The organism is Streptococcus cristatus, assembly GCF_003943515.1.
Classification (GTDB): Bacteria; Bacillota; Bacilli; order Lactobacillales; family Streptococcaceae; genus Streptococcus; species Streptococcus cristatus_D.
This window is the reverse complement of record NZ_RJPT01000010.1, coordinates 1-55,304: the sequence shown is the minus strand read 5'-3', so window position 1 is coordinate 55,304 and position 55,304 is coordinate 1. Positions and strand designations below refer to the sequence as shown.

The following is a 55,304-nucleotide window of genomic DNA, read 5'->3' as shown; positions in this document are numbered from 1 at the left end:
TTACAGTAATGTTCAAAGCCTGGGTGCTGCAGTGTCTAGCATTGTTGGTTCTGAAGTGTTCTCTAAACTTCCAAAAGAACAAGCTATTACTTTTGTTAACAACTTCAAGAGTGTATCTATGATTGGTATCGCCATCATCGGTGTCTTCCTTGCAGTACAACACTTCAAAAACAGCCAACGTACAGTCGTAGCTGCTCCAGTAACTGAATCAGAAAGCGGGGAAATTGAAGATGACGAATTCTAATTACAAACTAACAAAAGAAGATTTTAAACAGATTAACAAACGTAGCTTGTTTACCTTCCAATTGGGTTGGAACTATGAGCGTATGCAGGCTTCTGGTTACCTTTATATGATTTTGCCACAATTGCGCAAAATGTATGGAGACGGTACACCTGAACTGAAAGAAATGATGAAATTGCATACGCAATTCTTCAATACTTCACCATTCTTCCACACCATTATCACTGGTTTTGACCTTGCTTTGGAAGAAAAAGATGGTGTGAAATCAAAAGATGCGGTCAATGGTATCAAGACAGGTCTCATGGGGCCATTCGCTCCTCTTGGAGACTCAATCTTTGGATCATTGGTGCCAGCTATTATGGGTTCAATTGCTGCAACTTTGGCTGTTGCGGGAAACCCAGCCGGTATCTTCCTATGGATCGCTGTTGCGGTTGCTTACGATATTTTCCGTTGGAAACAATTGGAATTTGCCTATAAAGAAGGGGTTAACCTTGTCAACAATATGCAAAGTACTTTGACAGCTTTGATTGATGCTGCATCCGTGCTTGGTGTCTTCATGGTTGGTGCCTTGATTGCCAGCATGATTGGTGTTGAAGTTTCTTGGGCTCCACACATCGGGAAAAAAGCTATCGATATCCAAGACATGCTTAACTTGGTCTTCCCACGCTTGGTACCAGCTATCATCACAGGTGTAATCTTCTGGTTGCTTGGACGTAAGGGTATGAACTCTACAAAAGCTATCTTGCTCATCATTCTTGCAGCGATTGCTTTCTCAGCGTTTGGCCACTTCTTCTTTGGAATGGCATAATGGTGTAAATTATGAGCAAACAATTAATTTTGATTAGTCATGGTCGCTTTTGTGAAGAGCTGAAAACAACCACTGAGATGATTATGGGACCTCAAGCGGATATTCATGCCGTTGCCTTGTTGCCGGAGGAGGGACCAGATGATTTCACAGCTAAGTTTTTAGATACAGTCAAGGATTTTGAGGACTATATTGTCTTTGCAGATCTTTTGGGAGGCACACCATGTAATGTAGTCAGTCGCCTTATTTTAGAAGGTAAGGATATTGACTTGTACGCCGGCATGAATCTGCCGATGGTGATTGAGTTTCTCAATGCTTCTCTGACAGGAGCTGATGTTGACTATCCGAAAAATGCAGTCGAAAATATCGTTAAAGTCAATGATATTTTAGCAGGCTTATCAGATGATGAGGATGAGTAGGACTGTTTTCTAAGGAAAAAAGAAATGAAGGGGAGTGGGGAATTTTCCCATTCCCTCTTTTAAAGACAAATAACTAATATATCGATGTTTATTTTGAAAGGACTACCATGCTAGATTATTCAAAAGAGAAACTGGTTGAATTGGGCGCGGAAATCACCACGCGTGAAATCTACCAACAGCCAGATGTTTGGCAGACAGCTTTTAATCATTACAAGGCTCAAGCTGACCAAATCGCTGCTTTTCTAAAAGGTATTGAAGAAAAGCATGATTATATAAAAGTTATCTTTACAGGTGCGGGAACTTCGGCTTATGTGGGCGATACGCTATTGCCATATTTCAGAAAGCTTTATGATGAGCGCAAATGGAATTTTAATTCGGTTGCGACGACTGATATTGTGGCGAGTCCTAAGGTACATCTGCATAAGGAAATTCCAACGGTTCTCGTTTCTTTTGCCCGTAGTGGCAATTCGCCAGAAAGTGTTGCGACAGTGGACTTGGCCAAGCAGTTGGTTGATGAGCTTTATCAAGTGACCATTACCTGTGCTGCAGAGGGGAAACTAGCTCAGCAGGCACATGGCGATGAGAGGAATCTCCTCTTATTGCAACCAGCTCCATCAAATGATGCTGGCTTTGCCATGACTTCTAGCTTCACCTCTATGATGCTGACAGCTCTCTTGGTTTTTGACCCAGCAGATTTGGCTCAAAAAGAAGCAAGAGTAGCTGAGTTGATTGCCTTGAGTCAAAAGGTTTTGGCAGATGTAGCTGACGTTCAGGCTTTGCCAGAATTAGACTTTAACCGGGTCATTTATCTTGGAGCAGGGCCGTTCTTTGGTCTGGCGCACGAAGCTCAGCTGAAAATTTTGGAGTTGACCGCGGGGAAGGTTGCGACTATGTATGAAAGCCCAGTTGGTTTCCGTCATGGACCAAAATCTCTGATTAACGAAGAAACGCTTGTGCTGGTATTTGGCTCAAGGGATGCATACACCAAACGTTACGACTTGGATTTGGTGCGTGAAGTGGCAGGAGATCAGATTGCTCGCAAGGTGGTCTTCTTTACAGAGCACAGAGAAGACTTGGAAAATGTTGAGCAAGTGGTTCTTGAAAGTGATATCTTGGAAGATAGCTATCGAGCCTTCCCTTACATCGTCTATGCTCAGCTCTTCTCTCTCTTGACTTCTTTGAAAGTGAACAATCGACCAGATACACCGTCTCCGACAGGTACGGTCAATCGGGTCGTTCAGGGAGTTATCATCCACCCTTTCCAGCAGTAGAAAGCTGAATATGGAAAAGTCAAACATTAGTCATGGGAAAGCTAGTTATTAAAAAGACTTTCAGATCAAAAGGATGGCCTTCCATCCTTGTCCCTTGACTAAGTCAAGAAAGAGAGTGGGACAGAAATCGGTAATTCGTTAGAATTCGATTTCATCGTCCCACCTCCGCACAGTTGAGTAGGGCTGTAAAAGCTGATGAAGTAAGCGTAGTAGAGCCCACTCAACCACTGCGTCTTGCTCGACAATCCAAAGACAATTGAGAGGCTAGGACTTTTGTCCCAGACTCGAGACAGAGGGAGATTGTATGAAATCTTATCAAGAATCTATTTTTGGTACTTTTAAAGGACAGGATGTCTTAGCCTACACCTTTGAAAATAAGCTAGGCTATCGCTTCAAGGTCATGAACTATGGCGCAACGATTTTAGAATATCGGACGCCAGATAAAAATGGTGATTTTGCCAATATTATTCTAGGCTTTGATCGTTTTGAGGATTATGTTGGCAATAGTCCCAAGCATGGCGCTAGCGTGGGACCAGTTGCGGGGCGGATTGCGAAGGCTAGCTTTGAGCTGAATGGGCAGTCCTATCAGCTGGAAGTCAATAATGGCCAGAATTGCAACCACAGTGGCTCTACTGGCTGGGACAGTGTGATTTTCCAGACAGAAGAAGTCACAAACGAGGGTGTCACATTTTACACAGAGCGCCCAGACGGGACGGGCGGCTTTCCTGGAAATTTGAAAATCTGGATTTCCTATTCTTTGACAGAAAAAGGGGAGATTGAGATTTCCTATCAAGTCCAGACAGATCAGGATAGTCTGGTCAATCCGACCAACCACAGCTATTTCAATCTGTCAGGTGATTTCAGTCAGCCGATTGATCAGCATGTCCTCCAGCTGCATACCAAAGGGGTGTATCCGATTGCTCCTGACGGCGTGCCAGCAAAAGAAGTGGATGCGAATCGTAGCTTTGTCAAAGGCCTGCAAACAGGTCTGGCATTGAAAGAAATTTTTGCTGACCAGGACGAGCAAATTCAGATCGTGTCAGGGCTGGATCACCCCTTTGCTCTTGATAAAGAGCAGGAAGAGGCAGGTTACCTTTATGATCCGGCATCAGGTCGCTATCTGACTTTCCGTACGGATGCTCCTTGCGTCGTGACTTATTCGGCAAATTTTGTCGATGAGTCAGTCATCATCAATGGACAGCCAATGATTCAGCATAATGGTCTGGCATTGGAGGCACAAGCCTTGCCTGATGCGATTCATAGTGACTTGAAGGATCAGGTCATTCTCAAGGCTGGCCACATTTTCACCAGCACCACCGTTTATTTCGCAGGAGTGAAATAAACAGCAAACTTGCTTCATTTGAAGTGTATCTTACATGGCGATAGTAGCCTCAGATACAAGAAAACGGCAGATTCCCCCTCTGCCGTTTTTACTATTTATTTTATTGGTTATCTAAGTCTTGTGGTTGGAAGATCTGATTGTAACGTTCTTCGTCTTCTTGGTTATCACGGATGACTTTTGCAAGAGTGAATGAAGAAGAAATCAGTCCGACAGAACCCATGAGATAGTATCCTTTAACCATCAAAGGCTCTTTCAAAGTATAGAGGCCGACGAGAACAAGAGTCACAAAGAAGGCGAATGAGCCCCAAGCCATAAACATAAAGGCTGGTGTATTCCGATAAGTTTTCTTTTTAAGGTTGTTCATATCTAAAATCTCCTTTTCGATTTTTTTCATTGTATCATGAGTTTTTGCGGCAGTCAATGAAATAGAGGTTATTTTAATCAGACTGAACAATTCATATTAGTTTGTATCATCTTAGTAAGATGTTTAAAAGTATTTTATTTTTTAAAAATATGGTTTATTTAAGTAAACTTTAAGATAAGGACGTTATACTAATACCATCAAATGAAGACCTCCTAACTTTATTTGATAGAAATCCTAAAACTTTTTCATAATAATCTCCCATAAGAGCCACCAAATACGGTGGCTTTTTTTGTGCTTAGAAGCGGGTCGGATTGCTTCCTCTGCCCTATTTTTTGCTATAATAGTCCTATGAGTAGAATTTTAGATAATGAATTAATGGGGGATGAGGAGCTAGTAGAACGTACTCTTCGTCCTCAGTATTTACGAGAATATATCGGTCAGGATAAGGTCAAGGATCAGCTGAAGATTTTTATCGAAGCGGCTAAATTGCGGGATGAGGCCTTGGATCATGCCTTGCTTTTTGGACCTCCGGGTCTAGGAAAGACGACCATGGCCTTCGTCATCGCCAACGAACTCGGTGTGAATATCAAGCAGACTTCTGGTCCGGTCATTGAAAAGGCTGGTGATTTGGTTGCGATTTTAAATGATTTGGAGCCAGGTGATGTCCTCTTTATCGATGAGATTCACCGTTTGCCCATGGCAGTAGAGGAAGTGCTGTACAGCGCCATGGAGGACTTTTACATTGACATTATGATTGGGACTGGTGAAACCAGTCGCAGCGTCCATCTGGAATTGCCGCCTTTCACGCTGATTGGAGCGACCACTCGGGCGGGCATGCTGTCTAATCCTCTGCGGGCTCGCTTTGGGATTACTGGTCACATGGAGTATTATGAAGCCAGCGACCTGACGGAAATCGTCGAGCGGACGGCAGAGATTTTTGAAATGGATATTACCCACGAGGCTGCTCGAGAGCTGGCTTTACGTAGCCGGGGCACGCCGCGGATTGCCAATCGTCTGCTCAAGCGGGTGCGGGACTACGCTCAGATTATGGGGGATGGCCTGGTCGATGCTCAGATCACAGACAAGGCCTTATCCATGCTGGACGTGGACCGAGAAGGGCTGGACTATGTAGATCAGAAAATCCTACGAACCATGATTGAAGTTTATGGGGGTGGTCCAGTCGGACTGGGGACACTTTCAGTCAATATTGCTGAGGAGCGTGAAACGGTGGAGGACATGTATGAGCCTTACCTGATTCAGAAGGGCTTTGTCATGCGGACTCGGACTGGGCGCGTGGCGACTCGTAAAGCCTATGAGCATCTAGGATATGAGTATATGAAGGAATGATGACCGATCAGGAGATTTTAGGGAGACTGGGTCAGGATCAGGATATTCGAGCAATTTTGGAGATGATCCGCAGTCTGCAGCTAGAGGATTCTTGGCTGGCTGCGGGCAGTGTCAGAAATTTTATCTGGAATATCTTGTCTGGCAAGCCAGGCTTTGATACCGAAACGGATGTGGATGTCATATTCTTTGATCCAACTGTGTCTTATGAGAAAATTTTGCAGCTGGAGATGGAGTTGAGAAAAGCTTTTCCCGCATATTCTTGGGAGCTGAAAAATCAAGTCTATATGCATATTCATAGTCCCAATAGCCAGCCTTATACTAGCTCGAAAGATGCTATGAGCAAGTATCCTGAGTGCTGCACGGCTATCGGTCTGCGATTGCTGGAAGATGACAAGCTAGAGCTCTTTGCGCCCTATGGTTTGGCAGATATTCGAGCATTTCAGGTGCGACCAACACCGCATTTTTTGGTGGATGCGGAGCGAAAGAAGCTTTATATGCAAAGAATTCGCAAGAAAAACTGGCAGGCTAAATGGCCACAATTAAGTTTTGAAACTCTTTCTGAAGAAAAGTAAAGTTTAATCTGGTGTAAGTTAGATTGAGTGGATTACCGCCTCAATGATCTGCACTCTTATGTAAGTCGGTATAATTAGCTGTTTGTCAGAGTCCGCTTCCGCTGTCACAGAATAATCAAGAAAGCTCCACAGTTTTCTTTTTATTCTGGTATAATAGATTTATGAAGAAAATTGTATTTGTTTGTTTAGGAAATATCTGCCGTAGTCCGATGGCAGAGTTTGTTATGAAAAGTCTGACTGATGATATACACATTGAGAGTCGAGCGACGTCTAGTTGGGAACATGGCAACCCTATACATCAGGGGACACAGGCTATTTTTAAGAAACATGCGATTTCTTATGATAAGAGAAAAAGTTCTCAGCAGATTTCAGCGCAAGATTTTGCAGAATTTGACTATATCATTGGCATGGATGAAGCTAATATTCGAGATTTGAAGAAAATGGCGCCAGTGGATTTTCAGGATAAAATCTACCAGTTTGCTGATCTCGGTGTGCCGGATCCTTGGTACACAGGTGATTTCGATGAGACTTATGACCTGATTTTGGCTGGTTGCCACAAGTGGCTAGAACGCTTAAATGGATGAAAAATGGATAAAATAAAAGAATTTTACGATAAATATAAAATCTATCTGACCCGTCAGAATCTAGAAATCTTAGCTGTGACTGTGATTGCCTTGTCAGCAATTTTAGTGTTTACCTCCAATATCCCTAGTAAGGGTGCACTAACATTGGATCAAGGTAAAATAAAATATGAAGGCAGTCTAGTTCACGGAAAAATGAATGGCGAAGGTACCCTGACTTTTAAAAATGGGGATAGCTATAAAGGGCATTTCAAAAATGGTACTTTTGATGGTAAGGGTACTTTTACATCGAAGGCTGGTTGGAATTATGAAGGTGAATTTGCCAACGGTCAAGCCAATGGTAAAGGCAAACTGACGACAGAAAGTAATGTTGTCTATGAAGGAACGTTCAAGCAAGGAATTTATCAAAATGCGCATTAGATGGTTTTCACTGGTTCGGATTACTGGACTGGTCTTGGTGTTACTCTATCATTACTTTCAGGGAGTTTTTCCTGGAGGTTTTATTGGAGTGGATATCTTTTTCACTTTTTCAGGATTTTTGATTACTTCATTATTGATTGATGAGTTTACAAGAAGTCGGACGATTGATATTATGGGCTTTCTGAAACGGCGCTTTTATCGTATCGTTCCTCCGCTCGTTTTTATGATTTTGATCATCATGCCCTTTACTTTATTGATTCGTCGGGATTTTGTAGCAGGTATTGGGACGCAGATTGCAGCTGCTCTGGGCTTTGTGACCAATTTTTATGAAATGATGTCGGGTGGCAGTTATGAAAGCCAGTTTGTACCGCATTTGCTGATTCACACTTGGAGTTTGGCACTGGAAGTGCATTACTATATCCTCTGGGGCCTGGCTGCTTGGGGAATTAGCAAGATTAGCAAGTCAGTTGCTCAGTATCGGGGGCTGATTTCTCTGACTTCAATTGCTCTGTTTCTGTTCAGTTTCTTGGCTATGTTTATCGGAGCCTTTTTCAGCAAGAATTACTCCAATATTTATTTCTCAAGTTTGACCCATGTCTTTCCTTTCTTTGCTGGGACAGTGCTAGCGACTTTCTCTGGAGTTGGAAATGTGGGCGTTCAGATGAAGAAACTGGAAGAAAAGGTCGAAATCAAGCAAGTCTTGATCGCTTTAGCTGGCAGTTTTGTTCTTCTTCTTTTGCTCAGCTTTATTTTGAAATTTGACAGCCTGTGGACTTATTTATTTGGTTTCTTGATTTCAACGCTTCTGGCTTGTGTCATGATAGCAGCAACCCGCATCTTGCACGATAAATTGCCAAATATTAAGGAGCCTAGTCCTCTCAACTTTATTGCAGATACTAGCTATGGTGTTTACCTCTTCCATTGGCCTTTCTATATTATTTTTACTCAGTTGATGAGCAATAGTTGGGCTGTGCTTTTGACTACAATCTTGAGTTTTGGTTTCGCGGCTCTTTCCTTCTATATCTTAGAGCCGACTTTAGCTGGACGGAAGCCTCGGATTTTTGGCAAGGAGATGGATTTAAGCTCCATCACCAAGCCGATTTTCTACAGTTTCATTCCGCTGACATTTATCTTGCTTATTATCACAGTCACAGCTCCGTCTGTGGGTGCCTTTGAGGAAAGCCTGATTGTCAATTCTTTGAACCAATCCGATACGAAAATGCAGACAACCCGTAAGCACGCAGACCAAAAAACTGCCACAAATTATAACGTGGCAGAGGGAACGACTGTTATCGGTGATTCGGTTACTTTGCGCTCTGCTGAATGGATCCAAGAGGCTATACCTGACGCTCAAGTCGATGCAGTGGTTAGCCGTAATTTAGTGTCTGGTTTGGAATTTTTCAAGAACGATATTGCTAGCCAAACACTGCTTCAAAACGTCGTTTTGGCATTGGGAACCAATCCGGTTGACAATTATGAAGAATTGCTGGATCAGTATATCGAGCTCTTGCCAAAAGGCCATCGCTTGATTTTAGTCACGCCATATGATGGCCGGACAGCCAATGATCCAAGTAGTATTCCTGTTAAGATGCGACAATACGAACTTGAACTTGCTAAGAAATACGACTTTGTATATGTAGCAGACTGGTATCAGGTAGCGATTAATAATCCGCAGATTTGGATTGGAACAGACTATGTCCATTATGGGGCAGATTCAGAGTCTATGGCAGAGGGAGGTAAACTCTACTCTAACATGATAAAAGAAGCTTTGGCTGCCGCTTCAAGTGGCAGTGTTAAGCCATAAAACTAGCTCGGTTATTTAGCCGAGCTCATTTTATAACAAAAAAGAAAGCGCTAACACATTTTTAGAGAAAAGTATGTGAAATTTTTGAGAATAGATATAGAATTTAGTAAAAAAGCCTGAAATATCAGTGTTTAAAAATAATCCATAAAAAGTTTGTGAACTTTTGTTGAAAGTGTTTACAAATTTGTAGGAATAGAGTATAATTATATTGTGAAATAATTAACAAAGGTTGAAATCTCTATTTAACCTTTTGGCAGAAACCATTGGAGGACTATAATGGCTGATAAGAAGAAAACTGTTGAACAAGAAGATAAAGTGCTAGCGGCTGAAAAACATGTTGACGAGCTAGTGCAAAAAGGTCTCATAGCTCTTGAAGAAATGAGAAAACTAAATCAAGAGCAAGTAGATTACATCGTAGCAAAAGCTTCAGTTGCAGCTCTTGATGCGCACGGGATCCTTGCTCAACATGCGGTTGAAGAAACTGGTCGTGGTGTATTTGAAGACAAGGCAACGAAAAACCTCTTTGCCTGTGAACACGTTGTCAACAACATGCGTGGTGTGAAGACTGTTGGTGTTATCGAAGATGATCCTGTTACTGGACTGACAAAGATTGCGGAGCCTGTCGGAGTTATTTGTGGTATCACTCCAACAACGAACCCAACATCAACAGCAATTTTCAAAGCATTGATTGCCTTGAAGACACGTAACCCAATCGTTTTTGCCTTCCACCCATCTGCTCAAGAATCATCTGCTCACGCAGCGCAAATCGTTCGTGACGCAGCAATCGCAGCTGGCGCACCTGAAAACTGTGTGCAATGGATCACTCAGCCATCTATGGAAGCAACAGCAGCTTTGATGAACCACGATGGTATTGCAACCATCCTTGCAACTGGTGGTAATGCCATGGTTAAAGCTGCATATTCTTGCGGAAAACCAGCTCTTGGGGTGGGTGCCGGAAACGTACCAGCTTACATCGAAAAATCTGCTGACCTTCGCCAAGCTGCTCATGATATCGTGATGTCTAAATCATTTGACAATGGTATGGTCTGCGCATCTGAGCAAGCGGTGATTATTGACAAGGAAGTTTATGACGAATTTGTAGAAGAATTCAAGTCATACCACACTTATTTTGTAAACAAAAAAGAAAAAGCTCTTCTTGAAGAATTCTGCTTTGGTGCTAAAGCAAACAGCAAAAACTGTGCTGGTGCTAAACTAAACGCAAGCATCGTTGGTAAACCAGCTGCATGGATTGCGGAACAAGCAGGCTTTAAAGTACCAGAAGGTACCAACATTTTGGCTGCAGAATGTGCTGAAGTAGGTCCAAATGAGCCATTGACTCGCGAAAAATTGTCACCAGTTATCGCTGTCTTGAAAGCTGAAGATAGAGAAGACGGTCTTAAAAAAGCTCGTCAAATGGTTGAATTTAACGGACTTGGTCACTCAGCAGCTATCCATACAAAAGACGAAGAATTGGCTAAACGCTTTGGTACTGAAATCAAAGCGATGCGGATTATCTGGAACTCTCCATCTACTTTCGGTGGTATCGGGGACGTATATAATGCCTTCATTCCATCCTTGACACTTGGATGTGGTTCATATGGACGTAACTCAGTTGGTGATAACGTGAGCGCTATTAACCTTCTAAACATCAAGAAAGTAGGGAAACGTAGAAATAATATGCAATGGTTTAAAGTTCCTTCAAAAATTTACTTCGAGCGCAACTCTATCCAATACCTTCAAACATGTGAAGATATTGAACGCGTTATGATCGTTACTGACAAATCTATCGAAAAACTTGGCTTTGTTCAACGTGTGATCGATCAATTGAACGCCCGTAGCAACCGTGTAACGATCCAAGTCTTCTCAGATGTTGAACCAGATCCAGACATCACAACTGTAGAACGTGGTGCGGAAGTGATGAAAGCATTTGAACCAGATACAATCATCGCTCTTGGTGGTGGTTCTCCAATGGACGCGGCCAAAGTAATGTGGCTCTTCTACGAGCAACCAGAAATCGACTTCCGTGACCTGGTTCAAAAATTCATGGATATCCGTAAACGTGCCTTCCGCTTCCCATCACTTGGTAAGAAAGCGAAATACATCGGTATCCCAACGACTTCAGGTACAGGTTCAGAAGTAACACCATTTGCCGTTATCTCTGATAAGAAAAACAACCGCAAATATCCACTGGCTGACTACTCATTGACACCAACTATTGCGATTGTTGACCCTGCTTTGGTTGAATCCGTTCCAGACTTTATCGCTGCTGATACAGGTATGGACGTCTTGACTCACGCGACTGAAGCCTATACTTCAAACTTTGCTAACGACTACACAGACGGTATTGCGCTTCAAACTATCAAACTTGTCTTTGAATGGTTGGAAAAATCTGTTAAGACAGCTGACCCAGAAGCTCGTGAAAAAATGCATAATGCGTCTACAATGGCTGGTATGGCCTTCGCCAATGCCTTCCTTGGTATGAGTCACTCAATGGCCCACAAGATTGGTGGTGTTCACCATACTGTTCACGGACGTACAAACGCAATCTTGCTTCCATACGTCATCCGTTACAATGGTACTCGTCCATCTAAGACCACTACATGGCCGAAGTATAACTACTGGAAAGCTGATGAGAAATTCCAAGACATCGCGAAAATGCTTGGATTGCCTCACTCAACTCCAGAAGAAGCGGTTGAAGCATACGCTAAAGCTGTTTATGAACTGGGTGTTGCAGTAGGTATCAAGATGAACTTCAAAGACCAAGGAATCGATGAAAAAGCTTGGAAAGACAGCTTGCATGAAATCGCTCTTCTAGCTTATGAAGACCAATGTTCACCTGCAAACCCACGCTTGCCAATGGTAGCTGACATGGAAGAAATCATGGCAGATGCCTACTATGGTTACGGAGAACGTCCAGGACGTCGTAAATAATGTAGAATCAATCCCTCATTAAGTGGGGGATTTTTCTTTCTTTAAAATGTATGAAATAGACGACTTTTTAAAAAACTAGGGAAAAGATAGGCCAGAAAGCTTTTTTGAAACTAGTTTCAAAAAGAAAAGGAATCATAGCAAAAACAGAAACTAAATTCTTAATATTGTAAAGGATTGAAAAAGGAAAGGTGCTGTGCTATTATTTTGTAAGGGTTTACAAAAAAACAATATTGTTGGAGGATAAGATGCGCAATCCAGATTTATTAGCAGAAGCAAAAGATTATAGAGGCAGAGATGAAGTTCCAGCAGATTTTGATGCTTTTTGGGATCATCAGATTAGCAGTTTGAGTGGCTTGCCGGACTATCAGCTGATTGAAAAAGACTTTCAAATCGCTGGGGTGACCTGCCATGAGCTAGTTTTTGAGGGGACAAATCAGGGGCGAACCTATGCTCGTATAGTCCTTCCCAAATCGAGTAAAAACGTTCCGATTATCTTTCATTTCCACGGTTATATGGGGCGTGGCTGGGATTGGTCCGATATGCTAGCTTATACGGTTGCTGGCTATGGTGTTGTATCTATGGATGTACGCGGCCAGTCAGGCTATTCCTTGGATGGAGGAGCGCCTGTAAGGGGCAATACGGTCAAGGGTCAGATTATCCGTGGGGCAGTGGATGGACCAGAGCGTCTCTTTTATAAGGATGTCTATCTGGATATCTACAGCTTGATTGAGATTGTGGCGAGTTTGGACCTTGTGGACGAGGATCATCTATCCAGTTACGGTGCTTCTCAGGGCGGAGCATTGGCTTTGGTGGCAGCGGCTCTCAATCCGCGCATTAAGCAGACAGTGGCTATCTATCCTTTCTTGTCAGACTTTCGGCGGGTGTTGGAGATTGGCAATACCAGTGAGGCCTATGATGAGCTCTTTCGTTATTTTAAATTCCACGATCCTTTCCACGAAACGGAGGATGAGATTATCCAGACCTTGTCCTATATCGATGTGAAAAATATGGCTCACCGCATTCAAGGGAGCGTGCGGATGATAACAGGACTGGCTGACGATGTTTGTTATCCGATTACCCAGTTTGCGATTTACAACCGGCTGGAGTGTACTAAGGAGCACCTTCTCATGCCAGAGTACGAGCATGAAGCCATGAATGTCTATGTCAATGATAGGGTCTTCAACTGGCTTTGTGGTTCAAAGATTGACCATCCTTCTTTGCTGGAAGCTTTTAAAGACTGGTAAAAATAGATGGTAGTAAGAAAGAAACTAAGCCTGAGATTAGCATAATCTCAGGCTTTTTATGATAAATATTCAAAAATCTATAGTAACTTTTTTTGTAGAAACACTTCTAATCCTGAAAGTAGTTTCAGCTTTTAAGAAAGGAAGTCGGTTTTTAGAAACTAAAATCTAAATCTCAAAACTTATTGAAAGCGCTTTATTTTTTGTATATAATGACATTATAAAAAGAACGGAGAAAACATAGAAAAAGGAGAGATTATTTATGTCACAGATTAGCAAAGATCAATTAATTGCAAAAATCAAAGATGGCATTATCGTTTCCTGTCAAGCTCTGCCTCATGAGCCCCTCTATACGGAGGCTGGCGGTGTCATTCCTCTCTTGGTCAAGGCGGCTGAAGAGGGCGGGGCAGTTGGTATTCGAGCCAACAGCGTGCGAGACATCAAGGAGATTAAGGAAGTAACCAAGCTCCCGATTATCGGGATTATCAAACGGGACTATCCACCACAGGAGCCTTTTATCACTGCGACCATGCGGGAAGTGGATGAGCTGGCTGCCCTTGATATCGAGGTCATTGCTCTGGACTGCACCCAGCGGGAACGCTATGATGGTTTGAAGATTGAGGACTTTATCCGCCAAGTCAAGAAGAAATATCCGCAGCAACTGCTGATGGCCGACATTAGTACCTTTGAGGAAGGCGTGGCAGCTGTAGCAGCTGGCGTTGACTTTGTTGGTACGACCTTATCAGGCTACACGTCCTACAGTCCTAAGGTAGACGGACCAGATTTTGAACTGGTCAAGAAGCTCTGTGATGCGGGTGTGGATGTGATTGCTGAGGGCAAGATCCACTATCCAGATCAAGCCAAGCAGATCCATGATTTGGGTGTCCGCGGTATTGTAGTAGGCGGAGCCATTACTCGACCAAAGGAAATCACCGAGCGTTTCGTTGCAGCAGTAAAATAAAGTGAGGTAAAGCAATGACGACCTTAAAGTTAAATAAGCTCTACAAAAAATATCCTAATAGTGATTTCTACTCTGTAGAAAATTTCGACTTGCAAATCAAAGACAAAGAATTTATCGTCTTTGTTGGCCCTTCTGGATGTGGGAAATCCACAACGCTTCGTATGATTGCGGGATTGGAGGACATCACTGAGGGCGAGCTCTATATCGATGAGACACTAGTCAATGATATTGCTCCCAAGGATCGTGATATTGCCATGGTTTTCCAGAACTATGCCCTCTATCCACACATGACAGTCTATGACAACATGGCGTTTGGATTGAAACTGCGCAAGTACAGCAAGGAAGATATCGACAAGCGGGTGCAAGAAGCAGCTGAAATCCTTGGTTTGAAAGAATTTCTAGACCGCAAACCAGCGGACTTGTCTGGTGGTCAACGTCAACGGGTAGCTATGGGACGGGCCATCGTCCGAGATGCCAAGGTTTTCCTGATGGATGAACCTTTGTCAAACTTGGATGCGAAACTGCGTGTGTCCATGCGTGCTGAGATTGCCAAAATCCACCGCCGTATTGGAGCAACAACCATCTACGTTACCCACGACCAAACCGAGGCAATGACCTTGGCCGACCGCATTGTTATCATGTCAGCGACGAAAAATGAAGCGGGCACGGGGACTATCGGTCGTATCGAGCAAGTCGGAACTCCGCAAGAGCTTTACAATGAACCAGCGAATAAGTTTGTTGCAGGCTTTATCGGCAGTCCAGCTATGAACTTCTTTGAAGTGATGGTATCTGGTCATCAACTGACTGATGGTGATCAACTCAATCTTACCCTGACAGGTGGTCAAGAGAAGCTTTTGACAGAAAAAGGCTACCAAGGTAAGAAAGTTATTTTGGGTATCCGACCAGAGGATATCTCAGCCGACTTGATTGTAGAGGATACTTTCCCTGGCGATGTGGTCGATGCGGAAGTTGTCGTGTCAGAGTTGCTGGGTAGTGACTCAGTGCTCTACTGTAAGGTGGGCAGCCAAGAGTTTTCAGCCAAGGTAGATGCTTCCAATTATCTGGAGCCAGGTTCGAAGCTTCGCTTCACCTTCAAACTACCTAAGAGTCATCTGTTTGATAGTGAGACTCAAAAACGAATTACTTTGTAAAACAACCTAAAATGAACTGACTGACTTTATTTTAGGATAAAAGAAAAGTCACAGATAAGGAGTGATTGTACTTTTAAAAGTTTAGGATTTTAATCAAATATAGGTGGACGCTTGTCCAGAGGAATAACACAGGAAAAACGAGGCTGGGGCGCCTAATGAAATAGGTCCGTCCCACTCTCCAATAGGCAGGTAAAAGCTGTTTAGGTCAGCTTGGAATCTTAATTTTAAAGGAGAAAAACAAATGAAAATGAAGAAATTGCTTTGTTCATTGGTAGCGGGAGCCGCAGTTCTTACGTTAGCAGCTTGTAGCGGTGGTGGTAGCTCAAATAAAGCAGCTAGCTCTGGTGATAAATCTGGTAAGACAGAGATTACTTGGTGGGCATTCCCGGTCTTCACTCAAGAAAATGCCAGCGATGGTGTGGGAACTTATGAAAAATCCATCATTGAAGCATTTGAAAAAGCAAATCCAGACATTCATGTCAACTTGGAAACAATCGACTTCAAGTCAGGTCCAGAAAAAATTACGACAGCTATCGAAGCTGGAACAGCGCCAGACGTGCTCTTCGATGCACCAGGCCGGATTATTCAATACGGTAAAAATGGTAAGTTGTCAGACTTGAACGACCTCTTCACAGATGATTTCGTCAAAGATGTTAACAACGATAACATTATCCAAGCCAGCAAGGCTGGAGACAAAGCTTATATGTATCCAATCAGCTCTGCTCCATTCTACATGGCAATGAATAAGAAAATGTTGGAAGATGCTGGTGTTCTCAATCTAGTTAAAGAAGGATGGACAACAGATGACTTTGAAAAAGTATTGAAAGCGCTTAAAGACAAAGGCTATACACCTGGCTCTCTCTTCAGTAACGGTCAAGGTGGTGACCAAGGAACTCGTGCCTTCATCGCTAACCTCTACGGTGGATCTGTTACAGATGAAAAAGTAACTAAATATACAACTGATGATCCGAAATTTGTCAAAGGTCTTGAAAAAGCAGTGAGCTGGATCAACAATGGTCTCATGATGAACGGTTCTCAATACGATGGCGGAGCAGATATCCAAAACTTCGCTAACGGTCAAACTTCTTATACTGTTCTTTGGGCACCAGCACAAAATGGTATCCAAGCTAAATTGTTGGAAGCAAGTAAAGTAGAAGTGGTTGAAGTACCATTCCCATCAGACTCAGGTAAACCAGCCCTTGAATACCTTGTAAATGGTTTTGCAGTCTTTAACAACAAAGACGACAAGAAAGTAGAAGCAGCCAAGAAATTTGTGAAATTCATCGCTGATGACAAAGAATGGGGACCTAAGAACGTTGTTCGTACAGGTGCTTTCCCAGTTCGTACATCATTTGGTAAACTCTATGATGACAAGCGTATGGAAACAATCAGTGGCTGGACTAAATACTACTCACCATACTACAACACCATTGATGGATTTGCAGAAATGAGAACACTCTGGTTCCCAATGTTGCAATCTGTATCTAATGGAGATGAAAAAGTTGAACCTGCTTTGAAGACATTTACTGAAAAAGCAAACGAAACGATTACTAAAAAATAAGCAAGTTTAAAATCCGCCCCTTTTTCTGTTGTCAGTCTCTAAAAATAGAAAAAGGGGTATTTTGTTAGAAAATCTTGAAAGAGGGGTACCTCATTGTGAAAGTCAATAAAATCAGAATGAAAGAAACCCTAATATCATATGCGTTTTTAGCTCCAATTCTTATATTCTTTACAGTATTTGTTTTGGCGCCTATGATAATGGGATTTATCACTAGTTTCTTTAATTATACAATGACCTCATTTACATTCGTTGGGTTTGATAACTACATTCGGATGTTCAATGATCCAGTTTTTGTTAAGTCACTCATTAATACAGTTATTATTGTAATCGGCTCTGTGCCGGTAGTTGTGCTCTTCTCTTTGTTTGTGGCTTCACAGACCTATGAGATGAATGCTGTTTCTCGCTCTTTCTACCGTTTTGTCTTCTTCCTACCGGTTGTTACAGGTAGTGTTGCCGTGACAGTCGTGTGGAAGTGGATCTACGATCCCCTATCTGGTATTTTGAACTTTGTTTTGAAATCTGGCCATATCATCAACCAAAACATTTCTTGGTTGGGAGACAAACAGTGGGCCTTGGCTGCTATCATTGTTATTTTGCTGACAACATCTGTCGGTCAGCCGATTATTCTCTACATTGCAGCTATGGGAAATATCGATAATTCTCTAGTTGAGGCCGCGCGTGTGGATGGGGCGACAGAGATGCAAGTTTTTTGGAAAATCAAATGGCCGAGCCTTTTGCCAACGACACTTTATATCGCTATCATCACAACTATTAACTCATTCCAATGTTTTGCCTTGATTCAGCTGTTGACATCAGGTGGACCAAACTACTCAACTAGTACGCTTATGTACTATCTATATGAAAAAGCCTTCAAGCTATCTGAATATGGCTATGCAAACACCATGGGAGTCTTTCTGGCGATTATGATTGCGATTATCAGTTTCGCTCAGTTCAAGATTCTCGGTAACGATGTGGAATATTAAAGAAAGGAGCAGGATATGAAACCAAAAAAATTTAATTCATTTAAAGTGTTCTCATCTGTTATTTTAGCACTTTTGACCGTGCTCTTTGTCTTTCCATTCTATTGGATTCTGACTGGAGCTTTTAAATCTCAGCCGGATACAATTATGATTCCGCCTCAATGGTGGCCACAAAATCCGACAACAGAGAACTTCCAGCAATTAGCCGTTCAAAATCCAGCTTTACAATGGATGTGGAACAGTGTCTTCATTTCGCTGGCGACCATGTTCTTGGTTTGTGCGACGTCATCTTTAGCTGGTTACGTTTTGGCTAAGAAACGCTTTTACGGGCAACGGATTCTCTTTGCCATCTTTATCGCAGCTATGGCCTTGCCTAAGCAGGTTGTCCTAGTACCTCTAGTGCGGATTGTCAATTTCATGGGAATCCACGATACCCTTTGGGCAGTTATTTTACCTTTAGTTGGCTGGCCTTTTGGGGTCTTCCTCATGAAGCAGTTTAGTGAAAATATCCCGACAGAGCTTCTGGAATCAGCTAAGATTGACGGTTGTGGTGAAATCCGGACCTTCTGGAGTGTAGCCTTTCCTATCGTCAAACCAGGCTTTGCAGCTCTGGCTATCTTCACCTTTATCAACACTTGGAATGACTACTTCATGCAGCTCGTAATGTTGACCTCGCGGAACAATCTGACGATTTCGTTAGGGGTTGCGACCATGCAGGCTGAGATGGCAACCAACTACGGTCTAATTATGGCTGGTGCTGCTTTGGCGGCAGTGCCAATCGTAGCAGTCTTCCTCATCTTCCAAAAATCCTTTACCCAAGGGATTACTATGGGAGCTGTCAAAGGATAAGGTACTCAATAGAGGAAATAAAACTATGATTTTTGATGATTTAAAAAATGTGACTCGTTACAAGGGCCTTCATCCTAACCTGGATAAAGCGATTGATTATCTCTATGAGCACCGCAAAGACAGCTTTGACTTGGGACGCTATGAAGTGGATGGAGATAAGGTCTTTCTCTTGGTTCAGGAAAATACCCTTAATCAAGAAGCCAATGATCAATTTGAATATCATAAAAAATATGCAGATTTCCATCTGCTAGTAGCAGGGCATGAGTATTCGGCCTATGGTAGCCAGGTGGTCGATGAGGCAGTGGCATTTGATGAAGAGGCGGATATCGGCTTTGTTCATTGTCAAAATCGTTATCCTCTCTTGTTGGGTTACCATAATTTTGCGGTTTTCTTTCCAGGAGAAGCCCATCAGCCGAATGGCTATGCGGGTCTGGAAGAAAATGTCAGAAAGTATCTTTTTAAAGTGTTAATAGACTAGCCCTAGGTGAGCGAGATTTTTGAGTGTGCCAGGCTAGCAGAGAAAGGAGAGACTTATGTCAGATAAGGGAACAGGACTTATCAGAGCTATATTTGATACGGATAATTTCTTCATGCAAATCTGTGAGAAAATCCTGGATTTGATGACGGTCAATCTTCTCTTTCTCTTGTCTTGCCTGCCCTTGGTGACCATTGGAATTGCCAAGCTCAGTCTCTATCAGACACTTTTTGAAATCAAGGGAAATCGTCGAGTAAAAGTAATCAGAACTTACACTCGAATCTTTCGAGAAAATTGGAGGCAAGGACTCAAACTGGGCTTGCTGGAATTGGCTTTAGTCGGTATCAGTCTCTTTGACCTCCTGCTTTTTCGGACGCAGGAAGCCCTGCCTTTCCAAGTTTTAAAGGCGGTTTGTTTTGGAATTATTATTTTTACAATCCTGCTTTCTCTTTGCGTTTATCCCTTGGCTGGTAAGTTTCTCATGTCTTTTAGAGACCTTTTACAGACCAGCCTAGTGATTGTAAGTCTGAATTTTCCTTGGTTTTTTGTTATGATGGCGGTTATAGCTGCGATCCTTGTTATCATCTACAGTTCAGGCTTTGTGTTGCTGTTAGGATTTTCCCTCTTTGCCTTTATCGGCTTTGCAGGTCTGGCTTTTTTGCAGCTTCCTATTTTGGAAAAAATCTTCGCTAAATATAGCAGTCTATAATCTACAATTAGTACATTTGGAGAAAATTTGAAAATGAAAGATTTAAAGAAATATCACGGTGTCATCCCAGCTTTTTATGCTTGTTATGACGAGGAGGGTGAAATCAGCCCGGAGCGAACTCGCGCTTTGGTGGAGTATTTCATCGACAAGGGCGTGCAAGGTCTCTATGTCAACGGCTCGTCAGGCGAATGTATCTACCAGAGCGTGGCCGACAGAAAAGTAATTTTGGAAGAAGTAATGAAAGTTGCTAAGGGCAAACTGACCATCATTGCTCACGTAGCCTGCAACAATACTAAAGACAGTATCGAGTTGGCAAAACATGCGGAAGCTCTAGGAGTTGATGCCATTGCGGCTATTCCGCCGATTTATTTCCGTCTGCCAGAATACTCTGTCGCTCAGTACTGGAATGATATCAGTGCGGCTGCCCCACATACTGATTTTGTGATTTATAATATTCCGCAATTGGCTGGCGCAGCGCTGACACCAAGTCTTTATAAGGAAATGCTGAAAAATGAGCGCGTGATTGGGGTGAAAAATTCCTCTATGCCAGTTCAGGATATCCAGACTTTTGCAGCACTTGGTGGCAGTGACCATTTGGTCTTTAACGGTCCAGATGAGCAGTTCTTGGGCGGTCGTCTCATGGGAGCAGCAGCTGGAATTGGTGGTACATACGGGGCTATGCCAGAACTTTTTCTCAAGCTTAATCAACTGATTGCAGACAAGGAACTAGAAAGAGCCAAAGAGTTGCAGTTTGCCATTAACGATATTATTGGCAAGCTAACCAGTGCTCACGGTAATATGTATGCTGTTATCAAAGAGGTTCTCAAGCTCAACGAAGGACTGACTATCGGCTCTGTCCGTGCTCCTTTGACCCCAGTCGTAGAAGCAGACCGTCCGGTCGTAGAAGCAGCAGCGGCCTTGATCTGTGAGACCAAGGAGCGCTTCCTCTAACAAGAAAGAAGGATGCTTATGGGAAATTATGTTACGATTGATATTGGCGGTACCAATATCAAATACGGCCTGATAGACGACCAAGAAACGATAGTAGAAGCTCATGAAATACCTACGGAAGCCCATAAGGGTGGTCCAGAGATTATGCGTAAGGTTCAAAAGATAGTTGCGGACTATGCGCAGGCTGGTTCGATTGAGGGGATTTGTATCTCCTCAGCTGGTATGGTCGATCCAGACAAGGGAGAGATCTTTTATGCTGGTCCTCAGATTCCTAACTATGCTGGGACGCAATTTAAGAAGGTCTTGGAGGAGGAGTTTTCCATTCCTTGCGAGATTGAGAATGATGTCAATTGTGCCGGTCTGGCTGAGGTCATGTCTGGCCATGGTAAGGGAGCAAAAATTGCGGTCTGTCTAACGATTGGGACAGGGATTGGTGGCTGTCTAGTAGCGGATGGGCAAGTTTTTCACGGCTTTAGCAACTCAGCCTGCGAAGTAGGCTATCTGCACCTGCCGGACGGAGCCTTTCAGGATGTAGCTTCGACCACAGCCTTGGTTCAATATGTTGCTGACTTGCACGGAGAAGATCCCTCTCTCTGGAATGGTCGAAGGATTTTCAAAGAAGCGACAGAGGGCAATGCCATCTGTATCAAAGGAATTGACCGCATGGTAGGCTATCTGGGGCAGGGCATTGCCAATATCTGCTATGTCGTCAATCCGGAAATCGTCGTCTTGGGCGGTGGTATCATGGGACAAGAGGCCATTCTTCGACCGCGTATTCAAGCGGCTCTCAAGGATGCTCTGGTTCCTAGCATAGCTGAGAAGACCAAACTAGCCTTTGCCTATCACCAAAATACGGCAGGCATGTTCGGAGCCTACTACCACTTTAAAAATAAACATCAGTAATCCAAGTAAACCTGGGGAGTGACCTCGGGTTTCTTGCTTTTAGAAAACGGCTTCTGTAGATGGCTAGACGATATTTTAGAAGGAATTGAAATAACAGGAAAAATTCGGTGGATAGAGCTAAATGTCCAAAAATTTAACTTTGCTCACTTGTCTTTAGGAGTAGATTTAAAAGGTTGCCCAAGCCTTTTAAGAAGTACCAGCCCCTCGAGGTTGAGCAATCAGTAAACCATCAAGGAGTTAAAAATAAGGCCAGGATTTTTGTCCTAGCCTTTTATTGATGCCTACGGTAATAGCCGTTAAGTTTGTGATTTTCCCAGTAACTATTGAAGATTTTTTCCTTTCTCTCTCGGTCAATCTCTAGGAAAAAGGCATAAAGTATATCGATCATCAACAGCATTGGGAACTGAGCTGAGATTCGTTGGATGAACTGAGGTTTACTTTGCATTGCAACTGGGATGATTTCTGAAAAGTCTTCTTTAATCAAATCAGGCTGGCCAGTGATTAATACGGTCTTGGCTCCCATGCCCTTGGCATCAATCAGGCTGTCAATAATGGATGGGGTTTGACCTGAAAGAGAAAAGCCGATAACTAGGCAGTTTTTGTCTAAAATGCTCGTTGTCCAAGCAAAGCCATCCGCATCTGTCAGAGCTTCACAAATAACCCCTAAGCGCATGAAGCGCAGTTTCATATCGCGAGCGACGAGCCCCGAGCTTCCCGTGCCAAAAAAATAGACACGATCCGCTTTTTCAATCAGCTGAGCTACGCGCTCCAATCTTTTTTCGTCAATCAAGTCCTCGGTTTGTTGCCGAATTTGAATATAGTTGCGTAGCACTTGGCGGGACGAATCATTTTTCAGATTTGTATGCTCCGTTTTGCTGATTTTCAGCTGTTGGAGATATTGGAAGTTGAACTCTCGATAGCCCTTAAAGCCACATTTTTTTGCAAAACGGGTCAAGGCCGCCTGTGAGATGTGCAAGGTTTGCGCTACTTCGAGGGAGGACAGATCCCCTTCTATATCGGTCGGATTCAAAAAATAGTCGGCAATCCGCTTTTCGACATCGGTCATAGTGTCGTAACAGCTTTCAATGATGGCCAAGATATTTTGCTGGTGTCTCATGATGGGTCACTTTCTTTGGTTACAATAATAAAACATAATTTCATTATAACATAGTTTAGAGGGAATAAAGTGTTTTCACAGCCAAGAATTATCAGACCTCACTTTCCATTGGAGTATGAGCGGTCAGTAGTTTCAGTATTTCCTGATAATATGACGGTCTTTCTTTCTGAGCAGCTATTTCCTAAAGATTGTGTCGGGTACAGGAAAAAGTGATATAATTTACACAAGTAATGTTCCAAGTTTGGATTTGAAGCAAGGGAGATAGGAGCCACTGTCCATTACAGCTTCCAAGTCTTATTTTGGACATCAGTAAAGCTAGATTGTGAGGTTTTTTATGCGAATCAATGAACTAGGCCAGCCTATTGGGGAGGCTCTGCCGGACTTTAAGCCGGGGGATCTGCCCAAGCTGGAGCGAATCGAAGGCCAGTATGTTATTATCGAGCGTTTGTCCAAGGACAAGCATGGAGCGGATTTGTATGAAGTGTATGGTCCGGATTCACCTGCGGATATGTGGACCTATCTCTTTCAAAATCCTGCCCAAAATCAGGCAGAATGGTCCCAGAAGCTAGATCGGATGCTGGCAGCTCAGGATCGTTTCCACTATGCCATTGTGGACAAGGAGAATGGCAAGGCGCTGGGAACCTTCGCTTTAATGAGGATTGACCAAGGTAATCGTGTCATTGAAGTGGGGTCTGTGACCTATTCGCCCAAGCTGAAGCGCACCAGACTAGCCACAGAAGCCCAATATTTACTGGCGCACTATGTCTTTGAAGAGCTGGAGTATCGCCGCTACGAATGGAAATGCGATGCACTCAATCAGCCTTCAAGGCGAGCGGCAGAGCGGCTTGGTTTTACCTACGAAGGTAGGTTCCGTCAGGCGGTTGTCTATAAGGGGCGCAACCGAGACACTGATTGGCTCTCCATGATTGATAGCGATTGGCCTGCCGTTAAGAGTCGTTTGGAGAAATGGCTGAGTCCAGACAATTTCGATGAAAAGGGACAGCAAATAAAAGCCTTGTCTGAGTTTTAACATTTGATTGAGAGTGGGACAGAAATCGGTAATTCGTTAGAATTCGATTTCGTCGTCCCACCTCCGCACAGTTGAGTAGGGCTGTAAAAGCTGATGCAATCAGCGTAGTAGAGCCCACTCAACCACTGCGTCTTGCTCGACAATCCAAAGACAATTGAGAGGCTAGGACTTTTGTCCCAGACTCTTTTTACTTTTTAATTTTGATGAAAATGGAGAATTTTCTGATAAATTTTGATATAATAAAACGAACTACAGATAAAGGATGAGAGAGAATGACTTTAGTTTATCAATCAACGCGTGACGAAAAGAATAGAGTGACAGCCAGCCAGGCGATTCTGCAAGGTTTGGCGACAGACGGCGGTCTGTTTACGCCCATTACCTATCCGCAGGTCGATTTGGACTTTGCCAAGCTCAAAGACGCTTCTTATCAGGAAGTAGCCAAGCTGGTTTTGTCTGCTTTTTTGGATGATTTTTCTGAAGCGGAGCTGGATCACTGTATCAACCATGCCTATGACAGCAAGTTTGATGATGCGGCTATTGCTCCTTTGGTCAAGCTGGATGGTCAGTACAATCTAGAGCTTTTCCACGGAGCGACCATTGCCTTCAAGGACATGGCTTTGTCCATCCTGCCTCACTTGATGACAACCGCAGCCAAAAAGCACGGCTTGGAAAACAAAATTGTCATTCTGACAGCGACTTCTGGCGACACAGGCAAGGCAGCTATGGCAGGCTTTGCGGATGTTCCTGGGACTGAGATTATCGTCTTTTATCCCAAAGACGGTGTCAGCAAGGTCCAAGAGCTGCAAATGACGACACAGACAGGTGCTAATACGCATGTCGTTGCCATTGATGGCAATTTTGACGATGCCCAGACCAATGTCAAGCACATGTTCAATGACACAGACCTAAGAGCTCGTCTCTTGGAGCACAAACTGCAGTTTTCATCAGCTAACTCCATGAATATCGGCCGTTTGGTACCGCAGATTGTTTACTATGTCTATGCTTATGCTCAGTTGGTGAAGACAGGAGAAATCGCAGCAGGCGACAAGGTCAACTTTACCGTTCCGACGGGGAACTTTGGGAATATCCTAGCGGCCTACTATGCCAAGCAAATCGGTCTGCCAGTTGGCAAGCTGATCTGTGCATCGAATGAAAACAATGTCCTGACTGACTTCTTCAAGACTCAGGTTTATGACAAGAAGCGGAGCTTCAAGGTGACCACTAGTCCATCCATGGATATTCTGGTTTCCTCTAACTTGGAGCGCTTGATTTTCCATCTGTCTGGTAACAGCGCTGAGAAAACAGCTGCTCTGATGGCGGCTCTGAATGAGCAAGGCCAGTATGAACTGACGGACTTTGACGCTGATATTTTAGAGCTCTTTGTGGCTGATTATGCGACAGAGCAAGAAACAGCTGCTGAAATCAAGCGGGTCTATCAGGCCTCTGACTACATCGAAGACCCTCATACAGCTGTTGCGTCCGCTGTCTATCAAAAATACTTGGCAGAGACCGACGATCAGCGCAAGACTGTTATTGCGTCTACTGCTAGTCCTTATAAATTCCCAGTCGTAGCTGTTGAAGCTGTGACTGGTCAAACAGGCCTCAGTGATTTCGAGGCTTTGGACCAACTGCACGAGCTTTCTGGCGTAGCCCTGCCACCAACTGTGGACGGCTTGGAAAAAGCCCCAGTGCGTCACAAAACAACAGTCGCTGCAGACCAAATGCAGGCCGCAGTCGAGGACTACTTGGGCTTGTAAAAATTGCATAAAAAACTAAAATCAGCTGGATATCTGGTTGATTTTTTCTTAGGACGTCCAATGAAAGAAAGTGAAGTAGCTGATGCTTAAAAGGAAGAAATTTCTCTATGACGACTTATAAAAAAATCATGAATATCGCCTTGCCAGCTATGGCGGAGAACTTTTTGCAGATGCTCATGGGGATGGTCGACAGCTATCTGGTGGCCAGTCTGGGGCTGATTGCGATTTCTGGTGTCTCGGTGGCCGGCAACATCATTACCGTTTATCAGGCAATTTTTATCGCGCTGGGGGCTGCTGTTTCCAGTCTCATCTCCAAGACTCTGGCTCAGGGAGACAAGGAGCGTTTGGACTATCACACAGCTGAGGCTATCAAGCTGACGCTACTTCTGAGCCTTCTGCTAGGTCTCCTTTCTCTGCTTTTTGGTAGGCAGATGCTGGATCTGCTGGGGACGGAAAAAGCGGTGGCTGAAGCAGGCGGTCTCTATCTGGCTCTGGTTGGTGGGACTATTGTTCTGCTAGGCTTGATGACTTCTTTTGGAGCTCTGGTGCGGGTTACGCGCAATCCTAGATTCCCCATGTATGTCAGTCTTCTGACCAATGTCCTCAACGCCCTTTTTTCAGCTCTGGGCATTTATGTCTTTCGGCTTGGGATTGTCGGTGTAGCGCTGGGAACAGTGCTGGCTCGCTTGGTTGGGGTGATGATTCTCTGGCGGGAGCTGGATTTGTCTACAATTCGCTGGAGCTGGGGTTTAGATGGAGAGCTCCTGCGCCTGTCTCTGCCGGCTGCTGGAGAGCGGCTCATGATGCGGGCGGGCGATGTGGTGATTATCGCCATTGTGGTCGTCTTTGGGACGGATGCAGTAGCGGGGAATGCCATCGGTGAAGTCCTGACTCAGTTTAATTACATGCCGGCTTTCGGGGTCGCGACAGCAACCGTCATGCTGGTAGCCCATGCGGTTGGTGAGGGAGATATGCAAGCGGTTGGTCTGATTCGTCAGCGGGCCTTCTGGCTGTCTTTTGCTTGCATGCTGCCCTTGGCTTTAGGGATTTTCGCCCTTGGTCGACCGCTGACCTTGCTCTATACGGACAATAGCGGAGCGATCACAGCCAGTCTTTCAGTCATCCTCTTCTCCCTGCTGGGAACTCCCATGACAGTGGGAACCGTGATTTACACAGCTGTCTGGCAAGGGCTGGGAAATGCCAGACTGCCCTTTTATGCCACGACCGTTGGCATGTGGCTGATTCGCATCATTGCGGGTTATGTGCTGGGAGTGACTTGTGGCTTGGGCCTTCCGGGAGTCTGGGCTGGGACTCTCTTGGACAATGGCTTCCGCTGGCTATTTTTAAAGGTTTTATTTGATAGAAAAATGAGGGAAATTGCATGACAAAAGCGTTTATTTGGGATTTGGATGGCACTTTGCTGGACTCCTACGATGCTATTTTGGCGGGGATTGAGGAAACCTACGCTCACTATGGTCTGGACTTTGACAGGGCGAGTATTCACAGCTATATCCTAAAGCACTCTGTCCAGAAGCTTTTGGAAAAAGTAGCGTCTGAGAAAGGTCTGGACGCTGCCGAGATGAATGCCTTCCGTGGAGCAAGCCTAAAGGAGAAAAATGCTCAGGTCCATATGATGGAAGGAGCTGCGGAGATACTGACTTGGGCTAAGGAGCAGGGCATTGCCCAGTTTGTCTATACCCACAAGGGACTCAATGCCCATCAAATCTTGCAAGACTTGGGCATTCATGATTATTTTACAGAAATCATCACAACAGCCAACGGCTTTGAGCGAAAGCCCCACCCAGAAGGTGTCGACTATCTGCTCGAGAAATATGGCCTTGACAAGCAGGAAACCTACTATATCGGCGACCGAACGCTGGATGTGGATGTTGCCGTTAACAGTGGCATCCAGAGCATTAACTTCTGTGACTACCGACCAGAAATCAATCAGAAGATAGAAAAGTTGCTGGATATACAGCAATTATTTACAAAATAAAAAGCAGACTAGAACTGATCTACTGTCAGTCTAGCCTGCTTTTTCTTTTACATATGCTCAATGTGAAGTTCTAGCAAGAACTCAAGAGCCTCGGGAGTACAGTTCTTTTTTTCAATAGGGAAGCCGACATTTGGCCCCAACATGATATAAAAATCATCTTTAGTATGGAAAACTTTGACGATGTCATCATAGCTATAAAGAAACTCTCCTCGTTTGCTTTTCACAGAAAATTTATCCTTCTCAAATATAAGAGTTTGCTCCATATCCTTCCAGAAAGGAGTTTTTCGATAGGCTTTCTTTATCTGAAAGTCCGTGCCAAAGTACATTACTGGGAATATAATCAAAGATGTAAATAGCACGATAAAGAAAGAAAAACGCCTCAGGTTTTCAGGTAGGAAGGTTAGATAGAGAGCTAGGATTCCTATCAGAATGAACAGATTTAGCAAAAATCTTTTCCCGCGTAAGAAAACAGACCAAGCAAATCGTTGATAGACTTCCTCAGTCACAAGAGTTGGAATGGTTATTGGGAACATGCTTTACCTCCTAGTTTTTATTATTATACCATAGAAGAGTGATAAGATATAGCTGGCTCTTGCTAGGCGATGCCATCTTTTATAGGAGGTGAGAGCTATTCCCATTTTTATCTAAAACCAGCACATCTGGCATGGGAAGATTATGCCAAAAGTTATAATCAATTCTGGAGTCGAATGCACTCAGCAAGATGCAAATCAGATTGCCATGGGAGCTAATGATAATTTCTTCGTTTTGGTGTTTGCTTTCCAGTTCATGAAGAAGAGCTAAGGCTCGCTGTTGAGCCTGTTGATTAGACTCGCCACCAATAAGTGAAAATGTTGGCCGTGACCAAAGTTGCATGAGGGCTTCTTCAAAGTCTTGGTCGGCAATCGCTTGGCTACTTAACTTTCGCTCTATTAGTCGTTTGTCGGTTTGAATAGCGAGTTTTAGACTTTGAGCTAAAGTCTCAACCGTTTGGATGGCTCTTCGATAGGGGCTGGAATAAATGGCGGTAATAGGTTTGTCTGCTAAAAATTCAAGCTGTGCCAAGGATTCTTGTCCCTCGTCTGATAATGGTCGGTTGATTTCATCAGGTGTATAGTTAGAATGCGCATGACGGATAAAATAGTAGGTATTGTTCATAAGACGATTATAGCAAAATTTAAATCTCAATTCATTTTCTACCTATTTTCCACGCCGCCTTTTCTGTCTTTGTTTGCCTTTCGTGTTATAATAAACCTATGGAAAAAAAGAACAAATTATTATTAATCGACGGTTCGTCCGTTGCTTTTCGCGCTTTTTTTGCGCTTTATAATCAAATCGACCGTTTCAAGAGTCCATCAGGCCTGCATACCAATGCCATTTATGGCTTCCACCTTATGCTCAATCATCTCTTGGAGCGCGTGCAGCCGACTCATATCTTGGTAGCTTTTGATGCTGGTAAGACGACCTTCCGGACTGAGATGTACGCCGACTATAAGGCTGGTCGGGCCAAGACACCGGATGAATTTCGTGAGCAGCTGCCCTTTATCCGAGAAATACTGGACTACTTAGGCATCCGCTACTATGATCTGGCTCAGTACGAGGCGGATGACATCATCGGAACCTTGGACAAGATGGCTGAAAAGACAGCAGTGCCTTACGATGTGACCATTGTCAGCGGCGATAAAGACTTGATTCAGCTGACGGATGATAATACCGTGGTGGAGATTTCCAAGAAAGGCGTGGCCGAGTTCGAAGAATTTACCCCAGCCTACCTCATGGAGAAGATGGGCATCACGCCAGAGCAGTTTATTGACCTCAAGGCGCTGATGGGCGATCAGTCGGACAATATCCCCGGCGTGACTAAGATCGGTGAGAAGACTGGTCTCAAGCTCCTCTTGGAGTATGGTTCTTTGGAAAAACTTTATGAAAATATCGACCAGCTCAAGGCTTCTAAGATGAAGGAAAATCTGATCAATGATAAGGACAAGGCCTTCTTATCTAAAACCCTAGCTACCATCAATACTCAGGCTCCGATTGAAATCGGACTGGATGATTTGGTTTACAACGGTCCACAGGTAGAGGCACTGAGCAAGTTCTACGACGAGATGGGCTTCAAGCAGCTCAAGGCTCAGCTAGGCACTGGTCAGGAGCCGGTAGAAGTCAAACCAATTGAATTTACCAAAGTGACTGAGGTGACAGCGGATATGCTGGCACCAGAGCAATTCTTCTATTTTGAAATCTTGGGTGACAACTACCACAAGGAAGAGATTGTTGGTCTTGCCTGGGGCGATAGCCGTCAGATTTATGTAGGCTCCAGCGATTTACTGCAGCAGCCTCTCTTTCAGGAGTTTTTGACAAAAACAGCTCTAAAAACCTACGACCTCAAGCGTACCAAGGTACTGCTCAGTCATTACGGCATTGAACTACCAGCAGCAGCCTTTGATGCGCGCCTAGCCAAGTATCTGCTTTCAACGGTCGAGGATAATGAGCTGGCGACTATTGCTCGCCTCTACGGCCAAACAATCCTGCCGATGGATGACGAGGTTTATGGCAAGGGAGCCAAGCGCGCTCTGCCGGAGCAAGAGCAGCTCTTTGAGCATCTAGCTCGTAAGATCCTAGTGTTGCTGGAAACAGAAGAACCGATGCAAGAACAGCTCCGTTCCCACAATCAGCTGGATTTGTTGCTTGAAATGGAGCAACCGCTGGCCTTTGTCCTAGCTAAGATGGAGATTGCGGGGATTAAGGTTGAGCGGGAAACCCTGCAAGGCATGCAGGCGGAAAATGAAAAGACGCTGGAAAGTCTGACGCAGGAGATTTATAATTTGGCTGGTCAGGAGTTTAATATCAACTCGCCGAAACAGCTGGGAACCATTCTCTTTGAAGATATGGGACTGCCACTGGAGTACACCAAAAAGACCAAGACGGGCTACTCGACAGCGGTGGATGTGCTGGAGCGTTTAGCACCGATTGCACCGATTGTGTCTAAGATTCTGGAATACCGTCAAATCAGCAAGCTCCAGTCCACTTATATCATCGGACTGCAGGAGGCGATTGCGGCTGACGGCAAGATTCACACTCGCTATGTTCAGGATTTGACCCAGACTGGCCGCCTGTCCTCGGTCGACCCTAACCTGCAGAATATCCCCGTTCGCTTGGAGCAGGGGCGCCTCATTCGCAAGGCCTTTGTGCCAGAGTGGGTAGACAGTGTGTTGCTCAGCTCGGATTATTCCCAGATTGAGCTGCGGGTGCTGGCTCACATTTCTCAGGACGAGCATTTGATAGCTGCCTTTCAGCATGGAGAAGACATTCACACGGCTACCGCTATGCGGGTCTTTGGTATTGAAAAGGCAGAGGATGTGACGCCGAATGACCGCCGCAATGCCAAGGCTGTCAACTTCGGAGTAGTCTATGGCATTTCCAACTTCGGCCTAGCCAATAATCTAGGCATTTCCCGCAAGGCTGCCAAGGACTACATTGAGACTTATTTTGAGCGTTTCCCTGGTATCAAGAATTATATGGAAACAATTGTTCGTGAAGCGCGTGATAAGGGTTATGTAGAGACCATTTACCATCGCCGTCGCTCCTTGCCAGACATCAATTCCCGCAATTTTAACATCCGAAATTTTGCGGAGCGCACAGCCATTAACAGCCCAATCCAAGGCTCCGCCGCAGATATTCTCAAAGTCGCTATGATTAATCTGGACCGAGCTCTGACAGAGAAGAATTTTAAATCTCGCATGCTCTTGCAGGTGCACGATGAAATCGTGCTGGAAGTGCCAAATGACGAGCTAACAGCCGTCCGCCAGTTAGTCAAAGAAACCATGGAAGCCGCGATTGAGCTGGCCGTTCCACTAGTAGCTGATGAAAACGCTGGCCAAACTTGGTACGAGGCGAAGTAAGACAAGATAGAAAGAGCGTCAAAAAACGACTGAAAATCAGGAATCTGGCCGAAGGAGTCATGCTCCCAGAACGGAATATCTATTTCCAAGGTTTTAGCTCGTATCAGTTAGGCTTGCAAGATTTTGGAGAATTTATCTATTTTCCGAAGTTTCAGCTCATGTTCAGCTAAGATATCATTGTTAAAAAAGTTAAAAATTATTTATAAAACAGGAGGAGCATTATGACTTACCATTTTCAAAATCCCAGTGACGGCGTTGTCAAGCGCTATCTAGAAACCAGCAAGGTGATTGCTGTTGTCGGTCTATCAGACCGTGAGGAAACGACCAGTAACCGTGTGTCCAAGGAGATGCAGGAGCGGGGCTATCGCATTATTCCGGTAAATCCGCGGGCAGCGGGCAGTCAGATTTTTGGTGAGACAGTTTATGCCAGTCTCAAAGATATTCCTTTCCCAGTGGATATTGTCGATGTTTACCGTCGTAGCGAGTTTTTGCCAGATGTGGCGCGTGATTTTCTGGAAGCAGATGCCAAGATTTTCTGGGCTCAGTTGGGCTTGGAAAATGAAGAAGCTGAACAGATTTTGCGTGCAGCTGGTCACGACGATATCGTCATGGATCGCTGCATCAAACGCGAGCATACCCGCTTGATTCTGGGCGAATAAATGGCCAAGTTAGTCATTATTCGTGGCAATTCCGGCTCTGGCAAGTCGAGTCTGGCCAAGAAACTGCAGGCACACTATGGTCGAGGGACTCTTTTGATTGCGCAGGACACAGTTAGACGAGACATGCTCAAGGAAAAAGTAGAGCCAGGGAATTTGTCTATTGACCTGACGGAGACATTGGCACGCTTCGGTTACGAACATGATCTGCTGGTCTTGGTAGAAGGGTTTTATGAGACAGACATTTATGGTCACATGCTGGAGCGGTTACGGACTTTGTTTTCTTCTCAGATCCTAGCTTATTACTATGATTTGACTTTTGAAGAAACCGTCCGTCGCCATCGGACCAGAACCAAGCAGGAGGAATTTACCCCAGCCGACATGAAGCGCTGGTGGAAAGATCGAGATTTCTTAGGCTGGCAAGAAGAATCGTTCTTTAGGAACGAAGATTCTCTAGAAGCAGCCTTTGAGCGGATCGTTCATGATTTAGAGAAAATTTGAAACGAAGCACAGGAGGAGGAACTTCTGTGCTTTTTGCATCAAAAAGGCATTTTCAGAAATTTTAAATAAATTTTGAGAAAAATATCACACAAAATGTTGACAAAATTATTTCACAGGATTACAATTAGATTACAAAATATTTCTTTTATTACAAAAAGTTTTAAAGAATATATTTTAGTGGGGTAAGATGTCCCCTATGCAAGCCAACATCCCTACTATCGTTTAGCAAATTGATGATAAACTGACAAGGAGATTTCATTATGAAACGTAGTAAATTTATTCTATTGACAGCCACTGCCTTGTGCTCTGCTTTCCTGCTCGCCGCCTGTAGCTCTAAGCCTTCCACGAAGGTGAACAGCAGTTCCACTTCCCAGACATCTAAGACTAGTAGCTTAGGCGAGTCCTCCACCAAACCATCAGCTAAGCAAAGTTCTGCTTCTAACTCCGTGACATCCTCTTCAACTCCTCAGACTTCTAGCGACCAGGGTATTTCCAGTCAAGCTGAGAAGCCCGTGGAAAACAAGACTTCAGCAGATTCAAACACGTCACCAACTCCGGCTACTCCAGTGGCTCCAACAACTTCTGGTATGGATATCAATGCTCTAGCAAATGGTGATTTCTCTAGCATTACTGGTACTTGGCAAGACGATTTGGGCAATCAATTAGTCTTTGATGCAAATGGTTTGGTGTCCCATACTTACAGAGGAAATGAATCAAGCGACTACACTTTGACAAATAGTCAAGTATATGAAGGTAAGTTTGGAGCGTTTTTAACTCATAAATCAGGGAATCAAGTGGCCTCCTTCACAGCCATTCCTAAAGGAGCTCGTCTTTATGATACTGGAAGTCAAAATCCGAAAGAACGTATTTTAGTGGGGCAAGATTTCACTTACGCATCTCAACATCCCTACTATCGCGTAGCGAATTGATGTATTGAATGATGAGAATCGCGGTGCGAGTAGCTTTCCAAGGTACTCGTCATGCTGAAAATATAAAAACAAGGAACAGAATTGATTGCTGTTCTTTTTCTTTGCTTTATTGGGAAAGTTTGCTCGTAGGGCTGTTTTGGATTATTTTTTTGTAAAATGGCTCTTTCTTCTCCAAAAATTGGTACAATAAAAGAAAGCGTTTTAATTGAATGATGAGGTAGTAACGATGAAAATATCTTTAGAAGAAATTCAAAGAGTTGCCAACCAAGGTCCTTTCTATCCAGACTGGGACTCTCTTGCGACCTATCAAGTGCCCCACTGGTTCAAAAGGGCTAAGTTTGGGATTTTTATCCATTGGGGACTTTACAGCCTTCCTGCCTTTGGGAGCGAGTGGTACTCTCGAAATATGTACATCCAGGGTACGGCAGAGTTTGACCACCATATCAAAACTTATGGGCCTCACAAAGATTTTGGCTACAAGGATTTTATCCCACTCTTTACTGCCGAAAATTTTGATGCGGACGAATGGCTGCGCCTCTTTAAAGAAGCGGGAGCCCAATACATGTTTCCAGTGGCGGAGCATCACGACGGCTTCCAGCTTTATGCCAGTCAGCTTTCTCCTTTTAATAGTGTAGAAATGGGGCCAAAACGTGACATCTTGGGGGAATTGAGTCAGGCAGCTCAAAGAGAGCAAGTTCATTTTTGTACTTCCTCCCATCGGGCAGAGCATCACTTTTTCTTTTCGCATGGGAAGGAGTTTGCCAGTGACATTGCCAGCGAAGTCAGTCGCGAGGAACTCTACTGGCCGGCTATGCCAGAGCCAGACCACCATGATTTGTTTGGTCAGCCTTATCCGAGTCAGGAGTTTCTAAATGATTGGCTCTTGCGTACCTGTGAGCTGGTTCGAGATTACCAGCCTGAGATTTTGTATTTTGACTGGTGGATTCAGCATGCAGCTTTTAAAGAGTATATAAAGCTTTTTGCTGCCTATTATTATAATTTAGGAGCAGCTTCTGGGAAGCCAACTAGCATCTGCTACAAGCATGATGCGCTGGCTTTTGGTGCGGGGATTGTGGAAGTGGAGCGCGGTGGTTTCGCAGAGATTCAACCTTTCACTTGGCAGACGGATACGGCTATCGCGCGAAATTCTTGGGGCTACACAGAGAACCTTGACTATAAGTCAGCTAAAGAAATCATCCAAACCTTGATTGATGTCGTGTCCAAAAATGGGAATTTGCTGCTGAATATCGGTCCCAAAGGAGACGGGGCGATTCCAGAAAAAGATCGAGAAATCTTGAGAGAAATCGGGGCTTGGCTCCAAGTGAATGGCCAAGCAATCTATGATTCACGTGCGTGGAGGCAATTTGGAGAAGGTCCTACACAAGTATATAGTGGGCCATTTTCGGATGGGAAAAACATCCCTTATACAAACCAGGATTTCCGTTTCACGGCCAAGGGCGGAGCGGTGTATGCCTTTCTGATGGAGCCTGCAGTAAATCAGTGGCTGACCATTCAGGCCTTGGCAGACGAAAGAGAAAATCCCGCTTCTCGCTTTCATGGTATCATAGAAGAGGTGTCCTTACTGGGCTATGAGGAACCGCTCGAATGGGGACAAACACCCCAAGGTTTACGCGTCTTCATGCCGAGTGTAGCAGGCGACTCACCCTTGGTGTTGAAGGTCCAACTGCGTTAAATCTAGACGAAAAAATGAGGCTGGGACAAAAGTCCTAGCCTCTCAATTGTCTTTGGATTGTCGAGCAAGACGCAGTGGTTGAGTGGGCTCTACTACGCTGATTTCATCAGCTTTTACAGCCCTACTCAACTGTGCGGAGGTGGAACGACGAAATCGAATTCTAACGAATTACCGATTTCTGTCCCACTCTCATTTTACTTACTTAGTGATTTTAAATTTTCATAAAAGAGTGCTCGAGCTGTCGTGATATAAGGATAGACCACGACACCAGCGATTCCCAGTGTGATACCGATCAGGATATACCAGCCGATAAAGCTAAGATCCAGCAAGAAACGTTTCCACTTATAGCCGTTCATCATGCGTCTACTTTGCACGATGATTTGCCAAGGACCTTGGTAGGTGCCAGTGCTCAGCTGATCATAAAGGATGAAGTCGGTCTGAGAGTAAGCGTAGTTGGCCATCAGGAAGACTGCCGTACCAGCCAAGACAATGAGAGTGCCGAGAAACATCATGGGCGCATAGCTGACGATTTGCTCCACCTCAGGACTAGCAGCTGTCAATTGGGACAAATCGGATATTTTCCCATAAATAGCCAGCACCTTGTAACTGCTGAAAATAAGGAAAAATGAACCGACAAGGCTGATAGAATTCCACAACAAGAGGAGAATACTCTTAGTCAGCTGTGTGATAAAAATCGGTGAGAAAAGCTCGGCAGAAAAGATTCGGCCAATATCTGTAAAGCCAGCTGTATCGCGTTTTTTTCGGACGACTTCTATCATGCTGAAGCTAGCAGATAAAAAGAGCAGGGCGATGACAAATTCCACGATTTGCGGGAAAATCTGACGACCAAAAATCACAACAAAGGCCTGATTGATCTCCAACTGGGGAATAATCTCCTCCAGATGACGATTGGGAGATAGATAGGTAGATAAGATGGTTACCAGAGTTGGAATGGCAAAGAGCGAGTAGATGCCGTTGGTTTGATTTCGGATAGTGCGTGCCTGGGCACGGATTTCGCTTAAATTCATACAGACCTCCATTTCATGATTTTTATTATACCACATATCGTGACAGACGAGACTTTTTTTGGTAAAATCATACGGTATCTTATGAGCGCTTGTCGCTTATTTTATAGAAGAAAATAGCTGGGACTGTCTTTCCCAGCAGGAGGAAACATGTCAGATTCACCGATTCAGTATCGTTTGATCAAAAAAGAAAAGCACACAGGTGCGCGCTTGGGGGAGATTATCACGCCTCATGGCACCTTTCCAACACCTATGTTTATGCCGGTCGGCACTCAGGCTACGGTCAAGACTCAGTCGCCAGAAGAGCTCAAACAAATGGGTTCTGGTATCATTTTGGCCAATACTTACCACCTCTGGTTGCGGCCGGGTGATGAGCTGATTGCCCGTGCAGGTGGCCTACACAAGTTCATGAACTGGGACCAGCCTATTCTGACCGATAGTGGTGGTTTTCAGGTTTATTCTCTAGCTGACAGCCGCAACATCACAGAAGAAGGGGTGACTTTCAAAAACCACCTCAACGGCTCCAAAATGTTCCTGTCGCCAGAAAAGGCCATCTCGATCCAGAACAATCTAGGCAGCGACATCATGATGTCCTTTGATGAGTGCCCACAGTTCTACCAGCCTTATGACTATGTCAAGAAGTCCATCGAGCGGACTAGCCGTTGGGCGGAGCGTGGACTCAAGGCTCACACTCGTCCGCACGACCAAGGTCTCTTTGGGATTGTTCAGGGTGCTAGCTTTGAAGATTTGCGTCGCCAATCTGCTCAAGACTTGGTCAGCATGGATTTCCCAGGTTACTCTATTGGAGGTCTGGCTGTTGGCGAGTCTCACGAAGAGATGAATGCAGTGCTGGACTTCACAACGCCCTTGTTGCCTGAAAACAAACCTCGCTATCTCATGGGAGTTGGAGCGCCAGATAGCTTGATTGACGGTGTTATTCGTGGGGTTGATATGTTTGACTGTGTTCTGCCGACTCGGATTGCCCGAAACGGTACCTGTATGACCAGTGAAGGACGTCTGGTTGTCAAAAATGCCCAGTTTGAGGAAGATTTCACGCCGCTAGATCACGACTGTGACTGCTACACTTGTACAAACTACACGCGGGCCTATATCCGCCACCTGCTCAAGGCTGATGAAACCTTTGGACTCCGCTTGACCAGCTATCACAACCTCTATTTCTTGGTAAATCTTATGAAGAAGGTTCGTCAAGCCATTATGGATGACAATCTGCTAGAATTCCGCGAAGATTTTGTCGAGCGCTACGGCTACAACCGCTCCAAGAGAAATTTTTAAGAATCTTCATTGAAGGGAAGAAGTATGTCTGATGAAGGAAAATTGTTGGAAAGCTTGGTAGACTATCTGTCGGATGGTCAAAAGCACACTCTGAGGATTTTTGGTCACGGAGCTTCAGGTAAGTCAACTTTTGCTCGAAAACTCCAGCTAGCCTTGGGTGAGGAACGAACCAATCTTTTGGAAACAGATTCTTATGTAATTACTGGGGAGTATCGAGATTTGCTTAGCTCTAAGGATTTTCCTCATCAAAAAGTAACGGCTTGTATCCCAGCCGTTCATGAACTGAGTAGTCTGGAGCGTGATATTTGTGCTTTGCAGTCTGGTCTGGATATTCTGACCATTGGAAAAGCTTGGTCACCGAGTTTGCGTTTGTCAGCTCAAAAACCAATTTTAATAGTAGAAGGTATGTCAGCAGCTTTTTTGCCTAAAAGCTTGTTTGATTTATCGATTTGCTTTTACACGGATGATCAAACTGAGTTAGAACGCCGCTTAGCGCGGGATGTAGCTGTGCGAGAACGTAGACCGGAGTGGATAGAGCAGACGCATTTAGATCGGAGAGAGCAATATCAGCACTTTTATCAGCCCTATCTAGCAGCTGCAGACCTTGTCATATGCCAGACTGGCAATAGCTTTCGCATCGAAAAGGACAGCCCGTTGTTATAAAATAAAGTAGTAAAAGCAAATTTCTCATTCTTAATCTCACTGATGTGCGTCAGTGAGCATTTTTATTTTTTGAGCAAAAACTCAAACGAATAGGTAGAATAATCTAAATTTTCTTCTATATAAGTGATTACAAGAATTATAAGTCGCCTAGAAAACGCTTTTATAAAAAATTATCCTAAAAATCTTTAAAAACTTGCTCAAATCCCTTGCAATGCTTGGTTCTTTGTGTTAAGATACTATGGTGCTGTGAAAACAGCGTGTAGCTTTGATGCAAGAGGTTGCGACACGCTCGGTTGCATTGCCACGCAATCACCTGTCGGTTTTCTTGTGGAGCTAGCCTATTATCTTAAATAGACGAAAAAAGGAGAAAAAGATGGCAAACAAAAAAATCCGCATCCGTTTGAAAGCTTACGAACATCGTACACTTGACACAGCGGCTGCAAAAATCGTAGAAACTGCTGCACGTACAGGTGCTGAAGTTGCGGGTCCAATCCCACTTCCAACTGAACGTAGCCTCTACACAATCATTCGTGCGACTCACAAATATAAAGACTCTCGCGAACAATTTGAAATGCGTACTCACAAACGCTTGATCGACATCATCAACCCAACTCAAAAAACAGTTGACGCTTTGATGAAGTTGGACCTTCCAAGCGGTGTGAACGTAGAAATCAAACTTTAATCTAAAGCTTGATATCTTGAGCATAAAAAACGCTCGTTAAAAACTTTTTAGACAAAAAATAGAAAAGGAAACATTTTCTCATGACAAAAGGAATCTTAGGGAAAAAAGTGGGAATGACTCAAATCTTCACTGAAGCTGGCGAATTAATCCCTGTAACTGTTGTTGAAGCAACTCCAAACGTTGTTCTTCAAGTGAAAACAGTTGAAACAGACGGTTACAACGCAGTTCAAGTTGGTTTTGATGACCTTCGTGATGTATTGAGCAACAAACCTGCTAAAGGACATGTAGCGAAAGCTAACACGGCTCCTAAGCGCTTCATTCGTGAATTCAAAAACATTGAAGGCTTGGAAGTTGGTGCGGAAATCACAGTTGATACATTCGAAGCTGGTGATGTTGTTGATGTAACAGGAACTTCAAAAGGTAAAGGTTTCCAAGGTGTAATCAAACGCCACGGCCAATCTCGCGGTCCAATGGCTCACGGTTCACGTTACCACCGTCGTCCTGGTTCAATGGGACCAGTTGCGCCAAACCGTGTTTTCAAAAACAAACACTTGGCTGGACGTATGGGTGGCAACCGTGTAACGATTCAAAACCTTGAAATCGTTCAAGTTGTTCCAGAGAAAAACGTTATCTTGATCAAAGGAAACGTACCTGGTGCTAAGAAATCTCTTATCACTATCAAATCAGCAGTTAAAGCTGGTAAATAATAAAGAAAGGGGAAATCAGTCACAATGGCAAACGTAAAATTATTTGACCAAACTGGTAAAGAAGCTGGTGAAGTAGTTCTTAACGACGCAATCTTTGGTATCGAACCAAATGAATCAGTTGTCTTCGACGTGATCATCAGCCAACGCGCTAGCCTCCGTCAAGGAACTCACGCTGTTAAAAACCGTTCTGCAGTATCAGGCGGCGGACGCAAACCATGGCGTCAAAAAGGAACTGGACGTGCTCGTCAAGGTTCTATCCGCTCTCCACAATGGCGTGGTGGTGGTATCGTCTTCGGTCCAACTCCTCGTTCATATGCCTACAAACTTCCACAAAAAGTTCGCAGATTGGCATTGAAATCAGTTTACTCTGAAAAAGTTGCTGAAAACAAATTCGTAGCTGTAGACAGCCTTTCATTTACAGCTCCAAAAACTGCTGAGTTTGCAAAAGTGCTTGCAGCATTGAGCATTGACACAAAAGTACTTGTTGTTCTTGAAGAAGGAAATGAATTTGCTGCACTTTCAGCACGCAACCTTCCAAACGTTAAAGTTACAACAGCAACATCTGCAAGTGTTCTTGACATTGCAAACAGCGACAAACTTCTTGTTACTCAAGCAGCTATCTCTAAAATTGAGGAGGTTCTTGCATAATGAATTTGTATGACGTTATCAAAAAGCCTGTCATCACTGAAAGCTCAATGGCTCAGCTTGAAGCAGGCAAATACGTATTTGAAGTAGACACTCGCGCTCACAAACTTTTGATCAAGCAAGCTGTTGAAGCTGCTTTTGAAGGAGTTAAAGTTGCTAATGTCAACACTATCAACGTAAAACCTAAAGCAAAACGCGTTGGACGTTACACTGGTTTTACAAACAAAACTAAAAAAGCTATCATCACTCTGACAGCAGATTCAAAAGCAATCGAGTTGTTCGGAGCTGCTGAAGCAGAATAATCTAAGGAGGAAATATCGTGGGAATTCGTGTTTATAAACCAACAACAAACGGTCGCCGTAATATGACTTCTTTGGATTTCGCTGAAATCACTACTAGCACTCCAGAAAAATCTTTGCTTGTTTCTTTGAAGAGCAAGGCTGGTCGTAATAACAACGGTCGCATTACTGTTCGTCACCAAGGTGGCGGTCACAAACGTCACTACCGTTTGATTGACTTCAAACGTAACAAAGACGCTGTTGAAGCAGTAGTTAAAACTATCGAGTACGATCCAAACCGTTCAGCAAACATCGCTTTGGTACACTATACTGACGGTGTGAAAGCATACATCATCGCTCCTAAAGGTCTTGAAGTAGGTCAACGCATCGTTTCAGGTCCTGAAGCAGATATCAAGATCGGTAACGCACTTCCGCTTGCTAACATCCCAGTTGGTACTTTGGTTCACAACATTGAGTTGAAACCAGGTCGTGGTGGCGAATTGGTCCGTGCTGCTGGAGCTTCTGCTCAAGTATTGGGTCAAGAAGGTAAATACACTCTTGTTCGTCTTCAATCAGGCGAAGTTCGTATGATTCTTGGTACTTGCCGCGCTACAGTTGGTGTTGTCGGAAACGAACAACATGGATTGGTTAACCTTGGTAAAGCAGGTCGTAGCCGTTGGAAAGGTATCCGTCCAACAGTTCGCGGTTCTGTAATGAACCCTAACGATCACCCACACGGTGGTGGTGAAGGTAAAGCACCAGTTGGTCGTAAAGCGCCATCTACTCCATGGGGCAAACCTGCTCTTGGTCTTAAAACTCGTAACAAGAAAGCGAAATCTGACAAACTTATCGTTCGTCGTCGCAACGAGAAATAATCTAAAACAATCTATCCGCCAGCTCGGTAGCGCTGCTAAGCAGCGCAGGCCGCTGTGGTACTTATTTTAAAGGAGAAAACATAAAAATGGGACGCAGTCTTAAAAAAGGACCTTTCGTCGATGAGCATTTGATGAAAAAAGTTGAAGCTCAAGCTAACGACGAAAAGAAAAAAGTTATCAAAACTTGGTCACGTCGTTCAACGATTTTCCCAAGTTTCATCGGTTACACAATCGCAGTCTATGACGGACGTAAACACGTGCCTGTTTACATCCAAGAAGACATGGTAGGTCACAAGCTTGGTGAATTTGCACCAACTCGTACTTACAAAGGTCACGCTGCAGACGACAAGAAAACACGTAGAAAATAAGGAGAACATAAATGGCAGAAATTACTTCAGCTAAAGCAATGGCTCGTACAGTGCGTGTTTCACCTCGTAAAACTCGTCTAGTTCTTGACAATATCCGTGGTAAAAACGTCGCTGACGCAATCGCAATCTTGAAATTCACTCCAAACAAAGCTGCTGGCATTATCGAAAAAGTATTGATCTCTGCAATCGCTAATGCTGAAAACAACTTTGGTTTGGAAAAAGCTAACTTGGTAGTATCTGAAGCTTTCGCAAACGAAGGACCAACTATGAAACGTTTCCGTCCACGCGCTAAAGGTTCAGCTTCACCAATCAACAAACGCACAAGCCACATCACTGTGGTTGTTGCAGAAAAATAAGGAGGTAACATCGTGGGTCAAAAAGTACATCCAATTGGTATGCGTGTCGGCATCATCCGTGATTGGGATGCCAAATGGTATGCTGAAAAAGAATACGCGGATTACCTTCATGAAGATCTTGCAATCCGTAAATTCGTTCAAAAAGAATTGGCTGACGCAGCTGTTTCAACTATTGAAATCGAACGCGCAGTAAACAAAGTTAACGTTTCACTTCACACTGCTAAACCAGGTATGGTTATCGGTAAAGGTGGAGCTAACGTTGATGCACTTCGTGCAAAACTTAACAAATTGACTGGAAAACAAGTACACATCAACATCATCGAGATCAAATCTCCAGATTTGGATGCTCACCTTGTTGGTGAAGGAATTGCTCGTCAATTGGAGCAACGTGTTGCTTTCCGTCGTGCTCAAAAACAAGCAATCCAACGTGCAATGCGTGCAGGAGCTAAAGGAATCAAAACTCAAGTATCAGGTCGTTTGAACGGTGCAGATATTGCTCGTAGCGAAGGATACTCTGAAGGAACTGTTCCACTTCACACCCTTCGTGCGGATATCGATTACGCTTGGGAAGAAGCTGATACTACTTACGGTAAACTTGGTGTTAAAGTATGGATCTACCGTGGTGAAGTTCTTCCAGCTCGTAAAAACACTAAAGGAGGTAAATAACCAATGTTAGTACCTAAACGTGTTAAACACCGTCGCGAATTCCGCGGAAAAATGCGTGGTGAAGCTAAAGGTGGTAAAGAAGTAACTTTTGGAGAATATGGTCTTCAAGCAACTACTAGCCACTGGATCACTAACCGTCAAATCGAAGCTGCCCGTATCGCTATGACTCGTTACATGAAACGTGGTGGTAAAGTTTGGATCAAAATCTTCCCACACAAATCATACACTGCAAAAGCAATCGGTGTACGGATGGGATCTGGTAAAGGGGCTCCAGAAGGTTGGGTAGCACCAGTTAAACGTGGTAAAGTGATGTTTGAAATCGCTGGCGTATCAGAAGAAATCGCTCGTGAAGCTCTTCGTCTTGCAAGCCACAAATTGCCAGTTAAATGTAAATTCGTAAAGCGTGAAGCAGAATAAGGAGAAAGCATGAAACTTAAAGAAATTCAAGATTTTGTTAAAGAACTTCGTGGTCTTTCTCAAGAAGAACTCGCGAAGCGTGAAAATGAATTGAAGAAAGAATTGTTTGATCTTCGTTTCCAAGCCGCTACTGGTCAATTGGAGCAGACAGCGCGTTTGAAAGAAGTGAAAAAACAAATCGCACGTATCAAAACTGTTCAATCAGAAGTTAAATAATAGACTTGGGAAAGGAGAAATTCTAAAATGGAACGTAATCAACGTAAAACCCTCGTCGGACGCGTCGTTTCTGACAAGATGGATAAGACAATCACAGTTGTAGTTGAAACAAAACGTAACCACCCAGTCTATGGTAAGCGTATTAACTACTCTAAGAAGTACAAAGCACATGATGAAAACAATGTTGCCAAAGAAGGCGATATCGTTCGTATCATGGAAACTCGTCCGCTTTCAGCTACAAAACGCTTCCGTCTTGTAGAAGTTGTTGAAGAAGCGGTTATCATCTAATCAAACCAGAAAGGAGAAAACTTAAATGATTCAAACAGAAACTCGTTTGAAAGTTGCTGACAACAGCGGTGCTCGCGAAATCCTGACAATCAAAGTTCTTGGTGGTTCAGGACGTAAGTTCGCCAACATCGGTGATGTCATCGTTGCATCTGTAAAACAAGCTACTCCTGGTGGTGCGGTTAAAAAAGGTGACGTTGTAAAAGCGGTTATCGTTCGTACTAAATCAGGTGCTCGTCGTAAAGATGGTTCATACATCAAATTCGACGAAAACGCTGCAGTCATCATCCGTGAAGACAAAACTCCTCGCGGAACTCGTATCTTCGGCCCAGTTGCTCGCGAATTGCGTGACGGTGGCTTCATGAAGATCGTATCATTGGCTCCAGAAGTACTTTAATCTAAAATCAAACAAGTCCCCTGGAAGTTTTCCAGGGTGCCCTCATGGGCGTAAGAAATTAAAGGAGAAACCTAAGAATGTTTGTAAAAAAAGGCGACAAAGTTCGCGTAATTGCTGGTAAGGACAAGGGTGTTGAAGCACTTGTTGTTGCAGCTCTTCCAAAAGTAAACAAAGTTGTTGTTGAAGGTGTTAACCTTGTTAAGAAGCACCAAAAACCAAATAGCGAAAACCCTCAAGGTGCTATCGTAGAAAAAGAAGCACCAATCCATGCGTCAAACGTTCAAGTTCTTGACAAAAATGGTGTTGCAGGACGCGTTGGTTACAAGTTTGTAGACGGCAAAAAAGTTCGTTACAACAAAAAATCAGGCGAAGTGCTTGACTAATCACGAAGGAAAGGAGAAGTATAATGGCAAATCGTTTAAAAGAAAAATATCTTAATGAAGTAGTACCTGCTTTGACTGAAAAGTTCAACTACTCATCTGTTATGGCTGTGCCAAAAGTGGATAAGATCGTTTTGAACATGGGTGTCGGTGACGCTGTATCAAACGCTAAAAACCTTGAAAAAGCTGCTGAAGAATTGGCTCTTATCTCAGGTCAAAAACCACTTATCACTAAAGCTAAAAAATCAATCGCCGGCTTCCGTCTTCGTGAAGGTGTAGCGATCGGTGCTAAAGTAACCCTTCGTGGCGAACGTATGTATGAGTTCTTGGATAAATTGGTTACTGTATCACTTCCACGTGTGCGTGACTTCCATGGTGTTCCAACAAAATCATTTGATGGACGCGGAAACTACACACTTGGTGTGAAAGAACAATTGATCTTCCCAGAAATCAACTTTGATGACGTTGATAAGACTCGCGGTCTTGATATCGTTATCGTAACAACTGCTAACACTGACGAAGAGTCACGTGCATTGCTTACAGGCCTTGGAATGCCTTTTGCAAAATAATATAGGAGGTAAAACAAATGGCTAAAAAATCAATGATTGCTAAGAACAAACGCCCAGCGAAGTTCTCTACGCAAGCTTATACTCGTTGTGAAAAATGTGGCCGTCCACATTCAGTTTACCGCAAGTTTAAACTTTGCCGTGTTTGCTTCCGTGAATTAGCATACAAAGGACAAATCCCTGGCGTTACCAAAGCATCTTGGTAATTCTAGCTTCCAATTCCGTCACGATTCTTCGTTATCGGCTTTTGCCTAACTTTAGTTATGCCTACAAGCCGATGCCTAGACTCACTTAGGACTTGAAGCCTAGAAACTTATTCTGAGCCTAGCTCAATCATTAACTAGCAAGTGCAGCTTGCAAACTACTAGTAAGAGGAGAAATATAAAATGGTTATGACTGACCCAATTGCAGACTTTTTGACTCGTATCCGTAACGCTAATCAAGCGAACCACGAAGTACTTGAAGTACCTGCATCAAACATCAAAAAAGGGATTGCTGAAATCCTGAAGCGTGAAGGTTTTGTAAAAAACGTTGAAATCATCGAAGATGACAAACAAGGCATCATCCGTGTCTTCCTTAAATACGGACAAAATGGTGAAAAAGTTATCACTGGTTTGAAACGTGTTTCAAAACCAGGTCTACGTGTTTACAAGAAACGCGAAGACCTTCCAAAAGTCTTGAACGGACTTGGAATTGCTATCCTTTCAACATCTGAAGGTTTGCTGACTGATAAAGAAGCACGCCAAAAGAACGTTGGTGGAGAAGTTATCGCTTACGTTTGGTAAAATCAAGATACAAAGAGCGTCATGGGCAATGTGAAAATAGGAAATCTGACAAAGAGTGTTAACACTCTAGGAAGATTTGTCTTTTTCACACAGACCATAGCTCGTGTTCAATTTAGCTGATTTACTGATCAGCTAAATAGAGAGTAAATTAGTTTAGGAGAAAAAGATGAAAGCTACTGAATTGAATGAAAAACTTATTGTTGCAGAAGACGCTTTGGCTGAATTGTCAAAAGATGACCTTGTATCTCTTTTATGTGAAATTGGTTATAGTCCTGCGGCTATTGATGTATTGACAGAATATCAGGAATTTGTCAAAGCTTTTCGAAAGAAACTAGGTTTGCTCTAATCCGAATGCCCCCCGTGAAAACTGGTCGCTTGCGGCCTGACAATTTAACAGGAGAAAATAAACATGTCACGTATTGGTAATAAAGTTATCGTGTTGCCTGCTGGTGTTGAAATCACTAACAATGACAACGTTGTAACTGTAAAAGGACCTAAAGGAGAACTGACTCGTGAGTTCTCAAAAGATATTGAAATCCGTGTGGAAGGAACTGAAGTAACTCTTCACCGTCCAAACGATTCAAAAGAAATGAAAACAATCCACGGAACTACTCGTGCCCTTTTGAACAACATGGTTGTTGGTGTATCAGAAGGATTCAAGAAAGAACTTGAAATGCGTGGGGTTGGTTACCGTGCACAACTTCAAGGCTCAAAACTTGTCTTGGCTGTTGGTAAATCTCACCCAGACGAAGTTGAAGCTCCAGAAGGAATTACTTTTGAACTTCCAAACCCAACAACAATCGTTGTTAGCGGAATTTCAAAAGAAGCAGTTGGACAAACAGCTGCTTATGTACGTAGCCTTCGTGCACCAGAACCATATAAAGGTAAAGGTATCCGTTACGTTGGTGAATTCGTTCGCCGCAAAGAAGGTAAAACTGGTAAATAATATTGATTGGCTGATCTTTTCAGCCAGCCAATTTATTTTCCGATTTTGTGCTAAGGCACGTCAATAAAAATAAGAGGTGAAAATTGTGATTACGAAACCAGATAAAAATAAAATCCGCCAAAAACGCCACCGTCGCGTTCGCGGAAAACTCTCTGGAACTGCTGATCGCCCACGTTTGAACGTATTCCGTTCTAATACAGGCATCTACGCTCAAGTGATTGATGACGTAGCGGGTGTAACGCTCGCAAGCGCTTCAACTCTTGACAAAGAAGTTTCAAAAGGAACTAAAACTGAACAAGCCGTTGTTGTAGGTAAACTCGTTGCAGAACGTGCAGTTGCTAAAGGTATTTCTGAAGTGGTGTTTGACCGCGGTGGATATCTCTATCACGGACGTGTAAAAGCTTTGGCTGATGCAGCTCGTGAAAACGGATTGAAATTCTAATAGGGAGGACACTAGAAAATGGCATTTAAAGACAATGCAGTTGAACTTGAAGAACGCTTAGTTGCAGTCAACCGTGTTACTAAAGTTGTTAAAGGTGGACGTCGTCTTCGTTTTGCAGCTCTTGTAGTAGTTGGTGACCGCAACGGTCGTGTTGGTTTCGGTACTGGTAAAGCTCAAGAAGTACCAGAAGCTATCCGTAAAGCAGTTGAAGATGCGAAGAAAAACTTGATCGAAGTTCCAATGGTTGGTACAACTATTCCTCACGAAGTTCTTTCAGAATTTGGTGGAGCGAAAGTATTGCTTAAGCCAGCTGTTGAAGGTTCTGGAGTTGCTGCTGGTGGTGCTGTTCGTGCCGTCATCGAATTGGCAGGTGTGGCAGATGTTACATCTAAGTCACTTGGTTCAAACACTCCAATCAACATCGTTCGCGCAACTGTTGAAGGCTTGAAACAATTGAAACGCGCTGAAGAAGTTGCTGCCCTTCGTGGTATTTCAGTTTCTGACTTGGCTTAAGAAAGGGGAACTCATGGCTCAAATTAAAATTACTTTGACTAAGTCTCCAATCGGACGCATCCCGTCACAACGTAAAACTGTTGTAGCACTTGGACTTGGCAAATTGAACAGCTCAGTTATCAAAGAAGACAATCCAGCGGTACGCGGTATGATCACTGCTGTATCTCACTTGGTAACTGTTGAAGAAGTTAAGTAAGCCTTAGCTGAAAAACTTTTATTAAGATACATTAGGGGATTTGAGAATTTTCTCAGCCCCTAAAACTAAAAATATGTATAGGCGAGTTTGTATCAGAGACACCTTTTCTCTGGTACGAGCGCTAGCATTTTACAAAAGAGGAGAAAAAATAATGAAACTTCATGAATTACAACCTGCTGCAGGTTCACGTAAAGTTCGCAACCGTGTTGGTCGCGGTACTTCATCAGGTAACGGTAAAACTTCTGGTCGCGGTCAAAAAGGCCAAAAAGCACGTAGCGGTGGCGGTGTTCGTCTTGGTTTTGAAGGTGGACAAACTCCATTGTTCCGTCGTGTACCAAAACGTGGTTTCTTGAATGTAAACCGTAAAGAATACGCGATTGTTAATCTTGACCAATTAAATATCTTTGAAGATGGTGCAGAAGTAACTCCAGTGGTTCTCATCGAAGCAGGTATTGTAAAAGCTGAAAAATCTGGTGTTAAGATTCTTGGTAATGGAGAATTGACTAAGAAGTTGACTGTTAAAGCAGCTAAGTTCTCTAAATCAGCTGAAGAAGCTATCACTGCTAAAGGTGGTTCAGTCGAAGTCATCTAAGAGAGGTGACCTATGTTTTTCAAGCTATTAAAAGACGCACTTAAAATAAAACAAGTACGGTCTAAGATTTTGTTTACACTGTTCATCATCTTAGTTTTCCGTATTGGTACAACTATAACCGTTCCAGGAATTAATGCGAAAGCATTGAATAGTTTAAGTGATTTACCTTTCTTAAACATGCTTAGTTTGGTTTCTGGGAATGCCATGCGTAACTTCTCTGTTTTTGCTCTTGGGGTTAGTCCCTATATCACGGCTTCGATCGTGGTTCAGCTCTTGCAAATGGATTTGCTTCCAAAATTTGTAGAGTGGGGCAAGCAAGGGGAAGTCGGACGGAGAAAGCTTAATCAAGCAACTCGCTATATTTCCCTGGTATTGGCTTTTGTCCAATCCATCGGGATTACAGCTGGGTTTGCGACTTTGTCAAGAACCAAACTAGTAGCGAATCCAAATTGGCAAACCTATCTTTTGATTGGTGCCCTCCTCACGACAGGTTCAGTTATTGTGACTTGGTTAGGAGAGCAAATCACAGATAAGGGTTATGGTAATGGTGTATCCATGATTATCTTTGCAGGGATTGTATCTGGTATTCCTGGTATGATCAAAGGAATCTATGAAGATTACTTTGTTAATATCCCGAGCGATCGACTCAATTCGTCTTTGATTTTCGTTGGGATCTTAATTGTTGCTGTTTTAGTGATTATTTATTTCACAACCTTTGTGCAACAAGCTGAGTACAAAATTCCAATTCAATATACGAAGATTGCTCAAGGTGCCCCTTCAAGTTCCTACCTACCGTTAAAAGTGAATCCTGCTGGTGTTATCCCAGTTATCTTTGCAAGTTCGATTACAGCTGCTCCAGCAGCTATCTTCCAATTTGTAAGTGCTATGGGCTATAACGCATCATGGGTTCGGACGGCGCAGGCGCTTCTGGCGACTACAACCATCAGTGGTATGTTTACCTATGCTCTCTTGATTATTCTCTTTACTTTCTTTTATACATTTGTACAAATTAATCCTGAAAAGACAGCAGAGAATTTACAAAAGAGTGGAGCCTACATCCCAGGTGTTCGTCCAGGTAAGGGAACGGAAGAATATATGTCTAAATTGCTTCGCCGTTTGGCGACAGTTGGATCGCTATTCTTAGGGATTATTACAATCATTCCGATCCTAGCCAAAGATCTTTTCGGTCTGACTGATGCAGTTGCTCTTGGAGGAACTAGTCTTCTTATCATCATTTCAACAGGTATTGAAGGAATGAAACAGTTGGAAGGTTATCTTCTGAAGCGTAAGTATGTCGGATTTATGGATACTACAACAGAATAGAAATAGGTTGACTTAGTCAACCTTCTATTTTGTTTTTAAAAAAGTTTATTAAGTGTTTTAATAGATTGCTTTAAAAACAAAAAAGGAGACAAAACATGAATCTTTTGATTATGGGCTTGCCAGGCGCAGGCAAGGGAACACAAGCAGCCAAAATTGTGGAACAATTCCACGTGGCACATATTTCAACTGGGGATATGTTCCGTGCTGCTATGGCCAATGAAACAGAAATGGGTGTTTTAGCGAAATCCTACATTTCTAAAGGCGAGTTGGTGCCAGATGAAGTGACAAACGGAATCGTGAAAGAGCGCTTGGCACAAGATGATATTAAAGAAACTGGTTTCTTGTTGGACGGTTATCCACGGACAATCGATCAAGCTCATGCTTTGGATCAAATCCTTGCGGAACTTGGTATTCAGCTTGAAGGCGTAATCAATATCGAAGTAAATCCAGATAGTTTGTTAGAACGTTTGAGTGGACGGATTATCCACCGCGAAACAGGGGAAACCTTCCACAAAGTTTTCAACCCACCAGTGGATTACAAAGAAGAAGATTACTATCAACGTGAAGACGACAAACCTGAAACAGTCAAACGTCGTTTGGATGTTAATATCGCTCAAGGCCAACCAATTATTGATCATTACCGTGCTCAAGGACTCGTTCACGACATTCAGGGCAATCAAGAGATTGAGGCAGTCTTCTCAGATATCGAAAAAGTCTTGTCAAATTTAAAATAAAAGCGTTTTTCCCACTTGCAATATTTGACAAGTAGTGATACAATGAGTTAGTCTGACTTATAATTGTTACCTCTGTGCTCAGAGGAATCTATCGAAATTTAGGGAGGTGCTTTTGCGTGGCAAAAGACGATGTGATTGAAGTCGAAGGCAAAGTAGTTGATACGATGCCGAACGCAATGTTTACGGTTGAACTTGAAAATGGACATCAGATTTTAGCAACAGTTTCTGGTAAAATTCGTAAAAACTATATTCGTATTTTAGCGGGAGATCGTGTTACTGTCGAGATGAGTCCTTATGATTTGACACGTGGACGGATCACTTACCGCTTTAAATAATCGAAAAACTTGGAGGGATAAGAAATGAAAGTAAGACCATCGGTCAAACCAATTTGCGAATACTGTAAAGTTATTCGTCGTAATGGCCGTGTTATGGTAATTTGCCCAGCAAATCCAAAACACAAACAACGTCAAGGATAAGATAGAAAGGAGAAAACATGGCTCGTATTGCTGGAGTTGACATTCCAAATGACAAACGTGTAGTTGTTTCACTTACTTACGTGTACGGTATCGGACTTCCAACTTCTAAGAAAATTTTGGCTGCGGCTGGAATCTCAGAAGATATCCGTGTCAAAGATTTGACATCAGATCAAGAAGACGCAATCCGTCGCGAAGTGGATGCAATCAAGGTTGAAGGTGACCTTCGTCGTGAAGTAAACCTTAACATCAAACGTTTGATGGAAATCGGTTCATACCGTGGTATCCGTCACCGTCGTGGACTTCCTGTCCGTGGACAAAACACTAAAAACAATGCTCGTACTCGTAAAGGTAAAGCCGTTGCGATTGCAGGTAAGAAAAAATAATATAGGAGGTAAAAGTCTTGGCTAAACCAACACGTAAACGTCGTGTGAAGAAAAATATCGAATCTGGTATTGCACATATTCACGCTACATTTAATAACACTATTGTTATGATTACTGATGTGCATGGTAATGCGATTGCTTGGTCATCTGCTGGTGCTCTTGGTTTCAAAGGTTCTCGTAAATCTACACCATTTGCTGCCCAAATGGCATCTGAAGCAGCTGCTAAGTCTGCACAAGAACACGGTCTTAAATCAGTTGAAGTTACAGTTAAAGGTCCAGGTTCTGGTCGTGAGTCAGCTATTCGTGCACTTGCTGCAGCTGGTCTGGAAGTAACTGCTATTCGTGATGTGACTCCTGTGCCACACAATGGTGCTCGTCCTCCAAAACGTCGCCGTGTATAATCATAAACAATTACACTGCTTTTCGTTTAAGAGGGAGTTAACTAAATGATTGAGTTTGAAAAACCAAATATAACAAAAATTGATGAAAATAAAAATTATGGCAAGTTTGTAGTTGAGCCGCTAGAACGCGGTTACGGTACAACACTTGGAAATTCGCTTCGTCGTGTACTTCTCGCCTCACTTCCAGGTGCAGCAGTGACTTCTATCAACATTGATGGAGTATTGCACGAATTTGATACGATTTCTGGGGTCCGTGAAGATGTGATGCAGATTATTCTGAACATCAAGGGGATTGCTGTAAAATCTTACGTCCAAGACGAAAAGATGATTGAATTGGATGTTGAAGGTCCTGCAGAAGTAACTGCTGGAGATATTTTGACAGACAGTGATATCGAAATTGTAAACCCTGATCATTATCTCTTTACAATCAGTGAAGGTGCTCGCTTTAAAGCGAAAATGGCTGTGAATAGCGGTCGTGGATATGTGCCAGCTGACGAAAATAAAAAAGATGATGCACCAGTAGGCACACTTGCGGTAGATTCTATCTATACGCCTGTGACAAAAGTAAATTACCAGGTTGAGCCAGCTCGTGTTGGTAGCAACGATGGTTTTGATAAACTTACCCTTGAAATTTTAACGAATGGAACAATTATTCCCGAAGACGCTTTGGGACTATCAGCTCGTATCCTGACAGAGCATCTGAACCTCTTTACAGATTTAACAGAAGTTGCTATTTCAACTGATGTGATGAAGGAAGCAGAGAAATCTTCAGATGATCGCATTTTGGAACGTACAATTGAAGAATTGGATCTATCAGTTCGTTCATACAACTGTCTGAAACGTGCAGGAATTAATACTGTCTTTGATTTGACAGAAAAATCTGAGCCTGAAATGATGAAAGTTCGTAACTTGGGCCGCAAGAGTCTTGAAGAAGTTAAAGTTAAACTTGCTGACCTTGGTCTTGGGTTAAGAAATGATAAATAAAGGAGGAATACATGGCTTACCGTAAACTAGGACGCACTAGCTCACAACGTAAAGCAATGCTTCGCGATTTGACTACTGACTTGATTATCAATGAATCAATCGTAACAACTGAAGCTCGTGCTAAAGAAATCCGTAAAACAGTTGAAAAAATGATTACTCTTGGTAAACGTGGTGACTTGCATGCTCGTCGTCAAGCAGCAGCTTTTGTACGTAACGAAATTGCATCAGAAAACTACAATGAAGAGACTAACAAATACACTACAACTACAGCTCTTCAAAAATTATTCTCTGAATTGGCACCTCGCTATGCTGAGCGCAATGGTGGATACACTCGTATTCTTAAGACTGAACCACGCCGTGGGGATGCTGCGCCAATGGCAATTATTGAATTAGTATAATTTTTATCAATTTTGTTGAGTGTTATGATGATGGAGTTCTTATACTCTTAGTCTAGCTCTGGTCTACCGCTAGGAATTTTCCTAGCGGGAACACTCATCATCATGATGAAAGGGTAGACGCTTGTTTACGAAATTGCTTTTAGTGAAAAACAATTTCGTAAGCAGGCGTTTTTGAGTTTTAAGTGGAAAAAGAAAAGGATTTAGTGAGGGAAGGAGAAAAAATGCAAGATTCGATTGCTATTTTGAAAGAGCGTTATTTAGCCAATATAAAAGAAAATCCAGATTTATATATTGGGATTGAGTTAGAATTTCCGATTGTGAATCTTCAGGGAGGTGCGACAGATACTCGTGTAACAAAGGAGCTGTTAGTAAGGCTAGATTCAGACTATGGCTTTATCGTAGAAAGAAGGGATTCAGAGGGCAATCCTATCCAATTAAAAGCTTCAGATAGTGAAGATCGGATACTTTTTGAAGTGTCTTACAATATTTTAGAGTTCGCATTTGAAAAAGCGAAAACAATTCAGGAAGTCGAAAGACGCTTTAATCATTACCTAGATACCATTCAAAAGATTTTGCGCAAAAATCATCATGAACTTCAGGGACATGGTTTACATCCATTCTGGAAGGAGAATGATAATCGGCCCGTGAAATATCCTCGCTATCAAATGTTGATGCAATATCTGGCTTTGAGTGAGAAAATTGGAGGAGATTTTTTCCATCGCCATCCTGATTATGGTAGCTTTATCTGTGGGAGCCAGGTACAGTTAGATGTTTCACGGGCAAATTTCATACAGGTAATTAACGCCTTTAATCAAATCGAGGCTGCCAAAGCTTCTCTTTTTGCCAATTCAGAATTACTTACAGAAGATTTTAACACTAGAATCTCGAGAGACCGCTTCTGGGAAGAGTCCATGCATGGCTTGTTAGTAGAAAATGTCGGTGTTAATCCCCGTGATTTCAAAGATGAGGCAGATTTTTTCAATTATTTAAATCATACAGCCATTTTCAATGTTGAGCGAGAGGGTGACACCTATTATTTTCCTCCTATCGTAGCTGGGGAGTATCTAAAGCAGGAGCAAATCAAGGGATACAATTTAAGTGGCAAGGAAAGTCTAGTAATCCCCCATGCAGATGATTTTTGTAATCACAGAAGCTATCAGTACCAAGATTTGACAACGCGGGGAACGATCGAATTTAGGAGCACTTGTGCTCAGCCTCTCGATAGGACCTTTGCACCAGCAGCTTTTCATTTGGGATTGTTGGCTAATCTTGAGGAAGTGACCGCTTATCTTAAAGATTGTGATTTCTTCAAATTAGAGGGGCGTAACTATAAAAGGCTGCGCAGAAAGTATTCGCAAATCGAGTTAACACAAGCGGATCAAGACTCTATTCAATCATTTGCAGCTGATCTCCTTCAATTAGCTGTTAAAGGTCTGGAGAAACGAAAAGAAGGGGAAGAGTGCTACTTGTTACCGCTTATGAATGAGAGATAAAGTAATTTCTTTTTAACCTCTAATAGAAAGCTGAAGTAAATTTCTTTATGTGATTGATTGGACTGTGTATTATACTAGTTTGAGTATATTTGAATGAATTTAATTGTAGCTAGAGTATTAAGCGACTTTAGCAGCACGGTGCTATAGAGAATAAGGGAGAGGTAAGAGGGAGATGTTACCTTTCCCTTTTAGTTATTGATTTATCAGTGATTTTGTAGATGGCAGGAAATAAATTTGTAAAAAAAGATAAAAAAATTCAAAAAAAGTGTTGACAAGGGAGTGGATAGGTGATATACTGATATAGTTGTCGCTTGAGAGAGCGATAAAGACCTTTGAAAACTGAACAAGACGAACCAATGTGCAGGG

68 protein-coding genes (1 of these 68 running past the window's edge) are annotated in these 55,304 nt (G+C 43.3%); 63 read left to right on the top strand and 5 right to left on the bottom strand.

Translation table 11 applies throughout. The features are described 5' to 3' along the window. From D8791_RS08715 to D8791_RS08690, 5 genes are all read left to right on the top strand, one after another. Positions 1-244 carry the 3' portion of a PTS mannose/fructose/sorbose/N-acetylgalactosamine transporter subunit IIC gene (locus D8791_RS08715; RefSeq protein WP_045498332.1) on the top strand. 671 nt of this gene lie to the left of the window's left edge, so 244 of the gene's 915 nt are visible here — the last part of the coding sequence; its start codon lies off the left edge, out of view; it ends in the stop codon at positions 242-244. Then, entirely contained in the window at positions 231-1,049 is an 819-nt protein-coding gene (locus D8791_RS08710; protein WP_125371663.1) for a PTS system mannose/fructose/sorbose family transporter subunit IID, read from the top strand. The genes D8791_RS08715 and D8791_RS08710 overlap by 14 nt, the downstream gene beginning before the upstream one ends. Before the next feature lie 11 nt (positions 1,050-1,060). Continuing rightward, positions 1,061-1,465 carry a PTS sugar transporter subunit IIA gene (locus D8791_RS08705; protein WP_048763128.1) on the top strand — a complete coding sequence of 135 codons (405 nt, stop codon included), beginning with the start codon at positions 1,061-1,063 and terminating at the stop codon, positions 1,463-1,465. 107 nt (positions 1,466-1,572) lie between these two features. Continuing rightward, positions 1,573-2,736, top strand: coding sequence for an SIS domain-containing protein (locus D8791_RS08700; protein WP_125447360.1), 1,164 nt, complete (start codon positions 1,573-1,575; stop codon positions 2,734-2,736). A gap of 304 nt (positions 2,737-3,040) precedes the next feature. Then, a complete protein-coding gene (locus tag D8791_RS08690; protein WP_125447358.1) occupies positions 3,041-4,078 on the top strand; it encodes an aldose epimerase family protein in 1,038 nt (345 codons plus the stop codon). Between the two features lie 100 nt (positions 4,079-4,178). Here the strand turns inward: D8791_RS08690 and D8791_RS08685 are convergent, their stop codons facing one another. Beyond that, entirely contained in the window at positions 4,179-4,442 is a 264-nt protein-coding gene (locus D8791_RS08685; RefSeq protein ID WP_181951260.1) for a YiaA/YiaB family inner membrane protein, read from the bottom strand. A 348-nt stretch (positions 4,443-4,790) separates the two neighbouring features. On the opposite strand from D8791_RS08685, the gene ruvB reads away from it, so the two are divergent. The 16 genes from ruvB (at position 4,791) to D8791_RS08605 (ending at position 21,878) form a co-directional block, all read left to right on the top strand. Next, entirely contained in the window at positions 4,791-5,789 is a 999-nt protein-coding gene (ruvB, locus tag D8791_RS08680; RefSeq protein ID WP_125447357.1) for a Holliday junction branch migration DNA helicase RuvB, read from the top strand. Continuing rightward, positions 5,786-6,361 (top strand): nucleotidyltransferase family protein, encoded by a 576-nt coding sequence (locus tag D8791_RS08675; RefSeq protein ID WP_125447355.1) that lies wholly within the window; start codon positions 5,786-5,788, stop codon positions 6,359-6,361. Before ruvB ends, D8791_RS08675 begins: the two co-directional genes overlap by 4 nt. Before the next feature lie 161 nt (positions 6,362-6,522). Continuing rightward, positions 6,523-6,945 (top strand): low molecular weight protein-tyrosine-phosphatase, encoded by a 423-nt coding sequence (locus tag D8791_RS08670; RefSeq protein WP_125447353.1) that lies wholly within the window; start codon positions 6,523-6,525, stop codon positions 6,943-6,945. A 3-nt stretch (positions 6,946-6,948) separates the two neighbouring features. After that, positions 6,949-7,362: an MORN repeat-containing protein gene (locus tag D8791_RS08665; protein ID WP_125447351.1), complete on the top strand. Its 414-nt coding sequence runs from the start codon at positions 6,949-6,951 to the stop codon at positions 7,360-7,362. Continuing rightward, positions 7,352-9,166 carry an acyltransferase family protein gene (locus D8791_RS08660; RefSeq protein WP_125447350.1) on the top strand — a complete coding sequence of 605 codons (1,815 nt, stop codon included), beginning with the start codon at positions 7,352-7,354 and terminating at the stop codon, positions 9,164-9,166. The genes D8791_RS08665 and D8791_RS08660 overlap by 11 nt, the downstream gene beginning before the upstream one ends. A 276-nt stretch (positions 9,167-9,442) precedes the next feature. Further along, positions 9,443-12,097: a bifunctional acetaldehyde-CoA/alcohol dehydrogenase gene (gene adhE / locus D8791_RS08655; protein WP_125447348.1), complete on the top strand. Its 2,655-nt coding sequence runs from the start codon at positions 9,443-9,445 to the stop codon at positions 12,095-12,097. 245 nt (positions 12,098-12,342) lie between these two features. Further along, positions 12,343-13,341 (top strand): acetylxylan esterase, encoded by a 999-nt coding sequence (locus D8791_RS08650; RefSeq protein ID WP_125447346.1) that lies wholly within the window; start codon positions 12,343-12,345, stop codon positions 13,339-13,341. 259 nt (positions 13,342-13,600) lie between these two features. Beyond that, positions 13,601-14,299 carry an N-acetylmannosamine-6-phosphate 2-epimerase gene (locus tag D8791_RS08645; RefSeq protein ID WP_125447344.1) on the top strand — a complete coding sequence of 233 codons (699 nt, stop codon included), beginning with the start codon at positions 13,601-13,603 and terminating at the stop codon, positions 14,297-14,299. Between the two features lie 14 nt (positions 14,300-14,313). Then, positions 14,314-15,450, top strand: a complete 1,137-nt coding sequence (locus D8791_RS08640; RefSeq protein ID WP_015604211.1) for an ABC transporter ATP-binding protein — start codon at positions 14,314-14,316, stop codon at positions 15,448-15,450. Between the two features lie 241 nt (positions 15,451-15,691). Further along, the gene (locus tag D8791_RS08635; RefSeq protein WP_125447342.1) at positions 15,692-17,011 is read left to right on the top strand and encodes an ABC transporter substrate-binding protein; all 1,320 of its coding nucleotides are present in this window, start codon (positions 15,692-15,694) and stop codon (positions 17,009-17,011) included. Between the two features lie 95 nt (positions 17,012-17,106). Further along, positions 17,107-17,994 carry a carbohydrate ABC transporter permease gene (locus D8791_RS08630; protein WP_045498290.1) on the top strand — a complete coding sequence of 296 codons (888 nt, stop codon included), beginning with the start codon at positions 17,107-17,109 and terminating at the stop codon, positions 17,992-17,994. Between the two features lie 15 nt (positions 17,995-18,009). Next, the gene (locus D8791_RS08625; RefSeq protein ID WP_045498288.1) at positions 18,010-18,840 is read left to right on the top strand and encodes a carbohydrate ABC transporter permease; all 831 of its coding nucleotides are present in this window, start codon (positions 18,010-18,012) and stop codon (positions 18,838-18,840) included. A gap of 25 nt (positions 18,841-18,865) precedes the next feature. After that, positions 18,866-19,318: a NanQ anomerase/TabA/YiaL family protein gene (locus D8791_RS08620; protein WP_125447341.1), complete on the top strand. Its 453-nt coding sequence runs from the start codon at positions 18,866-18,868 to the stop codon at positions 19,316-19,318. 55 nt (positions 19,319-19,373) lie between these two features. Further along, positions 19,374-20,024 carry a DUF624 domain-containing protein gene (locus D8791_RS08615; protein ID WP_061908888.1) on the top strand — a complete coding sequence of 217 codons (651 nt, stop codon included), beginning with the start codon at positions 19,374-19,376 and terminating at the stop codon, positions 20,022-20,024. A gap of 33 nt (positions 20,025-20,057) precedes the next feature. Further along, complete coding sequence (locus D8791_RS08610) at positions 20,058-20,975, top strand: dihydrodipicolinate synthase family protein (RefSeq protein WP_125447339.1); 918 nt, start codon at positions 20,058-20,060, stop codon at positions 20,973-20,975. An 18-nt stretch (positions 20,976-20,993) separates the two neighbouring features. Then, positions 20,994-21,878: an ROK family protein gene (locus tag D8791_RS08605; protein WP_125447337.1), complete on the top strand. Its 885-nt coding sequence runs from the start codon at positions 20,994-20,996 to the stop codon at positions 21,876-21,878. 271 nt (positions 21,879-22,149) lie between these two features. Here D8791_RS08605 and D8791_RS08600 read toward each other — a convergent pair whose 3' ends face one another. Beyond that, entirely contained in the window at positions 22,150-22,995 is an 846-nt protein-coding gene (locus tag D8791_RS08600) for a MurR/RpiR family transcriptional regulator (protein WP_045498277.1), read from the bottom strand. A gap of 334 nt (positions 22,996-23,329) precedes the next feature. On the opposite strand from D8791_RS08600, the gene D8791_RS08595 reads away from it, so the two are divergent. The 4 genes from D8791_RS08595 (at position 23,330) to D8791_RS08580 (ending at position 27,778) form a co-directional block, all read left to right on the top strand. Next, entirely contained in the window at positions 23,330-24,025 is a 696-nt protein-coding gene (locus tag D8791_RS08595) for a GNAT family N-acetyltransferase (protein WP_125447335.1), read from the top strand. Positions 24,026-24,297: 272 nt separating this feature from the next. Beyond that, a complete protein-coding gene (gene thrC, locus D8791_RS08590) occupies positions 24,298-25,782 on the top strand; it encodes a threonine synthase (RefSeq protein ID WP_125447334.1) in 1,485 nt (494 codons plus the stop codon). 107 nt (positions 25,783-25,889) lie between these two features. Continuing rightward, entirely contained in the window at positions 25,890-27,167 is a 1,278-nt protein-coding gene (locus D8791_RS08585; protein WP_125447332.1) for an MATE family efflux transporter, read from the top strand. After that, entirely contained in the window at positions 27,164-27,778 is a 615-nt protein-coding gene (locus tag D8791_RS08580) for an HAD-IA family hydrolase (RefSeq protein ID WP_125447331.1), read from the top strand. The genes D8791_RS08585 and D8791_RS08580 overlap by 4 nt, the downstream gene beginning before the upstream one ends. Before the next feature lie 47 nt (positions 27,779-27,825). On the opposite strand, the gene D8791_RS08575 is transcribed toward D8791_RS08580, so the two are convergent. Together D8791_RS08575 and D8791_RS08570 are read right to left on the bottom strand one after the other, a co-directional pair. Further along, a complete protein-coding gene (locus tag D8791_RS08575; RefSeq protein ID WP_125447329.1) occupies positions 27,826-28,311 on the bottom strand; it encodes a YcxB family protein in 486 nt (161 codons plus the stop codon). Positions 28,312-28,390: 79 nt separating this feature from the next. After that, positions 28,391-28,933, bottom strand: coding sequence for a histidine phosphatase family protein (locus D8791_RS08570; RefSeq protein WP_125447327.1), 543 nt, complete (start codon positions 28,931-28,933; stop codon positions 28,391-28,393). Positions 28,934-29,031: 98 nt separating this feature from the next. Here D8791_RS08570 and polA point away from each other — a divergent pair, with 98 nt between their 5' ends. From polA to D8791_RS08545, 5 genes are all read left to right on the top strand, one after another. Then, positions 29,032-31,674: a DNA polymerase I gene (polA, locus tag D8791_RS08565; RefSeq protein ID WP_125447325.1), complete on the top strand. Its 2,643-nt coding sequence runs from the start codon at positions 29,032-29,034 to the stop codon at positions 31,672-31,674. A gap of 221 nt (positions 31,675-31,895) precedes the next feature. Next, the gene (locus D8791_RS08560; RefSeq protein WP_125447323.1) at positions 31,896-32,333 is read left to right on the top strand and encodes a CoA-binding protein; all 438 of its coding nucleotides are present in this window, start codon (positions 31,896-31,898) and stop codon (positions 32,331-32,333) included. Further along, positions 32,334-32,831 carry a kinase gene (locus D8791_RS08555; RefSeq protein WP_125447321.1) on the top strand — a complete coding sequence of 166 codons (498 nt, stop codon included), beginning with the start codon at positions 32,334-32,336 and terminating at the stop codon, positions 32,829-32,831. Between the two features lie 260 nt (positions 32,832-33,091). Further along, positions 33,092-33,760 carry a DUF6287 domain-containing protein gene (locus tag D8791_RS08550; RefSeq protein WP_125447320.1) on the top strand — a complete coding sequence of 223 codons (669 nt, stop codon included), beginning with the start codon at positions 33,092-33,094 and terminating at the stop codon, positions 33,758-33,760. Between the two features lie 226 nt (positions 33,761-33,986). Then, positions 33,987-35,453, top strand: coding sequence for an alpha-L-fucosidase (locus D8791_RS08545; RefSeq protein ID WP_125447318.1), 1,467 nt, complete (start codon positions 33,987-33,989; stop codon positions 35,451-35,453). 194 nt (positions 35,454-35,647) lie between these two features. On the opposite strand, the gene D8791_RS08535 is transcribed toward D8791_RS08545, so the two are convergent. After that, a complete protein-coding gene (locus D8791_RS08535; protein WP_125447316.1) occupies positions 35,648-36,481 on the bottom strand; it encodes a DUF975 family protein in 834 nt (277 codons plus the stop codon). Between the two features lie 147 nt (positions 36,482-36,628). Here D8791_RS08535 and tgt point away from each other — a divergent pair, with 147 nt between their 5' ends. The 33 genes from tgt (at position 36,629) to D8791_RS08370 (ending at position 54,938) form a co-directional block, all read left to right on the top strand. Further along, complete coding sequence (tgt, locus tag D8791_RS08530) at positions 36,629-37,771, top strand: tRNA guanosine(34) transglycosylase Tgt (protein ID WP_125447315.1); 1,143 nt, start codon at positions 36,629-36,631, stop codon at positions 37,769-37,771. Between the two features lie 24 nt (positions 37,772-37,795). After that, the gene (locus D8791_RS08525; RefSeq protein WP_125447313.1) at positions 37,796-38,434 is read left to right on the top strand and encodes a uridine kinase family protein; all 639 of its coding nucleotides are present in this window, start codon (positions 37,796-37,798) and stop codon (positions 38,432-38,434) included. A gap of 373 nt (positions 38,435-38,807) precedes the next feature. After that, positions 38,808-39,116, top strand: coding sequence for a 30S ribosomal protein S10 (gene rpsJ, locus D8791_RS08520; protein ID WP_005591304.1), 309 nt, complete (start codon positions 38,808-38,810; stop codon positions 39,114-39,116). Between the two features lie 80 nt (positions 39,117-39,196). Continuing rightward, entirely contained in the window at positions 39,197-39,823 is a 627-nt protein-coding gene (rplC, locus tag D8791_RS08515; RefSeq protein WP_045498245.1) for a 50S ribosomal protein L3, read from the top strand. Positions 39,824-39,847: 24 nt separating this feature from the next. Continuing rightward, positions 39,848-40,471, top strand: coding sequence for a 50S ribosomal protein L4 (rplD, locus tag D8791_RS08510; RefSeq protein WP_125447312.1), 624 nt, complete (start codon positions 39,848-39,850; stop codon positions 40,469-40,471). After that, on the top strand, positions 40,471-40,770 hold the full coding sequence (locus D8791_RS08505; protein WP_005591301.1) for a 50S ribosomal protein L23: 300 nt from the start codon (positions 40,471-40,473) through the stop codon (positions 40,768-40,770). The genes rplD and D8791_RS08505 overlap by 1 nt, the downstream gene beginning before the upstream one ends. 17 nt (positions 40,771-40,787) lie before the next feature. After that, positions 40,788-41,621: a 50S ribosomal protein L2 gene (gene rplB / locus D8791_RS08500; RefSeq protein ID WP_125388353.1), complete on the top strand. Its 834-nt coding sequence runs from the start codon at positions 40,788-40,790 to the stop codon at positions 41,619-41,621. A gap of 86 nt (positions 41,622-41,707) precedes the next feature. Next, on the top strand, positions 41,708-41,989 hold the full coding sequence (rpsS, locus tag D8791_RS08495) for a 30S ribosomal protein S19 (protein ID WP_000533766.1): 282 nt from the start codon (positions 41,708-41,710) through the stop codon (positions 41,987-41,989). Positions 41,990-42,000: 11 nt separating this feature from the next. Further along, on the top strand, positions 42,001-42,345 hold the full coding sequence (gene rplV, locus D8791_RS08490; RefSeq protein WP_005591300.1) for a 50S ribosomal protein L22: 345 nt from the start codon (positions 42,001-42,003) through the stop codon (positions 42,343-42,345). Between the two features lie 12 nt (positions 42,346-42,357). Beyond that, positions 42,358-43,011: a 30S ribosomal protein S3 gene (rpsC, locus tag D8791_RS08485; protein WP_005591299.1), complete on the top strand. Its 654-nt coding sequence runs from the start codon at positions 42,358-42,360 to the stop codon at positions 43,009-43,011. Positions 43,012-43,014: 3 nt separating this feature from the next. Beyond that, positions 43,015-43,428 carry a 50S ribosomal protein L16 gene (rplP, locus tag D8791_RS08480; RefSeq protein WP_005591298.1) on the top strand — a complete coding sequence of 138 codons (414 nt, stop codon included), beginning with the start codon at positions 43,015-43,017 and terminating at the stop codon, positions 43,426-43,428. 9 nt (positions 43,429-43,437) lie between these two features. Next, a complete protein-coding gene (gene rpmC, locus D8791_RS08475) occupies positions 43,438-43,644 on the top strand; it encodes a 50S ribosomal protein L29 (RefSeq protein ID WP_005591297.1) in 207 nt (68 codons plus the stop codon). Positions 43,645-43,671: 27 nt separating this feature from the next. Next, positions 43,672-43,932, top strand: coding sequence for a 30S ribosomal protein S17 (rpsQ, locus tag D8791_RS08470; protein ID WP_002885836.1), 261 nt, complete (start codon positions 43,672-43,674; stop codon positions 43,930-43,932). Positions 43,933-43,957: 25 nt separating this feature from the next. Continuing rightward, the gene (rplN, locus tag D8791_RS08465) at positions 43,958-44,326 is read left to right on the top strand and encodes a 50S ribosomal protein L14 (RefSeq protein WP_002894494.1); all 369 of its coding nucleotides are present in this window, start codon (positions 43,958-43,960) and stop codon (positions 44,324-44,326) included. A gap of 77 nt (positions 44,327-44,403) precedes the next feature. Continuing rightward, entirely contained in the window at positions 44,404-44,709 is a 306-nt protein-coding gene (gene rplX, locus D8791_RS08460) for a 50S ribosomal protein L24 (protein ID WP_005591295.1), read from the top strand. 23 nt (positions 44,710-44,732) lie between these two features. Next, complete coding sequence (gene rplE / locus D8791_RS08455; RefSeq protein ID WP_005591294.1) at positions 44,733-45,275, top strand: 50S ribosomal protein L5; 543 nt, start codon at positions 44,733-44,735, stop codon at positions 45,273-45,275. A 17-nt stretch (positions 45,276-45,292) separates the two neighbouring features. After that, positions 45,293-45,478, top strand: a complete 186-nt coding sequence (locus tag D8791_RS08450; protein ID WP_001085697.1) for a type Z 30S ribosomal protein S14 — start codon at positions 45,293-45,295, stop codon at positions 45,476-45,478. 180 nt (positions 45,479-45,658) lie between these two features. Beyond that, positions 45,659-46,057 (top strand): 30S ribosomal protein S8, encoded by a 399-nt coding sequence (gene rpsH / locus D8791_RS08445; protein ID WP_002899666.1) that lies wholly within the window; start codon positions 45,659-45,661, stop codon positions 46,055-46,057. Between the two features lie 166 nt (positions 46,058-46,223). Then, positions 46,224-46,403, top strand: coding sequence for a hypothetical protein (locus tag D8791_RS08440; protein ID WP_000648250.1), 180 nt, complete (start codon positions 46,224-46,226; stop codon positions 46,401-46,403). A gap of 63 nt (positions 46,404-46,466) precedes the next feature. Then, the gene (gene rplF, locus D8791_RS08435) at positions 46,467-47,003 is read left to right on the top strand and encodes a 50S ribosomal protein L6 (protein WP_005591293.1); all 537 of its coding nucleotides are present in this window, start codon (positions 46,467-46,469) and stop codon (positions 47,001-47,003) included. 85 nt (positions 47,004-47,088) lie between these two features. After that, the gene (gene rplR, locus D8791_RS08430; RefSeq protein ID WP_009659213.1) at positions 47,089-47,445 is read left to right on the top strand and encodes a 50S ribosomal protein L18; all 357 of its coding nucleotides are present in this window, start codon (positions 47,089-47,091) and stop codon (positions 47,443-47,445) included. An 18-nt stretch (positions 47,446-47,463) separates the two neighbouring features. Continuing rightward, positions 47,464-47,958: a 30S ribosomal protein S5 gene (rpsE, locus tag D8791_RS08425; protein ID WP_005591292.1), complete on the top strand. Its 495-nt coding sequence runs from the start codon at positions 47,464-47,466 to the stop codon at positions 47,956-47,958. Between the two features lie 13 nt (positions 47,959-47,971). Next, positions 47,972-48,154, top strand: coding sequence for a 50S ribosomal protein L30 (gene rpmD / locus D8791_RS08420; protein ID WP_002894509.1), 183 nt, complete (start codon positions 47,972-47,974; stop codon positions 48,152-48,154). A gap of 151 nt (positions 48,155-48,305) precedes the next feature. Then, positions 48,306-48,746 (top strand): 50S ribosomal protein L15, encoded by a 441-nt coding sequence (rplO, locus tag D8791_RS08415; protein ID WP_037617756.1) that lies wholly within the window; start codon positions 48,306-48,308, stop codon positions 48,744-48,746. 12 nt (positions 48,747-48,758) lie between these two features. Beyond that, complete coding sequence (gene secY, locus D8791_RS08410) at positions 48,759-50,069, top strand: preprotein translocase subunit SecY (RefSeq protein WP_005591290.1); 1,311 nt, start codon at positions 48,759-48,761, stop codon at positions 50,067-50,069. A gap of 95 nt (positions 50,070-50,164) precedes the next feature. Beyond that, on the top strand, positions 50,165-50,803 hold the full coding sequence (locus tag D8791_RS08405) for an adenylate kinase (protein WP_037617752.1): 639 nt from the start codon (positions 50,165-50,167) through the stop codon (positions 50,801-50,803). 116 nt (positions 50,804-50,919) lie between these two features. Next, positions 50,920-51,138: a translation initiation factor IF-1 gene (gene infA, locus D8791_RS08400; RefSeq protein ID WP_001029883.1), complete on the top strand. Its 219-nt coding sequence runs from the start codon at positions 50,920-50,922 to the stop codon at positions 51,136-51,138. A 24-nt stretch (positions 51,139-51,162) separates the two neighbouring features. Next, a complete protein-coding gene (gene rpmJ, locus D8791_RS08395; protein WP_001808836.1) occupies positions 51,163-51,279 on the top strand; it encodes a 50S ribosomal protein L36 in 117 nt (38 codons plus the stop codon). Between the two features lie 17 nt (positions 51,280-51,296). Continuing rightward, complete coding sequence (rpsM, locus tag D8791_RS08390; protein WP_005591288.1) at positions 51,297-51,662, top strand: 30S ribosomal protein S13; 366 nt, start codon at positions 51,297-51,299, stop codon at positions 51,660-51,662. A 17-nt stretch (positions 51,663-51,679) separates the two neighbouring features. Then, the gene (gene rpsK, locus D8791_RS08385) at positions 51,680-52,063 is read left to right on the top strand and encodes a 30S ribosomal protein S11 (RefSeq protein ID WP_001118385.1); all 384 of its coding nucleotides are present in this window, start codon (positions 51,680-51,682) and stop codon (positions 52,061-52,063) included. A gap of 45 nt (positions 52,064-52,108) precedes the next feature. Further along, positions 52,109-53,047 (top strand): DNA-directed RNA polymerase subunit alpha, encoded by a 939-nt coding sequence (locus D8791_RS08380; protein ID WP_015604257.1) that lies wholly within the window; start codon positions 52,109-52,111, stop codon positions 53,045-53,047. A gap of 11 nt (positions 53,048-53,058) precedes the next feature. Beyond that, a complete protein-coding gene (rplQ, locus tag D8791_RS08375) occupies positions 53,059-53,445 on the top strand; it encodes a 50S ribosomal protein L17 (RefSeq protein ID WP_005591286.1) in 387 nt (128 codons plus the stop codon). A 221-nt stretch (positions 53,446-53,666) separates the two neighbouring features. After that, a complete protein-coding gene (locus D8791_RS08370; RefSeq protein ID WP_125447310.1) occupies positions 53,667-54,938 on the top strand; it encodes a glutamate-cysteine ligase family protein in 1,272 nt (423 codons plus the stop codon). Positions 54,939-55,304 lie beyond the last annotated feature (366 nt).

What these genes read in the sequence shown, in the direction of transcription:
- D8791_RS08710 (WP_125371663.1), top strand. Translation starts at nt 231, where the DNA reads ATGACGAATTCTAATTACAAACTAACAAAAGAAGATTTTAAACAGATT.
- D8791_RS08705 (WP_048763128.1), top strand. Translation starts at nt 1,061, where the DNA reads ATGAGCAAACAATTAATTTTGATTAGTCATGGTCGCTTTTGTGAAGAG.
- D8791_RS08700 (WP_125447360.1), top strand. Translation starts at nt 1,573, where the DNA reads ATGCTAGATTATTCAAAAGAGAAACTGGTTGAATTGGGCGCGGAAATC.
- D8791_RS08690 (WP_125447358.1), top strand. Translation starts at nt 3,041, where the DNA reads ATGAAATCTTATCAAGAATCTATTTTTGGTACTTTTAAAGGACAGGAT.
- D8791_RS08685 (WP_181951260.1), bottom strand. Translation starts at nt 4,442, where the DNA reads ATGAACAACCTTAAAAAGAAAACTTATCGGAATACACCAGCCTTTATG.
- ruvB (WP_125447357.1), top strand. Translation starts at nt 4,791, where the DNA reads ATGAGTAGAATTTTAGATAATGAATTAATGGGGGATGAGGAGCTAGTA.
- D8791_RS08675 (WP_125447355.1), top strand. Translation starts at nt 5,786, where the DNA reads ATGATGACCGATCAGGAGATTTTAGGGAGACTGGGTCAGGATCAGGAT.
- D8791_RS08670 (WP_125447353.1), top strand. Translation starts at nt 6,523, where the DNA reads ATGAAGAAAATTGTATTTGTTTGTTTAGGAAATATCTGCCGTAGTCCG.
- D8791_RS08665 (WP_125447351.1), top strand. Translation starts at nt 6,949, where the DNA reads ATGGATAAAATAAAAGAATTTTACGATAAATATAAAATCTATCTGACC.
- D8791_RS08660 (WP_125447350.1), top strand. Translation starts at nt 7,352, where the DNA reads ATGCGCATTAGATGGTTTTCACTGGTTCGGATTACTGGACTGGTCTTG.
- adhE (WP_125447348.1), top strand. Translation starts at nt 9,443, where the DNA reads ATGGCTGATAAGAAGAAAACTGTTGAACAAGAAGATAAAGTGCTAGCG.
- D8791_RS08650 (WP_125447346.1), top strand. Translation starts at nt 12,343, where the DNA reads ATGCGCAATCCAGATTTATTAGCAGAAGCAAAAGATTATAGAGGCAGA.
- D8791_RS08645 (WP_125447344.1), top strand. Translation starts at nt 13,601, where the DNA reads ATGTCACAGATTAGCAAAGATCAATTAATTGCAAAAATCAAAGATGGC.
- D8791_RS08640 (WP_015604211.1), top strand. Translation starts at nt 14,314, where the DNA reads ATGACGACCTTAAAGTTAAATAAGCTCTACAAAAAATATCCTAATAGT.
- D8791_RS08635 (WP_125447342.1), top strand. Translation starts at nt 15,692, where the DNA reads ATGAAAATGAAGAAATTGCTTTGTTCATTGGTAGCGGGAGCCGCAGTT.
- D8791_RS08625 (WP_045498288.1), top strand. Translation starts at nt 18,010, where the DNA reads ATGAAACCAAAAAAATTTAATTCATTTAAAGTGTTCTCATCTGTTATT.
- D8791_RS08620 (WP_125447341.1), top strand. Translation starts at nt 18,866, where the DNA reads ATGATTTTTGATGATTTAAAAAATGTGACTCGTTACAAGGGCCTTCAT.
- D8791_RS08615 (WP_061908888.1), top strand. Translation starts at nt 19,374, where the DNA reads ATGTCAGATAAGGGAACAGGACTTATCAGAGCTATATTTGATACGGAT.
- D8791_RS08610 (WP_125447339.1), top strand. Translation starts at nt 20,058, where the DNA reads ATGAAAGATTTAAAGAAATATCACGGTGTCATCCCAGCTTTTTATGCT.
- D8791_RS08605 (WP_125447337.1), top strand. Translation starts at nt 20,994, where the DNA reads ATGGGAAATTATGTTACGATTGATATTGGCGGTACCAATATCAAATAC.
- D8791_RS08600 (WP_045498277.1), bottom strand. Translation starts at nt 22,995, where the DNA reads ATGAGACACCAGCAAAATATCTTGGCCATCATTGAAAGCTGTTACGAC.
- D8791_RS08595 (WP_125447335.1), top strand. Translation starts at nt 23,330, where the DNA reads ATGCGAATCAATGAACTAGGCCAGCCTATTGGGGAGGCTCTGCCGGAC.
- thrC (WP_125447334.1), top strand. Translation starts at nt 24,298, where the DNA reads ATGACTTTAGTTTATCAATCAACGCGTGACGAAAAGAATAGAGTGACA.
- D8791_RS08585 (WP_125447332.1), top strand. Translation starts at nt 25,890, where the DNA reads ATGACGACTTATAAAAAAATCATGAATATCGCCTTGCCAGCTATGGCG.
- D8791_RS08580 (WP_125447331.1), top strand. Translation starts at nt 27,164, where the DNA reads ATGACAAAAGCGTTTATTTGGGATTTGGATGGCACTTTGCTGGACTCC.
- D8791_RS08575 (WP_125447329.1), bottom strand. Translation starts at nt 28,311, where the DNA reads ATGTTCCCAATAACCATTCCAACTCTTGTGACTGAGGAAGTCTATCAA.
- D8791_RS08570 (WP_125447327.1), bottom strand. Translation starts at nt 28,933, where the DNA reads ATGAACAATACCTACTATTTTATCCGTCATGCGCATTCTAACTATACA.
- polA (WP_125447325.1), top strand. Translation starts at nt 29,032, where the DNA reads ATGGAAAAAAAGAACAAATTATTATTAATCGACGGTTCGTCCGTTGCT.
- D8791_RS08560 (WP_125447323.1), top strand. Translation starts at nt 31,896, where the DNA reads ATGACTTACCATTTTCAAAATCCCAGTGACGGCGTTGTCAAGCGCTAT.
- D8791_RS08555 (WP_125447321.1), top strand. Translation starts at nt 32,334, where the DNA reads ATGGCCAAGTTAGTCATTATTCGTGGCAATTCCGGCTCTGGCAAGTCG.
- D8791_RS08550 (WP_125447320.1), top strand. Translation starts at nt 33,092, where the DNA reads ATGAAACGTAGTAAATTTATTCTATTGACAGCCACTGCCTTGTGCTCT.
- D8791_RS08545 (WP_125447318.1), top strand. Translation starts at nt 33,987, where the DNA reads ATGAAAATATCTTTAGAAGAAATTCAAAGAGTTGCCAACCAAGGTCCT.
- D8791_RS08535 (WP_125447316.1), bottom strand. Translation starts at nt 36,481, where the DNA reads ATGAATTTAAGCGAAATCCGTGCCCAGGCACGCACTATCCGAAATCAA.
- tgt (WP_125447315.1), top strand. Translation starts at nt 36,629, where the DNA reads ATGTCAGATTCACCGATTCAGTATCGTTTGATCAAAAAAGAAAAGCAC.
- D8791_RS08525 (WP_125447313.1), top strand. Translation starts at nt 37,796, where the DNA reads ATGTCTGATGAAGGAAAATTGTTGGAAAGCTTGGTAGACTATCTGTCG.
- rpsJ (WP_005591304.1), top strand. Translation starts at nt 38,808, where the DNA reads ATGGCAAACAAAAAAATCCGCATCCGTTTGAAAGCTTACGAACATCGT.
- rplC (WP_045498245.1), top strand. Translation starts at nt 39,197, where the DNA reads ATGACAAAAGGAATCTTAGGGAAAAAAGTGGGAATGACTCAAATCTTC.
- rplD (WP_125447312.1), top strand. Translation starts at nt 39,848, where the DNA reads ATGGCAAACGTAAAATTATTTGACCAAACTGGTAAAGAAGCTGGTGAA.
- D8791_RS08505 (WP_005591301.1), top strand. Translation starts at nt 40,471, where the DNA reads ATGAATTTGTATGACGTTATCAAAAAGCCTGTCATCACTGAAAGCTCA.
- rpsS (WP_000533766.1), top strand. Translation starts at nt 41,708, where the DNA reads ATGGGACGCAGTCTTAAAAAAGGACCTTTCGTCGATGAGCATTTGATG.
- rplV (WP_005591300.1), top strand. Translation starts at nt 42,001, where the DNA reads ATGGCAGAAATTACTTCAGCTAAAGCAATGGCTCGTACAGTGCGTGTT.
- rplP (WP_005591298.1), top strand. Translation starts at nt 43,015, where the DNA reads ATGTTAGTACCTAAACGTGTTAAACACCGTCGCGAATTCCGCGGAAAA.
- rpmC (WP_005591297.1), top strand. Translation starts at nt 43,438, where the DNA reads ATGAAACTTAAAGAAATTCAAGATTTTGTTAAAGAACTTCGTGGTCTT.
- rpsQ (WP_002885836.1), top strand. Translation starts at nt 43,672, where the DNA reads ATGGAACGTAATCAACGTAAAACCCTCGTCGGACGCGTCGTTTCTGAC.
- rplN (WP_002894494.1), top strand. Translation starts at nt 43,958, where the DNA reads ATGATTCAAACAGAAACTCGTTTGAAAGTTGCTGACAACAGCGGTGCT.
- rplX (WP_005591295.1), top strand. Translation starts at nt 44,404, where the DNA reads ATGTTTGTAAAAAAAGGCGACAAAGTTCGCGTAATTGCTGGTAAGGAC.
- rplE (WP_005591294.1), top strand. Translation starts at nt 44,733, where the DNA reads ATGGCAAATCGTTTAAAAGAAAAATATCTTAATGAAGTAGTACCTGCT.
- D8791_RS08450 (WP_001085697.1), top strand. Translation starts at nt 45,293, where the DNA reads ATGGCTAAAAAATCAATGATTGCTAAGAACAAACGCCCAGCGAAGTTC.
- rpsH (WP_002899666.1), top strand. Translation starts at nt 45,659, where the DNA reads ATGGTTATGACTGACCCAATTGCAGACTTTTTGACTCGTATCCGTAAC.
- D8791_RS08440 (WP_000648250.1), top strand. Translation starts at nt 46,224, where the DNA reads ATGAAAGCTACTGAATTGAATGAAAAACTTATTGTTGCAGAAGACGCT.
- rplF (WP_005591293.1), top strand. Translation starts at nt 46,467, where the DNA reads ATGTCACGTATTGGTAATAAAGTTATCGTGTTGCCTGCTGGTGTTGAA.
- rpsE (WP_005591292.1), top strand. Translation starts at nt 47,464, where the DNA reads ATGGCATTTAAAGACAATGCAGTTGAACTTGAAGAACGCTTAGTTGCA.
- rpmD (WP_002894509.1), top strand. Translation starts at nt 47,972, where the DNA reads ATGGCTCAAATTAAAATTACTTTGACTAAGTCTCCAATCGGACGCATC.
- rplO (WP_037617756.1), top strand. Translation starts at nt 48,306, where the DNA reads ATGAAACTTCATGAATTACAACCTGCTGCAGGTTCACGTAAAGTTCGC.
- secY (WP_005591290.1), top strand. Translation starts at nt 48,759, where the DNA reads ATGTTTTTCAAGCTATTAAAAGACGCACTTAAAATAAAACAAGTACGG.
- D8791_RS08405 (WP_037617752.1), top strand. Translation starts at nt 50,165, where the DNA reads ATGAATCTTTTGATTATGGGCTTGCCAGGCGCAGGCAAGGGAACACAA.
- rpmJ (WP_001808836.1), top strand. Translation starts at nt 51,163, where the DNA reads ATGAAAGTAAGACCATCGGTCAAACCAATTTGCGAATACTGTAAAGTT.
- rpsM (WP_005591288.1), top strand. Translation starts at nt 51,297, where the DNA reads ATGGCTCGTATTGCTGGAGTTGACATTCCAAATGACAAACGTGTAGTT.
- D8791_RS08380 (WP_015604257.1), top strand. Translation starts at nt 52,109, where the DNA reads ATGATTGAGTTTGAAAAACCAAATATAACAAAAATTGATGAAAATAAA.
- rplQ (WP_005591286.1), top strand. Translation starts at nt 53,059, where the DNA reads ATGGCTTACCGTAAACTAGGACGCACTAGCTCACAACGTAAAGCAATG.
- D8791_RS08370 (WP_125447310.1), top strand. Translation starts at nt 53,667, where the DNA reads ATGCAAGATTCGATTGCTATTTTGAAAGAGCGTTATTTAGCCAATATA.